This is a genomic window from Janibacter sp. LM, assembly GCF_039631275.1.
In the GTDB taxonomy this organism is placed as follows: Bacteria; Actinomycetota; Actinomycetes; order Actinomycetales; family Dermatophilaceae; genus Janibacter; species Janibacter terrae.
The window spans coordinates 1-54,097 of record NZ_JBDIVG010000010.1 but is presented as its reverse complement, the minus strand read 5'-3'; the positions used below and the strand labels follow the sequence as shown (position 1 = coordinate 54,097).

Annotated in this window: 65 protein-coding genes; 10 read left to right on the top strand and 55 right to left on the bottom strand. The window is 70.4% G+C overall.

The annotated features are described in order from the left end of the window. Positions 1-104: 104 nt before the first annotated feature. The 4 genes from hutI to hutH form a co-directional block, all read right to left on the bottom strand. Positions 105-1,265 carry an imidazolonepropionase gene (hutI, locus tag ABC138_RS06500; RefSeq protein WP_068325910.1) on the bottom strand — a complete coding sequence of 387 codons (1,161 nt, stop codon included), beginning with the start codon at positions 1,263-1,265 and terminating at the stop codon, positions 105-107. Between the two features lie 4 nt (positions 1,266-1,269). Next, entirely contained in the window at positions 1,270-2,184 is a 915-nt protein-coding gene (hutG, locus tag ABC138_RS06495) for a formimidoylglutamase (RefSeq protein WP_345913073.1), read from the bottom strand. Next, a complete protein-coding gene (gene hutU, locus ABC138_RS06490) occupies positions 2,184-3,875 on the bottom strand; it encodes a urocanate hydratase (protein ID WP_345913072.1) in 1,692 nt (563 codons plus the stop codon). The genes hutG and hutU overlap by 1 nt, the downstream gene beginning before the upstream one ends. An 80-nt stretch (positions 3,876-3,955) precedes the next feature. Next, positions 3,956-5,509: a histidine ammonia-lyase gene (gene hutH, locus ABC138_RS06485; protein ID WP_345913071.1), complete on the bottom strand. Its 1,554-nt coding sequence runs from the start codon at positions 5,507-5,509 to the stop codon at positions 3,956-3,958. Positions 5,510-5,588: 79 nt separating this feature from the next. On the opposite strand from hutH, the gene ABC138_RS06480 reads away from it, so the two are divergent. Then, positions 5,589-6,329 carry an IclR family transcriptional regulator gene (locus tag ABC138_RS06480; protein ID WP_068325931.1) on the top strand — a complete coding sequence of 247 codons (741 nt, stop codon included), beginning with the start codon at positions 5,589-5,591 and terminating at the stop codon, positions 6,327-6,329. 200 nt (positions 6,330-6,529) lie between these two features. Here the strand turns inward: ABC138_RS06480 and ABC138_RS06475 are convergent, their stop codons facing one another. Beyond that, on the bottom strand, positions 6,530-7,582 hold the full coding sequence (locus tag ABC138_RS06475; RefSeq protein ID WP_068325936.1) for a 4-hydroxy-3-methylbut-2-enyl diphosphate reductase: 1,053 nt from the start codon (positions 7,580-7,582) through the stop codon (positions 6,530-6,532). Between the two features lie 91 nt (positions 7,583-7,673). On the opposite strand from ABC138_RS06475, the gene xseA reads away from it, so the two are divergent. Further along, a complete protein-coding gene (gene xseA / locus ABC138_RS06470; protein WP_345913070.1) occupies positions 7,674-8,906 on the top strand; it encodes an exodeoxyribonuclease VII large subunit in 1,233 nt (410 codons plus the stop codon). A gap of 174 nt (positions 8,907-9,080) precedes the next feature. Further along, positions 9,081-9,347 carry an exodeoxyribonuclease VII small subunit gene (locus tag ABC138_RS06465; protein WP_345913068.1) on the top strand — a complete coding sequence of 89 codons (267 nt, stop codon included), beginning with the start codon at positions 9,081-9,083 and terminating at the stop codon, positions 9,345-9,347. A 68-nt stretch (positions 9,348-9,415) separates the two neighbouring features. Here the strand turns inward: ABC138_RS06465 and ABC138_RS06460 are convergent, their stop codons facing one another. After that, positions 9,416-10,090: a DUF4245 domain-containing protein gene (locus ABC138_RS06460; protein ID WP_345913067.1), complete on the bottom strand. Its 675-nt coding sequence runs from the start codon at positions 10,088-10,090 to the stop codon at positions 9,416-9,418. 79 nt (positions 10,091-10,169) lie between these two features. Between ABC138_RS06460 and glpX the strand changes: the two genes are divergently transcribed. From glpX to ABC138_RS06445, 3 genes are read left to right on the top strand one after another with little or no spacing between them, the layout of a single operon-like run. Beyond that, complete coding sequence (glpX, locus tag ABC138_RS06455) at positions 10,170-11,186, top strand: class II fructose-bisphosphatase (RefSeq protein WP_068325941.1); 1,017 nt, start codon at positions 10,170-10,172, stop codon at positions 11,184-11,186. Positions 11,187-11,188: 2 nt separating this feature from the next. Further along, positions 11,189-12,139, top strand: coding sequence for a PfkB family carbohydrate kinase (locus ABC138_RS06450; protein WP_068425459.1), 951 nt, complete (start codon positions 11,189-11,191; stop codon positions 12,137-12,139). Beyond that, a complete protein-coding gene (locus ABC138_RS06445) occupies positions 12,136-12,789 on the top strand; it encodes a methyltransferase (RefSeq protein ID WP_345913066.1) in 654 nt (217 codons plus the stop codon). The genes ABC138_RS06450 and ABC138_RS06445 overlap by 4 nt, the downstream gene beginning before the upstream one ends. Before the next feature lie 27 nt (positions 12,790-12,816). Here the strand turns inward: ABC138_RS06445 and ABC138_RS06440 are convergent, their stop codons facing one another. The 4 genes from ABC138_RS06440 to ABC138_RS06425 are packed head-to-tail and all read right to left on the bottom strand — an operon-like array spanning position 12,817 to position 17,214. Beyond that, positions 12,817-14,070 (bottom strand): ATP-binding cassette domain-containing protein, encoded by a 1,254-nt coding sequence (locus ABC138_RS06440; RefSeq protein WP_068325959.1) that lies wholly within the window; start codon positions 14,068-14,070, stop codon positions 12,817-12,819. Between the two features lie 30 nt (positions 14,071-14,100). Beyond that, positions 14,101-14,958 carry a carbohydrate ABC transporter permease gene (locus tag ABC138_RS06435; protein ID WP_068325960.1) on the bottom strand — a complete coding sequence of 286 codons (858 nt, stop codon included), beginning with the start codon at positions 14,956-14,958 and terminating at the stop codon, positions 14,101-14,103. A 1-nt stretch (position 14,959) separates the two neighbouring features. Continuing rightward, positions 14,960-15,910: a sugar ABC transporter permease gene (locus tag ABC138_RS06430; protein WP_068425471.1), complete on the bottom strand. Its 951-nt coding sequence runs from the start codon at positions 15,908-15,910 to the stop codon at positions 14,960-14,962. Next, positions 15,907-17,214: an extracellular solute-binding protein gene (locus tag ABC138_RS06425; protein WP_170307625.1), complete on the bottom strand. Its 1,308-nt coding sequence runs from the start codon at positions 17,212-17,214 to the stop codon at positions 15,907-15,909. Before ABC138_RS06425 ends, ABC138_RS06430 begins: the two co-directional genes overlap by 4 nt. A 195-nt stretch (positions 17,215-17,409) precedes the next feature. Here ABC138_RS06425 and ABC138_RS06420 point away from each other — a divergent pair, with 195 nt between their 5' ends. Further along, positions 17,410-17,925, top strand: a complete 516-nt coding sequence (locus ABC138_RS06420) for a carbonic anhydrase (protein WP_068325965.1) — start codon at positions 17,410-17,412, stop codon at positions 17,923-17,925. Positions 17,926-17,994: 69 nt separating this feature from the next. Here the strand turns inward: ABC138_RS06420 and glmM are convergent, their stop codons facing one another. Beyond that, a complete protein-coding gene (glmM, locus tag ABC138_RS06415; RefSeq protein ID WP_068425479.1) occupies positions 17,995-19,344 on the bottom strand; it encodes a phosphoglucosamine mutase in 1,350 nt (449 codons plus the stop codon). Between the two features lie 118 nt (positions 19,345-19,462). Here glmM and ABC138_RS06410 point away from each other — a divergent pair, with 118 nt between their 5' ends. Continuing rightward, positions 19,463-20,599, top strand: a complete 1,137-nt coding sequence (locus ABC138_RS06410; RefSeq protein WP_068325970.1) for a glutamate--cysteine ligase — start codon at positions 19,463-19,465, stop codon at positions 20,597-20,599. Between the two features lie 105 nt (positions 20,600-20,704). Here ABC138_RS06410 and rpsI read toward each other — a convergent pair whose 3' ends face one another. Continuing rightward, positions 20,705-21,220 carry a 30S ribosomal protein S9 gene (gene rpsI / locus ABC138_RS06405; RefSeq protein ID WP_068325975.1) on the bottom strand — a complete coding sequence of 172 codons (516 nt, stop codon included), beginning with the start codon at positions 21,218-21,220 and terminating at the stop codon, positions 20,705-20,707. A 30-nt stretch (positions 21,221-21,250) separates the two neighbouring features. Further along, entirely contained in the window at positions 21,251-21,694 is a 444-nt protein-coding gene (gene rplM, locus ABC138_RS06400; RefSeq protein WP_068329044.1) for a 50S ribosomal protein L13, read from the bottom strand. Between the two features lie 231 nt (positions 21,695-21,925). On the opposite strand from rplM, the gene ABC138_RS06395 reads away from it, so the two are divergent. After that, the gene (locus ABC138_RS06395; protein WP_345913065.1) at positions 21,926-22,492 is read left to right on the top strand and encodes a helix-turn-helix domain-containing protein; all 567 of its coding nucleotides are present in this window, start codon (positions 21,926-21,928) and stop codon (positions 22,490-22,492) included. A gap of 39 nt (positions 22,493-22,531) precedes the next feature. On the opposite strand, the gene truA is transcribed toward ABC138_RS06395, so the two are convergent. The 8 genes from truA to infA all read right to left on the bottom strand — a co-directional run bounded on the left by truA (position 22,532) and on the right by infA (position 27,509). Further along, positions 22,532-23,362, bottom strand: coding sequence for a tRNA pseudouridine(38-40) synthase TruA (truA, locus tag ABC138_RS06390; protein WP_068329047.1), 831 nt, complete (start codon positions 23,360-23,362; stop codon positions 22,532-22,534). A 91-nt stretch (positions 23,363-23,453) separates the two neighbouring features. After that, entirely contained in the window at positions 23,454-24,155 is a 702-nt protein-coding gene (gene rplQ, locus ABC138_RS06385) for a 50S ribosomal protein L17 (RefSeq protein WP_068325981.1), read from the bottom strand. Positions 24,156-24,213: 58 nt separating this feature from the next. Further along, positions 24,214-25,245 carry a DNA-directed RNA polymerase subunit alpha gene (locus tag ABC138_RS06380; protein ID WP_345913064.1) on the bottom strand — a complete coding sequence of 344 codons (1,032 nt, stop codon included), beginning with the start codon at positions 25,243-25,245 and terminating at the stop codon, positions 24,214-24,216. Between the two features lie 116 nt (positions 25,246-25,361). Continuing rightward, entirely contained in the window at positions 25,362-25,970 is a 609-nt protein-coding gene (rpsD, locus tag ABC138_RS06375) for a 30S ribosomal protein S4 (protein WP_068325985.1), read from the bottom strand. Between the two features lie 29 nt (positions 25,971-25,999). Then, a complete protein-coding gene (gene rpsK / locus ABC138_RS06370; protein WP_068325987.1) occupies positions 26,000-26,398 on the bottom strand; it encodes a 30S ribosomal protein S11 in 399 nt (132 codons plus the stop codon). 74 nt (positions 26,399-26,472) lie between these two features. Further along, the gene (gene rpsM, locus ABC138_RS06365) at positions 26,473-26,844 is read right to left on the bottom strand and encodes a 30S ribosomal protein S13 (RefSeq protein ID WP_068325988.1); all 372 of its coding nucleotides are present in this window, start codon (positions 26,842-26,844) and stop codon (positions 26,473-26,475) included. Positions 26,845-27,068: 224 nt separating this feature from the next. Continuing rightward, positions 27,069-27,182 carry a 50S ribosomal protein L36 gene (gene rpmJ / locus ABC138_RS06360; RefSeq protein ID WP_006592630.1) on the bottom strand — a complete coding sequence of 38 codons (114 nt, stop codon included), beginning with the start codon at positions 27,180-27,182 and terminating at the stop codon, positions 27,069-27,071. Between the two features lie 105 nt (positions 27,183-27,287). Next, entirely contained in the window at positions 27,288-27,509 is a 222-nt protein-coding gene (gene infA, locus ABC138_RS06355) for a translation initiation factor IF-1 (RefSeq protein ID WP_007928045.1), read from the bottom strand. A 166-nt stretch (positions 27,510-27,675) separates the two neighbouring features. On the opposite strand from infA, the gene ABC138_RS06350 reads away from it, so the two are divergent. Beyond that, the gene (locus tag ABC138_RS06350) at positions 27,676-29,097 is read left to right on the top strand and encodes a type II CAAX endopeptidase family protein (protein WP_068325992.1); all 1,422 of its coding nucleotides are present in this window, start codon (positions 27,676-27,678) and stop codon (positions 29,095-29,097) included. Between the two features lie 85 nt (positions 29,098-29,182). Here ABC138_RS06350 and meaB read toward each other — a convergent pair whose 3' ends face one another. The 34 genes from meaB to ABC138_RS06180 form a co-directional block, all read right to left on the bottom strand. After that, positions 29,183-30,184 carry a methylmalonyl Co-A mutase-associated GTPase MeaB gene (gene meaB, locus ABC138_RS06345; RefSeq protein ID WP_345913060.1) on the bottom strand — a complete coding sequence of 334 codons (1,002 nt, stop codon included), beginning with the start codon at positions 30,182-30,184 and terminating at the stop codon, positions 29,183-29,185. Next, positions 30,177-32,387, bottom strand: a complete 2,211-nt coding sequence (gene scpA, locus ABC138_RS06340) for a methylmalonyl-CoA mutase (RefSeq protein ID WP_068325996.1) — start codon at positions 32,385-32,387, stop codon at positions 30,177-30,179. Before scpA ends, meaB begins: the two co-directional genes overlap by 8 nt. Beyond that, positions 32,384-34,246 (bottom strand): methylmalonyl-CoA mutase family protein, encoded by a 1,863-nt coding sequence (locus ABC138_RS06335; protein WP_345913059.1) that lies wholly within the window; start codon positions 34,244-34,246, stop codon positions 32,384-32,386. The genes scpA and ABC138_RS06335 overlap by 4 nt, the downstream gene beginning before the upstream one ends. 136 nt (positions 34,247-34,382) lie before the next feature. Beyond that, positions 34,383-35,231, bottom strand: a complete 849-nt coding sequence (gene map / locus ABC138_RS06330; RefSeq protein WP_082807616.1) for a type I methionyl aminopeptidase — start codon at positions 35,229-35,231, stop codon at positions 34,383-34,385. Between the two features lie 3 nt (positions 35,232-35,234). Further along, complete coding sequence (locus ABC138_RS06325) at positions 35,235-35,798, bottom strand: adenylate kinase (RefSeq protein ID WP_338538648.1); 564 nt, start codon at positions 35,796-35,798, stop codon at positions 35,235-35,237. Next, positions 35,798-37,120: a preprotein translocase subunit SecY gene (gene secY, locus ABC138_RS06320; protein ID WP_068326002.1), complete on the bottom strand. Its 1,323-nt coding sequence runs from the start codon at positions 37,118-37,120 to the stop codon at positions 35,798-35,800. The genes ABC138_RS06325 and secY overlap by 1 nt, the downstream gene beginning before the upstream one ends. 206 nt (positions 37,121-37,326) lie before the next feature. Next, positions 37,327-37,812: a 50S ribosomal protein L15 gene (gene rplO, locus ABC138_RS06315; protein ID WP_068326004.1), complete on the bottom strand. Its 486-nt coding sequence runs from the start codon at positions 37,810-37,812 to the stop codon at positions 37,327-37,329. A 2-nt stretch (positions 37,813-37,814) separates the two neighbouring features. Beyond that, a complete protein-coding gene (gene rpmD / locus ABC138_RS06310) occupies positions 37,815-37,997 on the bottom strand; it encodes a 50S ribosomal protein L30 (protein ID WP_007924709.1) in 183 nt (60 codons plus the stop codon). Continuing rightward, entirely contained in the window at positions 37,997-38,665 is a 669-nt protein-coding gene (gene rpsE, locus ABC138_RS06305; RefSeq protein ID WP_068326006.1) for a 30S ribosomal protein S5, read from the bottom strand. The genes rpmD and rpsE overlap by 1 nt, the downstream gene beginning before the upstream one ends. A 34-nt stretch (positions 38,666-38,699) precedes the next feature. Next, positions 38,700-39,074 carry a 50S ribosomal protein L18 gene (rplR, locus tag ABC138_RS06300; protein WP_068326019.1) on the bottom strand — a complete coding sequence of 125 codons (375 nt, stop codon included), beginning with the start codon at positions 39,072-39,074 and terminating at the stop codon, positions 38,700-38,702. Positions 39,075-39,077: 3 nt separating this feature from the next. Further along, a complete protein-coding gene (gene rplF, locus ABC138_RS06295) occupies positions 39,078-39,614 on the bottom strand; it encodes a 50S ribosomal protein L6 (RefSeq protein WP_068326022.1) in 537 nt (178 codons plus the stop codon). A 12-nt stretch (positions 39,615-39,626) separates the two neighbouring features. Next, a complete protein-coding gene (rpsH, locus tag ABC138_RS06290; protein ID WP_068326025.1) occupies positions 39,627-40,025 on the bottom strand; it encodes a 30S ribosomal protein S8 in 399 nt (132 codons plus the stop codon). A 132-nt stretch (positions 40,026-40,157) separates the two neighbouring features. After that, positions 40,158-40,343, bottom strand: a complete 186-nt coding sequence (locus ABC138_RS06285) for a type Z 30S ribosomal protein S14 (protein WP_007924699.1) — start codon at positions 40,341-40,343, stop codon at positions 40,158-40,160. 1 nt (position 40,344) lies between these two features. After that, complete coding sequence (gene rplE, locus ABC138_RS06280; protein WP_068326028.1) at positions 40,345-40,920, bottom strand: 50S ribosomal protein L5; 576 nt, start codon at positions 40,918-40,920, stop codon at positions 40,345-40,347. Position 40,921: 1 nt separating this feature from the next. Continuing rightward, the gene (gene rplX / locus ABC138_RS06275) at positions 40,922-41,260 is read right to left on the bottom strand and encodes a 50S ribosomal protein L24 (RefSeq protein ID WP_068326030.1); all 339 of its coding nucleotides are present in this window, start codon (positions 41,258-41,260) and stop codon (positions 40,922-40,924) included. Positions 41,261-41,262: 2 nt separating this feature from the next. After that, positions 41,263-41,631, bottom strand: coding sequence for a 50S ribosomal protein L14 (gene rplN, locus ABC138_RS06270; protein WP_007924689.1), 369 nt, complete (start codon positions 41,629-41,631; stop codon positions 41,263-41,265). Positions 41,632-41,740: 109 nt separating this feature from the next. Beyond that, the gene (gene rpsQ, locus ABC138_RS06265; RefSeq protein ID WP_255218309.1) at positions 41,741-42,004 is read right to left on the bottom strand and encodes a 30S ribosomal protein S17; all 264 of its coding nucleotides are present in this window, start codon (positions 42,002-42,004) and stop codon (positions 41,741-41,743) included. Positions 42,005-42,024: 20 nt separating this feature from the next. Then, a complete protein-coding gene (gene rpmC / locus ABC138_RS06260; RefSeq protein ID WP_068326035.1) occupies positions 42,025-42,252 on the bottom strand; it encodes a 50S ribosomal protein L29 in 228 nt (75 codons plus the stop codon). Continuing rightward, positions 42,252-42,671, bottom strand: a complete 420-nt coding sequence (gene rplP / locus ABC138_RS06255) for a 50S ribosomal protein L16 (protein ID WP_068425495.1) — start codon at positions 42,669-42,671, stop codon at positions 42,252-42,254. Before rplP ends, rpmC begins: the two co-directional genes overlap by 1 nt. Before the next feature lies 1 nt (position 42,672). Continuing rightward, the gene (rpsC, locus tag ABC138_RS06250; protein ID WP_068326042.1) at positions 42,673-43,491 is read right to left on the bottom strand and encodes a 30S ribosomal protein S3; all 819 of its coding nucleotides are present in this window, start codon (positions 43,489-43,491) and stop codon (positions 42,673-42,675) included. After that, positions 43,491-43,901: a 50S ribosomal protein L22 gene (gene rplV / locus ABC138_RS06245; protein ID WP_345913057.1), complete on the bottom strand. Its 411-nt coding sequence runs from the start codon at positions 43,899-43,901 to the stop codon at positions 43,491-43,493. The genes rpsC and rplV overlap by 1 nt, the downstream gene beginning before the upstream one ends. Then, the gene (gene rpsS / locus ABC138_RS06240; protein ID WP_007924678.1) at positions 43,901-44,182 is read right to left on the bottom strand and encodes a 30S ribosomal protein S19; all 282 of its coding nucleotides are present in this window, start codon (positions 44,180-44,182) and stop codon (positions 43,901-43,903) included. Before rpsS ends, rplV begins: the two co-directional genes overlap by 1 nt. Before the next feature lie 15 nt (positions 44,183-44,197). Further along, positions 44,198-45,034 carry a 50S ribosomal protein L2 gene (rplB, locus tag ABC138_RS06235; protein ID WP_068326045.1) on the bottom strand — a complete coding sequence of 279 codons (837 nt, stop codon included), beginning with the start codon at positions 45,032-45,034 and terminating at the stop codon, positions 44,198-44,200. 22 nt (positions 45,035-45,056) lie between these two features. After that, on the bottom strand, positions 45,057-45,374 hold the full coding sequence (gene rplW, locus ABC138_RS06230; RefSeq protein ID WP_281178012.1) for a 50S ribosomal protein L23: 318 nt from the start codon (positions 45,372-45,374) through the stop codon (positions 45,057-45,059). After that, positions 45,371-46,024, bottom strand: coding sequence for a 50S ribosomal protein L4 (rplD, locus tag ABC138_RS06225; protein WP_068326048.1), 654 nt, complete (start codon positions 46,022-46,024; stop codon positions 45,371-45,373). The genes rplW and rplD overlap by 4 nt, the downstream gene beginning before the upstream one ends. 1 nt (position 46,025) lies before the next feature. Further along, complete coding sequence (gene rplC, locus ABC138_RS06220) at positions 46,026-46,682, bottom strand: 50S ribosomal protein L3 (protein WP_068326054.1); 657 nt, start codon at positions 46,680-46,682, stop codon at positions 46,026-46,028. 17 nt (positions 46,683-46,699) lie between these two features. Then, entirely contained in the window at positions 46,700-47,008 is a 309-nt protein-coding gene (gene rpsJ, locus ABC138_RS06215; RefSeq protein WP_007924661.1) for a 30S ribosomal protein S10, read from the bottom strand. A 329-nt stretch (positions 47,009-47,337) separates the two neighbouring features. Then, positions 47,338-48,438 carry a YihY/virulence factor BrkB family protein gene (locus ABC138_RS06210; RefSeq protein WP_068326057.1) on the bottom strand — a complete coding sequence of 367 codons (1,101 nt, stop codon included), beginning with the start codon at positions 48,436-48,438 and terminating at the stop codon, positions 47,338-47,340. Positions 48,439-48,604: 166 nt separating this feature from the next. After that, positions 48,605-49,798 (bottom strand): elongation factor Tu, encoded by a 1,194-nt coding sequence (tuf, locus tag ABC138_RS06205; protein WP_068326060.1) that lies wholly within the window; start codon positions 49,796-49,798, stop codon positions 48,605-48,607. 111 nt (positions 49,799-49,909) lie between these two features. Next, entirely contained in the window at positions 49,910-52,033 is a 2,124-nt protein-coding gene (gene fusA, locus ABC138_RS06200; RefSeq protein ID WP_068326066.1) for an elongation factor G, read from the bottom strand. 85 nt (positions 52,034-52,118) lie between these two features. Then, a complete protein-coding gene (gene rpsG, locus ABC138_RS06195) occupies positions 52,119-52,589 on the bottom strand; it encodes a 30S ribosomal protein S7 (protein ID WP_068326069.1) in 471 nt (156 codons plus the stop codon). Then, a complete protein-coding gene (rpsL, locus tag ABC138_RS06190; RefSeq protein ID WP_007930014.1) occupies positions 52,589-52,963 on the bottom strand; it encodes a 30S ribosomal protein S12 in 375 nt (124 codons plus the stop codon). The genes rpsG and rpsL overlap by 1 nt, the downstream gene beginning before the upstream one ends. Before the next feature lie 296 nt (positions 52,964-53,259). Beyond that, on the bottom strand, positions 53,260-53,790 hold the full coding sequence (locus ABC138_RS06185; RefSeq protein WP_345913054.1) for an N-acetyltransferase: 531 nt from the start codon (positions 53,788-53,790) through the stop codon (positions 53,260-53,262). After that, a complete protein-coding gene (locus ABC138_RS06180; protein WP_068425511.1) occupies positions 53,790-54,071 on the bottom strand; it encodes a hypothetical protein in 282 nt (93 codons plus the stop codon). The genes ABC138_RS06185 and ABC138_RS06180 overlap by 1 nt, the downstream gene beginning before the upstream one ends. Positions 54,072-54,097 lie beyond the last annotated feature (26 nt).

The window sequence follows — 54,097 nt, the reverse complement described above, 5'->3', positions numbered from 1 at the left end:
TTGCCCCATGTCTTGAGGGCCGAACGTACGGAGGCGATGCGGACCGACCAAGCACGAGTTCCGTCCCGTGGAAAACGCCGGTCCGGTGCCTCCGTGGTGAGGCGTCACACCTCCAGCACCCGCGCGATCGGCACGCCCGCGCGGTAGCTCAGGTGCAGGTGGTTGGGCGCGTCGAGCACCGCCAGGTCGGCGCGCGTGCCGACCTCGATGCGGCCGATGTCCTCCCGGTGCAGCGCCCGCGCCCCCCCGCGCGTGGCGGCGACGAGCGCCTCGCTCGGGGTCAAGCCCATCTCCCGCACCGCGAGCGCGATGACGAAGGGGATCGAGCTCGAGTAGCAGGTGCCCGGGTTGCAGTCGCTGGCGAGCGCGACCGAGACCCCGGCGTCGAGCAACGCCCGCGCGTCCGGGTAGGGCGAACGGGTGGAGAACTCGACGCCGGGCAGCAGGGTCGCGGTCGTGGTCCCGGCCGAGCCGACGAGGGCGTCGACGTCGGCGTCCGAGAGGTAGGTGCAGTGGTCGACGCTCGCGGCGCCGAGCTCGCAGGCGAGCTGCACGCCCGGCCCGTGGCCGAGCTGGTTGCCGTGGACGCGCAGCCCGAGCCCGGCGTCACGCCCCGCCTCGAGGACGACCCGCGACTCCTCGCCCGTGAAGGCGTGCGGCGAGTGGGGCTCGCAGAAGACGTCGACCCAGCGCGCGTGCGGCGCGCAGGCCGCGAGCATCTCCCCCGTCACGAGCTCGAGGTAGCCGGCCCGGTCCTCGCGCATCTCGGCGGGCACCACGTGGGCGCCGAGGTAGGTCACCTCGTCGGTGACCTCCGCGGCCAGCCGCAGGGCCCGTTCCTCGTCGGCGACGGTCAGCCCGTAGCCGGACTTCACCTCGACGGTGCTCGTCCCCTGGGCGCGCATCTCGGCCACGCGGGCCGCGAGCGCCGCCCGCAGGACCTCGTCGCCGGCCGCGCGGGTCGCCGCGACCGAGACGCCGATGCCGCCTCCGTCGTAGGCCTCCCCGGCCATCCGGGCGGCGAACTCCGCGGACCGGTCCCCCGCGAAGACCAGGTGCGCGTGGCTGTCGACGAACCCCGGTGTGACGCACCGCCCCTCGACGTCGATGACGGTGTCCGCCGCGGGTGCCGACGACGCCGGACCGAGCCACGCGATGCGGCCCTCCTCGACGACGAGGGCGTGGTCGGCGCGGGGGCCGGCGCCCCCTTCGCCGCTCCCGTCGCAGGTGACGAGCTCGCCGATGCCGGTGACGAGGGTGGACATGTGCTCAGCCCTTCTGCCGTGCGGTCCGACCGGTGATGACGCGGTGGACGAGCCGGGCGGCGACCCGGGCCGTGCGCGCGTCGACGTCGTACCGCGGGTTGAGCTCGGTGACGTCGAGGTGCACGAGCTTGCCGCTCGCGACGACCGCGTCGCACACGCGCTGGATGACGAAGGGGGGGACCCCCAGTGCCGCAGGCGCGCTCACGCCCGGGGCGACCGCCGCGGGCAGCACGTCCAGGTCGATCGACAGGTGCACCTCGTCGACACCGGCGAGGAAGCGCCGAACGTACGCGAGCGGCCCGGCCTCCGTCTGGCAGTGGTCGTCGAGCACCCAGGACGCACCGATCGCGTGGGCGGTGTCGAAGAGCGCGCTCGTGTTGCTCGTCCGGCTGATGCCGACGACGCCGTAGTGCACGTCGAGGCCGGCGGCCTGCCGCTCGCGTGCCATCTGCAGGAAGGGCGTCCCCGACGTGGGTCGGTCGGCCTCCCGCAGGTCGAAGTGCGCGTCGAGGTTGAGCACCCCGAGCCGGGGCCGCAGCCCCAGTCCCAGGTGGCTGCCGTACGCCGTCTCGTGCCCGCCGCCGAGGACGACGGTGAGCGGCGCGCCTTCCCGGGCGGTGGCGACGGCCCGGCCGAGGCGGGCGTGCCCCCCTTCGAGGTCGTCGTCGGTCACCTCGACGTCACCGTGGTCCGCGACGACGAGGTCGTCGTGCACGGCGAGCGAGGCGAGCGCCTGCCGCAGTGCGGTCGGCCCCTCCGCGGCACCGACCCGGCCGCCGTTGCGCGCCACCCCCGCGTCGCTCGCGAAGCCGACGAGCGCGACGTCCGCACGGGCACCCGGCTCGACGACCGCGTTCCAGAAGCGACGGTGCTGCGGCCCCTCGCCGTCGCTCCGGCCCTCCCACGCGAAGGGGGCCATCAGCCCGTGGTCTCCGCGTCGCGGATCGTCGGCGCCATCGGCACCCGCACGCCGCGCTCGGCCGCGACCGCCGCCGCCCGCGCGTAGCCGGCGTCGACGTGCCGCAGGACGCCCATGCCGGGGTCGTTGGTGAGCAGGCGCTCGAGCTTCTGCGCGGCCAGCTCGGTGCCGTCGGCGACGCCCACCTGGCCGGCGTGGATCGAGCGCCCGATCCCGACGCCCCCGCCGTGGTGGATCGAGACCCAGGTCGCGCCGGACGAGGCTGCGGTGAGCGCGTTGAGCAGCGGCCAGTCGGCGATCGCGTCGGAGCCGTCGAGCATCGACTCGGTCTCGCGGTAGGGCGAGGCGACGGAGCCTGAGTCGAGGTGGTCACGACCGATGACGATGGGCGCCTTGACCTTGCCGTCGCGGACGAGCTCGTTGAAGAGCAGGCCGGCCCTGTGGCGCTCGCCGTAGCCGAGCCAGCAGATGCGGGCGGGCAGGCCCTCGAACTCGACGAACTCGGCCGCAGCGTCGAGCCACCGGTGCAGGTGCTCGTTGTCCGGGAAGAGCTCCTTGAGTGCGGCGTCGGTGACGGCGATGTCCTCCGGGTCCCCTGACAGCGCCACCCAGCGGAAGGGGCCGAGGCCCTCGCAGAAGAGCGGCCGGACGTACGCCGGGACGAACCCCGGGAACTCGAAGGCCCGCGCGTACCCCGCCTGCCGGGCCTCGTCGCGGATGCTGTTGCCGTAGTCGAAGACCTCGGCCCCCTCGTCCTGGAGCTCGACCATCGCCTGCACCTGCCGGGCCATCGACTCCCGCGCCTTCTTCGTGAATCCCTCGGGGTCGGCCGCGGCCTCGCGCTGCCACTCCTCCAACGACACCTCCGAAGGAAGGTAGCTCAGGGGGTCGTGCGCGCTCGTCTGGTCCGTGACGACGTCGATCGTCAGGTCACCGGCACGGTGCCGGGCGAGCAGCTCGGGGAAGACGTCCGCGGCGTTGCCGACGATGCCGATGGACACCGCGCGACGCTCCCCCTTCGCCTGGGTGGCGCGGGCGATCGCGTCGTCCACGGAGTCGGCGATCTCGTGGAGGTAGCGCTTGGCGACGCGACGCTCGAGGCGGGTGCTGTCGACGTCGACGACGAGCGCGACACCGCCGTTGAGGGTCACGGCGAGGGGCTGCGCGCCGCCCATGCCGCCGCAGCCGCCGGTGAGCGTGATCGTGCCCGCGAGGGTGCCGTCGAACCGCTTGCGGGCCACGGCCGCGAAGGTCTCGTAGGTGCCCTGCAGGATCCCCTGGGTCGCGATGTAGATCCACGAGCCGGCCGTCATCTGGCCGTACATCATCAGGCCCTCCGCCTCGAGCCTGCGGAACTGCGGCCACGTCGCCCAGTCGCCGACGAGGTTGGAGTTGGCGAGGAGCACGCGCGGCGCCCACGGGTGGGTGCGCAGCACACCGACCGGCTTGCCGGACTGCACGAGGAGGGTCTCGTCGTCGGCGAGGTCGGTGAGCGTCTCGACGATCGCGTCGAAGGCCCCCCACGACCGCGCGGCACGGCCGGTGCCGCCGTAGACGACGAGGTCGTCGGGCCGCTCGGCGACCTCGGGGTCGAGGTTGTTCATCAGCATGCGCAGCGGCGCCTCGGTCTGCCAGCTGCGGGCGGTGAGCTCGGTGCCGCGGGCGGCACGCACGGGACGGGCTCCGTCCATGGTGATCACTCCTTCGTGAGGAGCACGCTCCCTGAGGAGGTTGCGGAGCAACCGTCTCGAAGGGGTCGTGCTGGGATGGACTAGCTGAGTGGGCCGGTCGCGGACTGAGCGGCGGCGAGGACGGACCCGTCGACGACGGCCGCGTGGGCGGCCGCCAGGTCCGGTGAGGTGAAGCGGTCGGGTCCGGGGGTGACCCGGCCGTGCGCGGCGAGGGCCTCGATGACGGCGCCCGACGCCGGACCGGGGCGAAGGGGGGCCCGCAACGCGATCCCCCGCGCCGCGGTGTGCAGCTCGACGGCCACGACCCGCGCGAGCGCGTCGACCGAGCGACGCAGCTTGCGCGCCGCGCCCCAGCCCATCGACACGTGGTCCTCCTGCATCGCGCTGCTCGGGATCGAGTCGACGCTCGCGGGGGCGGCGAGGCGCTTCATCTCCGAGACCATGCCCGCCGCCGTGTACTGGGCGATCATCAGCCCGGAGTCGGTGCCGGGGTCGTCCGCGAGGAAGGGCGGGAGGCCGTGGTTGCGCGCGACGTCGAGGAAGCGGTCGGTACGTCGCTCGCTCATGCTCGCGACGTCCGCGGCGACGATCGCGAGGAAGTCGAGGACGTAGGCGATCGGCGCCCCGTGGAAGTTGCCGTTGGACTCGACCCGGCCGTCGAGCGTGACGACCGGGTTGTCGATGGCCGAGGCGAGCTCGTACCCGGCAACCGTCGCGGCGTGCTCGACGGTGTCGCGGGCACCGCCGTGGACCTGCGGTGCGCAGCGCAGGGAGTAGGCGTCCTGGACGCGGGTGCACGCCGTCGGGTCGCGATGGCTGTCGCGGATCGGGCTGTCCCGCAGCACTGCTCGCAGGTTGGCCGCGGAGAGCGCTTGGCCCGGCTGGGGGCGCAGGGCGTGCAGGTCGGCGGCGAAGACGTCGTCGGTGCCGAGGAGGCCCTCGATGCTCATCCCGGCGGCGATGTCGGCCGTGGTGAGCAGCCGACGCAGGTCGTGGACGGCGAGGCAGAGCATGCCGAGCATGCCGTCGGTGCCGTTGATGAGGGCGAGGCCCTCCTTCTCGTGGAGCTCGACCGGGGTCAGTCCCGCGGCGGCCAGCGCGTCGGCGGCGGGGAGGTGCTCACCGTCCGCGACGACCTCCCCTTCGCCCATGAGGACGAGGGCGCAGTGGCTGAGCGGCGAGAGGTCACCGGAGCAGCCGAGCGAGCCGTACTCGTGGACCACGGGCGTGATCCGCTGCTGGATGAGTGCGAGGTAGAGGCGCAGGGTCTCCTCGCGGATGCCGGTACGGCCGGTCGCGAGGGTCTGCACGCGCAGGAGCATGAGCGCGCGGACGACCTCCGCCTCGACCTCCGAGCCGGCCCCGGCGGCGTGGCTGCGCACGAGCGAGCGCTGCAGCTGCGTGCGCTTCTCGTGCGGGATGTGGGTCGTGGCGAGCGCACCGAACCCCGTGGAGACGCCGTAGTGCGCCTCGGTGTCCTGCGCCAGGCCCTCGATGACCGTGCGGGCGGCGCGCACGCGCTCCCAGGCGGCGTCGCTGATGGTGACCGGCGCGCCGTGCCGGGCGACGGCGACGACCTCGTCGATGGTGAGGGGCCGGTCGCCGAGGACGACGGCGCTGGTGTCGGTGCTCATGCGTCCATGCAACTCCTCCCCGCCCCTGCCCGGGCACCGACCAGACCGGATAGTGTCTCGGATACGAGACAGGAGCCTCATGCCCAATGCCTCCGCCGCAGGCCATGCCCTGCGTGCCCTGACCCACCTGGCCAGTCGCGCCGAGCCGATCCCGGCGGCCCACCTCGCCCGGGCCCTCGGCCTGCCGCGCAGCAGCACCTACCACCTGCTCAGCGTGCTCGTGGAGCACGGCTACGTCGTCCACTACGAGGAGGAGCGCACCTACGGCATCGGTGCTGCCGTCCACGAGCTCGGCGCCGGCTACCAGCGCCAGGACCCGCTCCAGCGCCTCGCCCGCCCGCTCGTCGAGCGCCTCGTCGACTCCACGACGCACAACGCCCACCTCGCGGTGCTCTCGGGGCGCGACGTCCTCTACGTCATCGAGGAACGTGCGGCGGGACGCCCTTCGCTCGTCACGGACGTGGGCGTGCGCCTGCCCGCGACGGTGACCGCCAGCGGTCTGGCGATGCTCGCGGCGCTGCCGCGGCGCCAGGTGACCGCGCTGTACCCGTCGGCCACGGTCATGGTGAGCGAGGGCCCCTTGACCCCGTCGGCGTTGCGACGCGAGCTCGTCGACGTGCGGGCACGGGGCTTCGCGGTGGAGGTCGGCTCCGTCTCCCCCGGGCTCTCGTCCGTCGCCGCGGCGGTCCTCGACCGCGACGGCCACCCGGTCGCCGCGGTGGCGCTCACCTACCGCAGCGACGAGGTGGACGAAGGGGGTGCCGCCGGCCTCGCCGCGAGCGCCCGGGAGACGGCCGGCCGGATCAGCGCCCGCCTCTGACCCCACGCTGCGCCCCCCTGTGCCAGAGTGCGACGGGACGTCGTCGAAGAAGGGCTGGCCGGTCATGCGCATCGTCGTGGGCGCCCCGGGCCAAGCACCGCGCCGGACGTGCAGCCCTCGCCGGAGCTGATCGACGGGGCCCTGGCCAGTGCGGGGACTACCGCGTCGTGGACGGGTCGCCGCTCGCCGTGGGTGCCGCGTCAGTGCAGCTGGCCGGCGTCGCCGAGCGCGCCGGCGTCGTGCTTCATCTGGTCGCTCATGCCCGCGGCCTTGAGGTCGCGACGCAGCTCCTTGGGCAGGGCGAAGAGGAGCGACTCCTCGGCGGCGACGATCGGCTGCGGCTCGCCGTAACCACGCGCCGCGAGGAAGTCGAGGACCCCGCGCACGAGGATCTCGGGGACGGACGCACCGGAGGTGACGCCGACGGTGCGCACCCCCTCGAGCCAGGCCTCGTCGATCTCCTCGGCGTAGTCGACGAGGTGCCCGTCGCGCGAGCCGTGCTCGATCGCGACCTCGACGAGACGCACCGAGTTGGAGGAGTTGCGCGAGCCGACGACGATCATCAGGTCGCAGTCCTTGGCCATCTGCTTCACGGCGAGCTGGCGGTTCTGCGTCGCGTAGCAGATGTCGTCGCTCGGCGGGTCCTGCAGCTGGGGGAACTTCTCCCGCAGCCTCCGCACGGTCTCCATCGTCTCGTCGACGGACAGGGTGGTCTGGGAGAGCCAGACGACCTTGTCGGGGTCGCGGACCTCGACGTTGGCGACGTCGTCGGGGCCCTCGACGAGCGTGATGTGCTCGGGCGCCTCCCCGGAGGTGCCGACGACCTCCTCGTGGCCCTCGTGACCGATGAGGAGGATGTCGAAGTCGTCGTCGGCGAAGCGCACGGCCTCGCGGTGGACCTTGGTCACGAGCGGGCAGGTCGCGTCGATCGTCTTGAGGCTGAGCGCCTTGGCCTCCTCGTGGACGACCGGGGCGACACCGTGCGCGGAGAAGACGACGGTCGCGCCCTCGGGGACCTCGTCGGTCTCCTCGACGAAGATCGCGCCGCGCTTCTCCAGCGTGGTGACGACGTGCTTGTTGTGGACGATCTCCTTGCGGACGAATACCGGCGGCCCGTAGAGCTCGAGGGCCTTCTCGACGGTGACGACGGCGCGGTCGACGCCGGCGCAGTACCCACGGGGGGCCGCGAGCAGGACGCGCTTGGCGTCCTGCGGGGCCGCGCCGGCGATGGGCTGGGTCGCACTGGTGGTCATGGGCCCCATCGTAGGTGAGGGCCCTGAGCGGGCCCTGACCGTAGGGCCCCGGGACCGAGCGCCGTCGTCGGGGGCCTCGTACGCTGGCCCCGTGAGCGCACCCCTGCCGGACAAGGCCGCCGACACCACGGCCGATCAACCCTGGCCGGTGCGCCTGCTCAGCATGAAGATCGCCGAGTACGTCGATCGCATGTCGGTCACCTGGGTCGAGGGGCAGGTCGTCCAGCTGACCCGCCGGCCCGGCGCGCGCACCGCGTGGCTGACCCTGCGTGACCCCGACGTCGACATGTCCCTGTCGTGCATGGTCCGCACGACGGCCCTGGATGCCATGCCCACGCCGCTCGGCGAGGGGGCACGCGTCGTCGTCCAGGCCAAGCCGAGCTACTGGACCCAGCGCGGCTCCCTGTCGATGGACGTGCGCCAGATCCGTCCGGTCGGCGTCGGTGAGCTGCTCGCCCGCATCGAGTACCTCAAGCAGCACCTGCGCTCGGAGGGGCTCTTCGACGCCTCCCGCAAGCGGTCCCTCCCCTTCCTGCCCCGCCGCGTCGGGCTCGTCTGCGGGCGCGCGAGCGCCGCCGAGCGCGACGTCGTGGAGAACGCCCGTCGCCGCTGGCCGGGCCTCCCCTTCGCCGTCAAGCAGGTCGCGGTGCAGGGACCCACCGCGGTGACCGAGGTCGTGGCGGCGATCGCCGAGCTCGACGCCATGGACGACGTCGACGTCATCATCGTCACCCGCGGCGGCGGGTCGGTCGAGGACCTGCTGCCCTTCAGCAACGAGACGATGGTGCGGGCCGTCGCCGAGGCGCGCACCCCCGTCGTGAGCGCGATCGGGCACGATGTCGACAGCCCGCTGCTCGACCTCGTCGCCGACGTGCGTGCCTCCACCCCGACCGATGCCGCCAAGCTCGTGTGCCCCGACGCCGCCGCCGAGCGCGCCGGGGTCCTCGACGCCCGGGGTCGCGCCCGGGCGGCCCTGGCCGGCCTGGTCGAGCGGGAGCGCCGCGGCCTGGTGCACCTCACGAGCCGGCCGGTGCTCACCGACCGGACGGCCTTCGTCCGCGGCCAGCGCGAGGTCGTCGAGTCGCTGCGGCGGCGCGCCCACGGCCGGGTCGAGGCGCGCCTGCACCGCGAGCGCGACCGCATCGTCCACCTGCGCGCCCAGGCCCGGGTGCTCTCCCCCGCGTCCACCCTCGAGCGCGGGTACGCGATCGTCCAACGGCCCGAAGGGGAGGTCATCACCTCACGCGAGCCCCTCGCCGTCGACGAGCTGCTGCGCGTGACGGTGGCGGACGGCGACTTCGCCGTGCGGGTCACCGGATCCTGACCGCCCTTCGTCGCCGGAAAGTTACTTGCGGGTACGACGTGCACTACAGGAGCAGAAGCGCGCACGAACCCCGAGATCTCGGGATTCGGCCACCGCAGATCCCGCCAGCATGTCGTCGTACCCGCGGGTCACGAGCCGGGACCGACGTCGGATGCCACGCATAGGGTGGTGTCCATGGCCATCGATCCGCAGCAGACCGAGCAGGAGCAGACCGACGTCGCCGACCTCAGCTACGAGGAGGCGCGGCAGGAGCTGGTCGAGCTCGTCGCCCGGCTCGAAGGGGGTCAGGCCGGCCTCGAGGAGTCGATGCGGCTGTGGCAGCGCGGCGAGGCGCTGGCCGCGCACTGCGAGGCGTGGCTCGACAAGGCCGAGGCGAGCCTGTCGCCGGACGCGGCCGCTCCCCCTTCGTCGGCCACCACGCCCGCACCGACCGACGACTGACCGCTCGCCTGCATTGCCCTAGGGGAATGCAGGTTCAGGTCCGCATTGCCCTAGGGGAATGCAGGTCCTCAGCTGCTCGCGGAGGGTGTGGGGTTGGTGACCTTCGCGGGCTCCAGGTGATCGGCGAAGAGCTCGAGCTGCTCCCAGCTCCCGGTCCCGGTCACGAGCGTGGTCAGCTCGCCCTTGTCCTCGGGGACGTGGACGAGGCTGCGCTGGATCTTGCCCTCACGGTCCCGCTTGACCCAGCTGGTCCCGTCCTTGGTCTCGAGCACACCGACGCGGGCGCCGTTGTTGGTCTGGGTGTCGACCCAGGCCTTGCCGGGGTCGAGGGCCTGCTGCACCGACACGTACTCGCCGTCGGGCGTGGTGTAACCCGCGTTCCAGACCATGACCCCGTCCTTGGAGCGGACGTAGCGCACGTTCGTGGCGACCCAGCCGTCCGGCAGGCCCTTCGCGTGGGCGAAGGGCTGCCCGGCCTGCTGCGCGCGGTACTGCGCGGTACCGGCGACGTCGACGGACTCGGGCGTGCGGTTGTTGGCCCGGCCGGTCATGAAGAACAGGGCCAGGGTGATCGCGACGATGACGGCCATCGAGCGCACCATGTTGGCGGTCGTGCCCTTGGCGTAGTGGCTGGCGCCACGCGCGGGCACCCCCTGCTGCGCGGCCAGCTCGGTCGGGGTCAGATCGCGCTGCGGCGCGTCGGCGGGGGCGGTCTCGGCGGGCTCGCCGGGGGTCGAACTCATGGATGACATGGTCGCACGCGCGCATGGGAGCGGCAGATAGGCTCGGAGGCGACGAGCACCACGCCACCCGAGGAGAACGATGAGCGAGTCCAAGCCCACCCAGAGCGCCGCGGTGATGCACCCCGACCGCAACCTCGCGATGGAGCTCGTGCGCGTCACCGAGGCCGCCGCCCTCGCCGGCGGGCGGTGGGTCGGTCGTGGTGACAAGAACACCGCCGACGGCGCCGCCGTCGACGCCATGCGCGAGATGATCTCGAGCATCCAGATGGACGGCACCGTGATCATCGGCGAAGGCGAGAAGGACGAGGCCCCGATGCTCTACAACGGCGAGAAGGTCGGCGACGGCACCGGCCCCGCCTGTGACGTCGCGGTCGACCCGATCGACGGCACGACCCTCACCGCGAAGGGGATGACCAACGCGGTCTCCGTCATGGCCGTCGCCGACCGCGGGACCATGTACGACCCGAGCGCCGTGTTCTACATGGACAAGCTCGTCACCGGTCCCGACGCCGCCGACACCGTCGACATCCGCCTGCCCGTCGCGGAGAACATCCGTCGCATCGCCAAGGCCAAGCGCACCCAGCCCGAGGACGTCACGGTCGTCATGCTCGACCGTCCCCGTCACGCCGAGCTGGCCGAGCAGGTCCGGGCTGCCGGGGCGCGTATCCGCTTCATCTCCGACGGTGACGTCGCCGGCGCGATCATGGCCGCGCGCCCCGACACCGGCATCGACCTGCTCCTCGGTGTCGGCGGCACCCCCGAGGGGATCATCACCGCCTGCGCGATCAAGTGCCTCGGCGGCGTCATCCAGGGCAAGTTGTGGCCCCGCGACGACGAGGAGCAGCAGCACGCGATCGACGAGGGCCACGACCTCGACCGGGTCCTCACGACCGACGACCTCGTGCAGACCGACAACTGCTACTTCGTCGCCACCGGCATCACCGACGGCGAGCTGCTCCGTGGGGTGCGCTACCGCGCCGGCGGCGCGACGACCCACTCCCTCGTCATGCGCAGCAAGTCCGGGACGACCCGCCTCGTCGAGGCCCACCACAACCTGACCAAGGTGCAGCGGCTCTCCCCCGCGCTCACCTCCTAGCCGTGCCCAGCCTCCGCCGCACTCCCGCCCCGGCCCCCACCCTCGTCGTCGGCGAGTCGCTCGTCGACGTCGTCGTCGGCGCGGACGGGAGTCGGGACGAGCACGTCGGAGGCAGTCCGCTCAACGTCGCGGTGGGGCTGGCCCGGTTGGACCACCGGGTCAGCCTGGCGACGTGCTTCGGCCGGGACGCCCGCGGCGCGACGATCGGTGCCCACCTCGCCGATGCCGACGTCCACCTCCTGCCCGGCAGCGACAGCGCCGAGGAGACCTCGGTCGCGACCGCGACGATCGACATCACCGGCGCCGCCACCTACGACTTCGACCTCACCTGGCGGATGCCGCAGCTGCCACAGGTCACCGGGCACCTGCACACCGGCTCGATCGGCGCGCTGCTCGGTCGCGGCGGCGTCGACGTGCTCGCTGCCATGTCGGGCGCGGCACGCACCACCACCGTCTCCTACGACCCCAACGTGCGCCCCGCGCTCCTGCCCGATCGCGAGGTCGCGCTCGCGGAGATCGAGCGCCGCGTCGCCGTGAGCGATGTCGTCAAGGTGAGCGACGAGGACCTCGAGTGGCTCGCCGGCGGCCCGCTCGACGGCGACGCCGTCGCCGACCGGCTCCGCGCCTGGCGGGCGCTCGGACCCACCCTCGCCGTCGCCACCCTGGGGGCGAAGGGGGCCATGGTCATCCTCCCTTCGGGTCGCCGCGTGGACCTGCCGGGTCGTCAGGTGGTGGTCGCCGACACCGTGGGTGCCGGGGACTCCTTCATGGCCGGGCTGGTCTCCGGGCTCCTCGACGCCGGCCTGCTCGGTGGCGCGGACGCGCGCAGGCGCCTGCGCAAGGCGCGCGGTTCCGTCGTGGTGCCCGCGGTGCAGCGCGGCATCGACGCGTCGGCGCTCACCGTGCAGCGCCCGGGAGCACAGCCGCCCACCCGCGCCGACCTCGCCCGGTGAGCGACTGGGGACGCCGGGCCGGGGAGCTCAGCGACGAGGCGATCGCCGCGGGCGAGCCCACGGCGTGGTTCGAACGGCTCTACGCCGAGGCGAGCTCCGGCGCGATCGGCATGCCGTGGTCACGCACCGCCCCCCACCCCGAGCTGGCTCGTCGGGCGGCCACGCGCGGACCGACCCTCGACGGGCGCGCCGTCGTCGTGGGCTGCGGGCTCGCGGCCGACGTCGCCTTCCTGGCTGCTCAGGGCTGGACGACCACCGGGTTCGACCTGTCCCCCTCGGCCATCGCCGAGGCGCGGCGCCGGCACCCCGCGCTCGACCTGCACGTCGCCGACCTCACCGACCTGCCGCGGGAGTGGGCCGGGGCCTTCGACCTCGTCGTCGAGATCTTCACCCTCCAGGCCGTTGAGGCCCGCGTGCGTCCGACCCTGGCCACTGGTGTGCGCAGCCTCCTCGCGCCCGGCGGGCGGCTCCTCGCGATCCAGTACCGGCACGACGGGAGCGAGTCCCCGCAGGACGGACCGCCCTTCGCGCAGACCCGCGACGCGATGCTCGCCCTCGGCCAGGGACTGCGCCTGGTCTCCCTCGACGAGGTCCCCGGCCCGCTGTGGGTCGCCGAGTACACCCGGGACGGCGACGCCCCCGACCGCTGATGCGGCCGGGGGCGGTCGGGTGTCCCGTCAGGCGGTGGGCTGCGCCTCGCGTGCCTTGGCCCGCTCGAGCGCGCGGGTGCGGTCCTCCTCCGACTGCCGGGCGAGGTCCGCTGCCCGCTCCTCGTCGCGGGTGAGGCAGTCCCCCGACTCCGGGTCGAAGACGTGCATGAGGGCCGGGTCGAAGACGAAGTGCCCGTCGTCGCCCTCACGCACCCGCGAGCGCGGGTCGAGGTTGATGACCATCTGGGTGCGCATGCCCTCGCCGTCGAGCTCCTTGTCCAGCTCGTCGAGCTTGGCCTTGACGTCACCCTCGACCGAGAAGGGCACGTAGGCGTACTGCTCGTTGCCCAGCCACTCCGTCTGGTCGACGGGCGCATCGAAGTGCACGCCCTGGCTCGGGACGTCGCCCAGGTCGGAGTCCTTGATGTGCTCGGGTCGGATGCCGACGATGAGCAGGCCCGTGCCGCCGGCCCGCTCGCGCACGGCCGCCGGCAACGGCACCCGGCAGAAGGGCAGGACGAGCTCGTCGCCCTCGATCTCCGCGGGCAGGAAGTTCATCGGCGGGGTGCCGATGAAGCCCGCGACGAAGAGGTTGACCGGCTGGTCGTAGAGCTCGCGAGGGCTAGCGCACTGCTGCAGGACGCCCTTCTTGAGCACTGCGACCCGGTCACCGAGGGTCAGGGCCTCGGTCTGGTCGTGGGTGACGTAGATCGTCGTGACACCGAGACGCCGCTGCATGCGTGCGATCTCGGTGCGCATCTGCCCGCGCAGCTTGGCGTCGAGGTTGGACAGCGGCTCGTCGAAGAGGAAGCCGTCCGCGTCACGCACGATCGCCCGCCCCATCGCGACTCGTTGCCGCTGGCCGCCGGAGAGGTTGGCCGGCTTGCGCTCGAGGTGCTCGTCGAGCTCGAGCATGGCGCTCGCGGCGGTGACCTTCTGCCGGACCTCCTCCTCGCTGTGCGCCCCCTTCGCCAGACGAAGGGGGAAGGCGATGTTCTCGAACACGCTCAGGTGCGGGTAGAGCGCGTAGTTCTGGAAGACCATCGACAGGTTGCGGTCCTTCGGGGACTTGTCGTTGACCCGCTCGCCGTCGATGAGCAGGTCGCCGCTCGTGATGTCCTCGAGCCCGACGACCATGCGCAGCAGCGTCGACTTCCCGCACCCGGACGGGCCGACGAAGATCATGAACTCGCCGTCCTTGATGTCCAGGCTCACGTCGTTGACCGCCGGGAAGCCGTCGCCGTACTTCTTGACGAGGTTGTTGAGGGTGATCTCAGCCATGGGATTCTCTCCAGTTCTTGAAGGCGGGGGTCAGCCCTTGACGGCGCCCGAGGTCAGGCCGGCGACGATCCGGCGCTGGAAGATCAGCACGAGGATGACGACGGGGATGGTGACGACGACGGAGGCCGCCATGATGGCGCCCGTCGGCTGCTCGAACTGGCTGGCCCCGGTGAAGAAGGCCAGCGCGGCGGGGACCGTGCGGGCCTGGTCGGAGGTCAGCGAGATCGCGAAGACGAAGTCGTTCCACGCGGTGAAGAAGGTGATGATCGCCGTGGTGAAGACGCCGGGTGCGGCGAGCGGGATGATCACCTTGCGGAAGGCCTGCCAGCTGCTCGCGCCGTCGACCTGGGCGGCCTGCTCCATCTCCCACGGGATCTGCGTGAAGAAGGCCGACATCGTCCAGATCGACAGCGGCAGGGTGAGTGCGAGGTAGGGGATGATCAGGCCCGGGATCGTGTCGAAGAGCCCGACCCGCCGCCACACGTCGAACAGGGGCGTGACCATCGCGACGACGGGGAAGAAGCTGACCGCGAGCGCGGTCGTGAGGATCATCTTCTTGCCCTTGAACTCCAGCCGCGAGATCGCGTACGCGCAGAACATCGCGAGCACGACCGAGATGAGGGTCGCGAGCAGGCAGACGATGAGCGAGTTGCGCAACGCCGGCATGAAGAGGTCGCTCGCTCCCCCGGTGAAGATCAGCCGGTAGTTGTCGAGCGTCGGGTCCTTCGGCCAGAAGTTGCCGAGATAGCTCGACTCCGGGTCCGCGAGGGTGTCGGCACTCTTGAGCGAGAGCGAGAGCATCCACAGCAGCGGCAGCGCGGTCCAGATCATGATCGGCACGGCGAGGGCGGTCCACAGTCCCGACCCCTTGATCGGCTCCTTGGCCATGTCAGTTCCTCCCCTGGGTCAGGTCGACCTTGAAGCCGCGGACGAAGAGCGCCGCGATGGCGAGCACGCAGAGGAAGAGGATCACCGACAGCGCCGACCCGAGGCCGATCTCCGTCCGGTCGATCGTCTGCCGGTAGATCAGGCCGGAGAGGGAGTTCGTCCCGTTGGCGCCTCCGGTCATGATGAAGATGTTGTCGAAGATGCGGAAGGCGTCGAGGGTGCGGAAGAGCACCGCCACCATGATCGCCGGCTTCATGTTCGGCAGGATCACCTTGACCAGCACCTGCAGCCACGAGGCGCCGTCGACCTTGGCCGCCTCCTCCATCGAGGTGTCGACCTGGGCGAGGCCGGCCAGGAGCAGCAGCGACATGAACGGCGTGGTCTTCCAGATCTCCGAGAGGCAGATGACGAAGATCGAGGGCCAGAAGCTGCCGAACCAGTCGTAGTTCTCGCTGACGCCCGGGACCCAGCTCGTCCACCTGTTCACGAAGCCCGTGTCGGTGCGGTACATGAAGAGCCAGGTGAAGCCGGAGACCACCGTGATGATCGAGTACGGGATGAGCACGATGGTCCGCAAGGTGCGCCGCGGGAGCACGATCCGGTGCATCACCAGGGCGATGATGAAGCCGAGGATCAGCTCGACGACGACGGTGATGACGGTGATGAGTACCGTCGCCCACATCGCGCTCCAGAAGACGGAGTCGCTGAAGGAGACGATGTAGTTGTTGAGCCCGACGAACTCGCGGTTCGCGGGGTCGGTGAGCCGGTAGGCGAAGAAGCTGTTCCACACGGCCTGCAGGATCGGGTAGGCCGTGACGAGCAGCATGACGACGAAGGCCGGCATGGCGAGCTTCCAGCCCAGTCGCTCCTCGGCCCGGGAGCGGTCGGACAGTCGGGGCTTGGCCCTCCTCGTCCTCGTCACCTCCGGCGACGGGTCGGTCACGGTACTCACAGCAACGCATCTCCCTTCAGCACGTCCTGGAGCAAGGTGGTCGTCTGCTGCGGCGTGCTCCCCGGGTCGACCGACCCCGGTGGGCTGTACTCACGCTGGATCCCGCTGGAGACATCGCCGTAGTACTGCGTCAGCGGACGCGGTCCGCTGGAGTCGAGGGACTGGCGGATCAGGGCCGCCATGGGGAAGGCCTTCTTCACCTCCGGGTCGTCGTAGACCGCCTTGCGGGCGGCCGGGTTGCCGGTGCCGACCATGTACTTCTTCTGGCTCTCCTCGGAGGTCAGGCACTCGACGGCGTCCCACGCCTGCTCCTGCTTCTCCGAGGAGGAGGCGACGGCCATCTCGATGCCGCCGAGCGGGGGCTTGGACTCGGTGCCCTCGACCGTCTGCGGGTAGCGCGCCCAGGCGAGGTCCTTCATCCAGTCGACCTTCGCGCCCGAGAGCGCGGCGTAGACGTAGGGCCAGTTGACCATGAAACCGGCCTGCTCGTTCTGGAACATGTCCAGCGTCGTCGTCTCGTTGGTCGAGCTGAGGGCCGGTCCACCGACGCCCTCGGAGGAGACGGAGCGGATGATCTCCGCGGCCTTCTTGCCCCCCTCGGACTCGAGGCCGAACTTCAGCTGGCCGCCGTCGGCGCCGGGGTTCTCAACGATGTGGTCACCGCCGCCCTCGACGAGCGCGTTGATCCACACCATGTAGCCCTCGTAGCGCGAGGCCTGCACACCGATCTCGCTGTCGGTCTCCTTGGCAGCCTTGATCACCTGGTCCCAGGTGACCGGCTTGGTCATGTCGAGTCCGGCCTTCTTGGCGACCGACTTGCGGTACCAGAGGAGCTGGGTGTTGGCCCAGAAGGGAGCGGCGTACAGCTCGTCCTTCCACGTCGCGTTGGTGACGGAGGGGTCCACCGCGTCGCCGGTGAACTCCTCCTTCTTGTCCTGCGGCACCGGCGCGAGGAAGCCGGCCTCGGCGAACTCGGCGACGAAGACCGGGTCGATCGACATGAGGTCGACGCCCTTGTCCTGCGAGGCGAGGCGCCGCAGGAGCTGCTGGCGCTGGTCGCTCGCGCTGTTGGGCAGGAGCTGGACGCCGATCGTGTAGGCGCCGTCGGAGGCGTCCGAGCACTCCTTGGCCAGTTGGGCCTGGCCGCCACCGGCGGGGTCGGAACCACCACCATCGGGATTGATGTACCAGGTGAGATGGGCGGTACCCCCGCCACTGCTGTCGTCGCCGCACGCGGCCAGCCCGAGGCTGGCGGCGGTGGCCGCGGCCGCCATGAAGGCGATCCGACGCCGTCGTCGTGTCACCACGTCACTCCTCTCGTCCCGGGCGCGACAAGGACACACGACGTCGCCTCCCTGCGCCCTTGTCTACACCCCGGACGTGGTCCGCACCACGTTCCCGCGGCCACGATCTCGGGTCGCGACGTGTTTGTGATGACAGGGGTCAAGTGGGGTCCGGCGCCGGGTCTAGTGTGCAAGGACCACGTCGAAAGGAACCCGATGCCCGCAACCCCGTCCGCCCCTGAGGACTTCGCCGACCTGATGGCGGCCAACCAGACCTTCTCCGAGAGCTTCGCGCTGAGCGGCTTCGACGGGATCGCCCACGCGGGCGTCGCGATCGTCACCTGCATGGACAGCCGGATCGACCCGCTCGGCATGCTCGGCCTCGCCCCGGGCGACGCCAAGATCTTCCGCAACCCCGGCGGTCGCGTCACCTCTGCCGCGCTCGAGGCCCTCGTCCTCGGCGTGCACCTGCTCAAGGTCGAGCGCATCCTCGTCATCCCGCACACCCGGTGCGCCATGGGCAGCGCCACGGAGGACGAGTTCCGGGCCAAGGTCGGCGCCTCCGCCGGCCAGGACGCCTCGTGGCAGGGCTTCCACGTCGTCCACGACCAGCTCGACGCCCTGCGTCAGGATGTCGCCGCCGTGCGCACGCACCCGCTCATCGCCGGGCGCGCCAAGGTCGGCGGCTTCGTCTACGACGTCGACACCGGCCTGCTCGCCCAGCACTTCTGAGTCGGACCCGCCCGTGGTGACAGGGGTCGCACGTCCCCTGTCACCACGGGCAGCATCGTCTGAGCGGCGTCAGAGCGCCAGGCGCTCCCTGACGACGCCGGAGAGCCGTTCGGCGGTGGCGAGGGCCCGCTCGTGGGTCGCGGCCTCGACCATGACCCGCACGACCGGCTCGGTGCCGGACTTGCGCAGCAGGACGCGACCCTCTTCGGCGAGCGAGGTCTCCTCCTCCACGACGGCGGCGCGCACCCCTTCGTCCCCGTCGACGCGGTGCTTGTCGACGCCCTTGACGTTGATGAGGACCTGGGGCATGCGGGTCATCGCAGCGGCGAGCTCGGACATCGGCCGCCCGGTGGCGGCGACCCGGGCGGCGAGCATGAGGCCGGTGAGGACGCCGTCGCCGGTCGTGGCGTGCTCGAGCATGATGACGTGGCCGGACTGCTCGCCACCGAGCGAGTAGCCGCCCCTGCGCATCTCCTCGAGGACGTAGCGGTCGCCGACGCCTGCCTGGACGACGGTGATGCCGGCCCGCTCCATGGCCCGGATGAGCCCGAGGTTGCTCATGACCGTCGCGACGAGGGTGTCGTCGACGAGCTGCCCGCGCTCTTTGAGGTCGATCGCGAGGATCGCCATGATCTGGTCGCCGTCGATCGGCTGGCCCGCGGCGTCGACCGCGAGGCAGCGGTCGGCGTCGCCGTCGTGGGCGATGCCCAGGTCGGCGCCGTGGCGCAGCACCGCCTCCTGCAGCGGCTCCAGGTGGGTGGAGCCGACCCCGTCGTTGATGTTGAGCCCGTCGGGGTGGGCGCCGATGACGTGCACGGTGGCCCCGGCGAGGCGGAAGACCTCCGGCGAGACCTCGCTCGCGGCGCCGTGGGCGGTGTCGAGGACGATCGTCAACCCGTCGAGGCGCTGCGGCACGGCCTGGAGCAGGTGGCGCACGTAGCGGGTGCCCCCGTCCTCCATGCGGGTCACGCGGCCCACGTCGACACCGGTCGGACGCTCCGGCTCCTCGCCCATCGCGGCCTCGATGGCGTCCTCCACGGCGTCGGGCAGCTTGTGCCCACCGAGGGCGAAGAACTTGATCCCGTTGTCCGGCATGGCGTTGTGCGAGGCGGAGAGCATGACGCCGAAGTCGGCGCGCGTGTCGGCCGTCAGGTAGGCGACGGTCGGGGTGGGGACCACGCCCGCGTCGAGGACGTCGACGCCGCTGCTCGCGAGGCCCGCGATGACCGCCGCGGAGAGGAACTCACCCGAGGCCCGTGGGTCCCGACCCACGACGGCGAGGGGTCGCCGCCCCTCCGTGCCCTCGGGGTCGCGCAGCACGAGTGCCGCCGCCTGGGCCAGTCGCAGGGCGAGGTCGGCCGTGATGACCTCGCCGTTGGCCAGGCCGCGCACACCGTCGGTACCGAAGAGTCGGGACATGGATGGAACTACCTCTCGTGGGGGGACCGCCGCATGTCGCAGGGGCAGCGGGCCTGATCGACGATACCCGCTGGTTACGCTGGAGGACCGCAGGTCCAGGGTGTCGAGAGAGAGCACGATGATCGAATTCACGCCGTCCGACGGCCCCACCCTCGGGGTCGAGTGGGAGATCGCGCTCGTCGACGGCGAGACCTTCGACCTCGTCCCGCTGGCGGACAGCGTCGTCGAGCCGCTCGCCGCCGAGGACGGCCTCGCGCCCAAGCTGCACCGCGAGCTGCTGACCAACACCGTCGAGATCGTCACGGACAAGTGCCGGACCGTGCCCGAGGTGGTCGCCGACCTCTCCGCGAGCCTCACCCGGCTGCGCTCGCTCACCGACGACCTGGGTCTGGAGATGCTCTGCGCGGGCACGCACCCCTTCGCTCGGTGGGAGTCCCAGCAGGTCAGCGAGGGCGCGCGCTACGCGACTCTCATCGACCGCACCCGGTGGTGGGGCCGGCAGATGCTCATCTACGGGGTGCACACGCACGTCGGCGTGACCCACCGCGACAAGGTGCTGCCCCTCCTCGGCGGCATGCTCACCTACGCCCCGCACCTGCAGGCGCTCTCCGCGTCGTCGCCGTGGTGGGGCGGGGTCCCGACCGACTACGCGAGCAACCGGGCCCAGATGTTCCAGCAGCTGCCGACGGCCGGCCTGCCCTTCCAGTTCGACACCTGGGCCGAGTACGAGCGCTACGTCGACGACCTGCTCGTCACCGGCGTCATCGACGAGATCAAGGAGATCCGGTGGGACCTGCGGCCCTCACCGCGCCTCGGCACCCTCGAGGTGCGGGTCTGCGACGGTGTCCCGACGATCCACGAGATCGCCGCCATCACGGCCCTCACCCAGTGCCTGATGGTCCACCTCGACGACCGGCTGACCGACGGCGGCACGATCCCGGTCCTGCCGCCGTGGCACGTCCAGGAGAACAAGTGGCGCGCCGCCCGCTACGGCATGGACGCGATCATCATCCTCGACTCGCGCAACCGCGAGCGCCTCGTCACCGACGAGCTGCACGACCTGCTCGAGCGCCTCTCCCCCATCGCCCGCCGCCTCGGCTGCGAGGCCGAGCTCGCCGGGGTCGAGGACATCATCCGCAGCGGCGCCAGCTACCAGCGCCAGCTCGCCGTGGCCCAGGCGCACGACGGTGACCTCGTCGAGGTGGCGCGCTCGCTCGCGGCCGAGATGCGGGCCGGGCGGCCGCTGCCCGCCTAGGCCCGCGCACGGCGAAGGGCGCCACCCACCGTGAGGTGAGTGGCGCCCTTCGTGGTCTCCAGGTGCGTGCTGCGCACGCTCCTCGACCAGCGGGTGATCGGTGGATCAGCGCTTGCTGTACTGCGGGGCCTTGCGGGCCTTCTTGAGACCGGCCTTCTTGCGCTCCGGGACGCGGGCGTCACGGGTGAGGTAGCCGGCCTTCTTCAGCGTGGCGCGGTTGAGCTCGGGGTCGACCCCGTTGAGCGAGCGCGCGACGCCGAGCCGCACGGCACCGGCCTGGCCGGAGGGGCCACCGCCGTGGACGCGCACGAGCACGTCGTAGGCGCCGTCGAGCTCGAGCGCGACGAGCGGCTCGTTGACGATCTGCTGGTGGACCTTGTTCGGGAAGTACTCCTCGAGCGTGCGCCCGTTGACCTTCCACTCGCCGGTGCCCGGGACGATCCGGACGCGGGCGATGGCCTGCTTGCGGCGACCGGTGGCCGCGCCGGGAGCGGAGGCCGAGGGACGGCGCACGGGCTCGTCGGAGCCGCCGGCGACGGGGCCCTCGGACTCGGAGGTGTAGGAGCTCAGCTCGGGCTCGTCGCCCTCGAGCACCTCGGTGTTTTCGGTGGTCTCAGCCACGGGTAATCCTCAGTTCCTGATCGGGCGCGCTTACTGCGCGACCTGCGAGATCGTGTAGGGGGTGGGCTGCTGGGCGGCGTGCGGGTGCTCGGCACCCGCGTAGACCTTGAGCTTGTCCAGCTGCTGGCGGCCGAGGCTGTTGCGCGGGAGCATGCCGCGGACGGCCTTCTCCACGGCGCGGGTCGGGTGCTTCTCGAGCATCTCGGTGTAGTTCATCGACGACAGGCCGCCCGGGTGACCGGAGTGGCGGTAGGCGCGCTTCTGCTCGGCCTTGGCGCCGGTGAGCGCGATCTTGTCGGCGTTGATGATGATGACGAAGTCGCCGGTGTCCACGTGGGGGGCGAAGGTCGTCTTGTGCTTGCCGCGCAGCAGGATGGCGGCCTGGCTCGCGAGGCGGCCGAGCACGACGTCCGTGGCGTCGATGACGTGCCACTGACGGGTGATCTCACCGCCCTTGGGGGTGTACGTGCGCATGTTCATGCCTTCTGCTCGTCCGTCCCCCTCGTGGTTGAGCGAAGGGGAGGCGCCCCTCGTCCTCGCAGGGACGGGGCGCCGCTTCGATCAATTCTACGGGGGCCGAGCGGCCTGCCGAAATCCGTGCGGACGGGTCACAACCCTTGCAGGACAGGGCTTTTCGCCCCCTTCGACCGCTGCGTGCAGGATCTGCGCCGGACAACTGCACAATACTTGTGCAATTCTTGGGCGGTGACCGAGACCCCGTCCGCCGCTCCCTGGCGCCTGCTGGCGCACCCGCTGCGCTCCCGGATCCTCGCCCACCTGCGGCTGCACGGCGGCGCGACGGCCGCGGAGCTGGCCCGCGCCCTCGGCACCAACACCGGCGCCACGAGTTACCACGCCCGCGTGCTCGCCCAGGCCGGGCTGCTCGAGGACACCGGGCTGGGTGACGGGCGCTCGCGGGTGTGGGCCGCCGCCGAGAGCGGCGAGGAGGAGGACCTCGAGGCGGTCGCCGTGAGCACGATCGACGACGCGGAGGAGCTCGCCGACGCGCTCTGGCTCGCCCACGACCTCGTCGACCACCACGCCCAGCGACAGCACGCGTGGATCGACTCCCAGGTCTCGTGGCCGCTTGTGTGGCAGGAGGAGTGCGGCATCGAGGACCGCGAGGTGCTCGTCGACGAGACCCAGCTCGCCGCACTGCGCGCCGAGCTCGGCGCCGTCCTCGACCGCTACCGACGGCGCGGCGCGGGCACACCCGGAGCGCGACGGGTCACGGCCACCGTGGCGCTCACCCCGCTCCCCCGGCGCCCGTAGGGTGGCCGCTGCCACCCGGGTCCGCCGAGCGCGACCAGGTCACTCCTCGCGTCGGGCCCGGGCCTCGAGCGCCCGGGCCGCCAGCGCGTCGTCGGCCGGGTACCCGACCTCGACGAGGCAGAGCCCGTGCGCCGGCATCACCTTCACGCGCGGGTCGCGCACACCCGTGGTGAGGACCTCGGCGGGGAAGTCCGTCCCGCGCGCCCCCGTCCCCACCGGCACGAGCGCGCCGATGAGCGCGCGCACCATCGAGTGGCAGAAGGCGTCGGCGAGCACGCTCGCCTCGAGCAGCCCGTCCTCGCGGCGGGTCCAGTCGTAGCGCAGCAGCGTGCGGGTGGTGCTCGCCCCCTCGCGCTTCTTGCAGAAGGCCGCGAAGTTGCGCAGCCCGAGCAGCTGCCGGGTGGCGGAGTTCATGGCGTCCACGTCGAGCGGCGTGCGCAGGCTGACGACCTCGCGCCGACGAAGGGGGTCCACCCGCGCCGGGTCGTCGCACACGAGGTAACGGTAGCGCCGGCTCACGGCCGAGAAGCGCGCGTCGAAGCCCTCGGGCGCGACCCGTACGCGGTGCACGACGGCGTCGGGCGGCAGGACGCCGCGCAGGCGGGTCGCCAGGGCTTCCTCGGGGCGACGGCCCGAGTGCCCGACCGCGCGCTCCAGCTCATCCGGCTCGATGTCGACGTGCACGACCTGCCCGGCCGCGTGGACGCCGGCGTCGGTGCGCCCGGCGACGGTCAGCCGCGCCGGCTCGGCCAGACGCAGCACCGTCGTGATCGCCGCCGACAGCTCGGCCTCGACGGTCCGCAGCCCGGGCTGCGCCGCCCACCCGTGGAAGTCGGTCCCGTCGTAGGCGAGGTCGAGGCGCAGCCGCATGCGGGCCAGCGTAGGCGAGCCGACGACGAAGGGGGCCGCACCCATCACGGGTGCGGCCCCCTTCGCCGGGGTGTCCGAGGACTCAGGCGGCTCAGGCCTCCTCGTCGGACTCCTGCTGCTTGGCCTCGCCGCCGGCCGGCTCGAAGCCGGCCGCCTTGGCCTCGTCGGCGTTCTTGAACCAGACCTCGGCGGTGGTCTGGTCGTACCACTGCGAGCCCGCGACGTGGTACTTCATCGAGTCGAGGTTGCCCTTGACCGTGTACTCGTCGCTCGGCGCGGCACCGTCCTCGAGCGGCGCAACGGCACCCTCGGGCAGGTCCACGAGCGCGGCGGGGGCAGCGGTCTCGGCCTCGGTCTCGGCCGCCTCGTCGCGGGCGGAGCGCTGCGTGGCGGCCTCCGCCTCGGCGACGACCGCTCGCCGGGGCTTGGCGTCGACGGGCTCGCGGACGAGCTCGATGACGCACATGGGGGCGTTGTCACCCTTGCGGGCGGCGATCTTCGTGATCCGGGTGTAGCCACCCGGGCGGTCGGCCACGTCGGGCGCGATCTCGACGAAGAGACGGTGGACGACGCTCTTGTCCTTGACGACCGTCATGACCTTGCGGCGGGCGTGGAGGTCACCACGCTTGGCGAAGGTGATGAGGCGCTCGGCCAGGGGACGCAGACGCTTGGCCTTGGCCTGCGTCGTCGTGATCTGGTCGTGCTCGAAGAGCGCGGTGGCGAGGTTCGCGAGGATCAGCCGCTCGTGAGCCGGGCCGCCACCGATACGGGGACCCTTGGTGGGGGTGGGCATGTGGTTCTCCTTGGTTTCTGACCTACCGCGCGTCAGCGGTGGTCAACAGGGCGGTGGGTCAGAGCTGCTCGTCCTCGGCGAACGAGGCATCCTCGTCCACCGACTCGTCGTCGTCCTCGCCGTAGCCGGGGATGGACGTCGGGTCGAACCCGGGCGGGCTGTCCTTCAGGGCCAGGTCCATCTCGTGCAGCTTGGCCTTGACCTCGTCGATCGACTTCGCACCGAAGTTGCGGATGTCGAGCAGGTCGGCCTCGCTGCGCCCGACGAGCTCACCCACGGTGTGGATGCCCTCGCGCTTGAGGCAGTTGTACGAGCGGACGGTGAGGTCGAGGTCCTCGACCGGCAGCGCCAGGTCGGCCGCGATCGCGGCGTCGGTCGGCGACGGGCCCATGTCGATGCCCTCGGCCTCGACGTTGAGCTCGCGGGCCAGGCCGAAGAGCTCGACCAGGGTCTTGCCGGCGGAGGCCAGCGCGTCCCGGGGGGCGATCGAGTTCTTGGTCTCGACGTCGACGACGAGGCGGTCGAAGTCGGTGCGCTGCTCGACACGGGTCGCCTCGACCTTGTAGGTCACCGCGAGGACCGGCGAGTAGATGGAGTCGACCGGGATGCGGCCGATCTCCTGGTCGCCGGACTTGTTCTGCTGCGCCGAGACGTAGCCGCGACCGCGCTCGACCGTCAGCTCCATCTCGATGGAGCCCTTGTCGTTGAGCGTGGCGATGTGCAGGTCGGGGTTGTGCACCTCGACACCCGCGGGCGGGTTGATGTCGGCGGCGGTGACCGCACCGGCACCCGACTTGCGCAGGTACATCACGACCGGCTCGTCGTTCTCGCTGGAGACGACGAGGGACTTGATGTTGAGGATGATCTCGGTGACGTCCTCCTTGACCCCGGGGATCGTGGAGAACTCGTGGAGGACCCCGTCGATGCGGATCGAGGTGAGCGAGGCACCCGGGATGCTCGAGAGCAGGGTGCGACGCAGCGAGTTGCCGATGGTGTACCCGAAGCCGGGCTCGAGGGGCTCGATGACGAACCGCGAGCGGTTGTCGGCGATGACCTCTTCGCTGAGGTTGGGGCGCTGTGCGATGAGCACGGTGATTCTTCCTTCCCACGGGCGACCGCTATATGACGCCTCGTGAAGGTGTCCGGTCGTGAGCCGGACGGTGGCTCCCGCATCGGTCCGCGGGAGCCACCCTCAGTGCAGCTGGATCAGTTCTTCGAGTAGAGCTCGACGATGAGCTGCTCGGTGAGCGGGGTGTCGATCTGCTCGCGCGTCGGCAGCTGGTGCACGAGCACCTTGAGGCTGCCGGGGATGACGTGCAGCCACGCCGGGATCGGACGCTCACCGAAGGTCTCGCGAGCGAGCTGGATCGGGAAGGCCTCGACCGACTGCTTGCGGACGGTGATGATGTCGTACTGCTCGACCCGCTGGCTGGGCACGTCGGTGCGCACGCCGTTGACCTCGAAGTGGCCGTGCGTGACGAGCTGACGGGCCTGACGACGCGTGCGGGCCAGGCCCGCGCGGTAGATCACGTTGTCGAGGCGTGACTCGAGGATGATCAGCAGGTTGTGACCGGTCTGGCCGGGGCGGTTGGCCGCCTCCTTGTAGTACCGGACGAACTGCTTCTCCATGACGCCGTAGGTGAAGCGGGCCTTCTGCTTCTCCTGCAGCTGGGTGAGGTACTCCTTCTCCTGGATCCGCCGACGGCCGTGCTGGCCGGGCGGGAAGGGACGGAGCTCGAAGTTCTTGTCGCCGCCGACGAGGTCGAGCTTGAGGCGGCGGGACTTCTTGGTGATGGGGCCGGTGTAACGAGCCATGTCTTATCTGTCTCCCGTATCTCTGCTGCTCAGACGCGACGGCGCTTGGGCGGGCGGACACCGTTGTGCGGGCTGGGCGTGACGTCCGAGATCGCGCCGACCTCGAGGCCGGCGGCGGTCAGGGAGCGGATGGCGGTCTCGCGACCGGACCCCGGGCCCTTGACGAAGACGTCGACCTTCTTCATGCCGTGCTCCATGGCGCGGCGCGCGGCAGCCTCGGCGGCCATCTGGGCGGCGTACGGGGTGGACTTGCGCGAACCCTTGAAGCCGACCTGGCCAGCGGAGGCCCAGGAGATCACGGCGCCGGTGGGGTCGGTGATCGAGATGATCGTGTTGTTGAACGTGCTCTTGATGTGGGCCTGGCCCACGGCCACGTTCTTCTTGACCTTGCGGCGCACCTTGGCGCCGGAGCGGGTCTTGGGGGGCATGTTTCTCCTACGAGGTTCTTCGGTGGGGTCGTCACCGCTCCGTGGGCTGGCCCAGGGCGGCGACGCGGGGTGTCTTAGGCCTTCTTCTTGCCCGCGACGGTGCGCTTCGGGCCCTTGCGGGTCCGGGCGTTGGTCTTGGTGCGCTGACCGCGGACGGGGAGACCGCGGCGGTGCCGCAGACCCTCGTAGGTGCCGATCTCGACCTTGCGGCGGATGTCGGCAGCGACCTCGCGGCGGAGGTCACCCTCGAGCTGGACGTTCGCCTCGAGGTAGTCACGGAGGGCGACGAGCTGCTCGTCGTCCAGGTCCTTGACCCGGATGCTCGGGTCGACGCCGGTGGCGGCGAGGGCCTTCTGCGCGGTCGTGCGTCCCACACCGAAGATGTAGGTCAGGGCGACCTCGGCGCGCTTCTCACGCGGGAGGTCGACTCCAACAAGTCGTGCCATGTGCTGGCTTCCTTTGCTTCTCTCGGAGGTCTGGTACACCACCGGTCCGACGGTGTCTCCCGCTGCTGTCAGCGGGCCATCGGTCCCCAGCCTCCGAGCCGGGGGTGACGTCCTGCCCCGCGAAGGGGAAGGGGCCGGGTGGTGCGTGCTTCTTCACTGGGCGTTGCTCGAGGATCCGGCGACAAGCCGTGGTCCCCGCCGTACGGGGGTCCTGGTGGACGCGATCAGCCCTGGCGCTGCTTGTGGCGCAGGTTCTCGCAGATCACCATGACCCGACCGTTGCGGCGGATCACCTTGCACTTGTCGCAGATCTTCTTGACGCTCGGCTGAACCTTCATTGCCGTCTCGCATCTTTCTCGATCTGTCCCGCCCCAGGATGTGGTGACGGGTCGTGCTCGTGGTGCTTCACTCGTCGGTCGTCGGCAGGCCGACGACCGCCTCGATCAGCGGTAACGGAAGACGATCCGGCCGCGGGTCAGGTCGTACGGGCTGAGCTCCACGACAACCTTGTCCTCGGGGAGGATCCGGATGTAGTGCTGCCGCATCTTGCCCGAGATGTGGGCGAGAACCTTGTGACCGTTCGTGAGCTCGACCCGGAACATTGCGTTCGGGAGAGCTTCGACGATCGTGCCCTCGACCTCGATGACACCGTCCTTCTTGGCCATACCCTCTCAATCCGTTGGTGGCCGATCCCTGGGTGGGAGTGGCCTGGGCGGCACGCGTGCAACGCCCCCCCGGGGACCGGGAAGGCATGACAGACGTGACCGACAGTCAAGATTACGGCATGGGGCCACCCAGAGGGAAATCCTCACCCCCACGTAGGGTCGAGCCATGACCGGCCCCAGGATCGCCCTCGTCGGACCGACGGACCGGCCCGACGCACTCCACGCGCGGCGCGCGCTGTCCGTCCTGGCCCCGGACGCGCAGGTGGTGAGCCTGCCGACCGGCGCCGCGCCCACGCCCGACCTCGACGGGGTGTGGGTCCTCCCTTCGCCCGAGACGGACCCGACGGTGCACGACCCGACGATCTCCTGGGCTCTCCACCTCGGCCTGCCGGTCGTCGGTCCGCTCGGCGGGGACGAAGGGGGCGCCCGCCCGGCCGGCGACTACCTCACCGCTCCCGGGACGACCTGGACGACGGACGAGCCCGCGGGGCCGGCCGCTCCGGCGACCGTGCGGTCCGGCGGAGCTCCCTTCGCGACCCTCTCGGCCCTGCCGCTGGCAGCGGAGGCGGGGATCCACCCGGTGGCGGTGGCCTTCGTCGAGGCCGCCCGCCGGCACGCCGGTCCGACGACCGCCGCGCGATCTCCCTTCGCCCCACTGCCCGACGACGAGCCGCGCAGCTACGTCCACCAGATGCGCACCACCGGCTACCGCTGGTGGCGGCCCCTGCTCGCGCTGGCCGCGGGGATCGCGACCTTCGTCGTCATCGCGGTCGCGCTCAGCATCCTGTGGTTCGTCCTCGACCCGTCGATGCTCGACGCCACCGGGAGCGCGGACGTCGACCCCGCCGCCCCGGTGACGATGCTCATCGGCAACCTCATCCTCGCCGGGCTCATCCCGGCCACGATGGTCGCGACGCGGGTGGGCCACTGGCGGCCCGTCGGCAAGCTCTTCTCCGTCGCGGGCCGCATCCGCTGGCGGTGGCTGCTGCGCGCGGCGCTCGTCACGACGATCGTGTGGGGCGCCTACCTCGCGGTCATGTGGTTCGCCGGCGGCGAGGAGACCAGCGCGCGCCCCGAGCACTGGCCCTGGCTGCTCGTCATCACGGTGCTCACCACTCCCCTGCAGGCAGCGGGTGAGGAGGTCGCCTTCCGGGGCGGGCTCATGCAGGGCGTCGGCGCGTGGATCCGGCGCCCCGTGATCGCCCTCGTCGTGACGACGGTCCTGTCGGCCGCGCTCTTCGCGCTCGCGCACACCTCGCTCGACCCGTGGGTGCTCCTCGACCTCGGCGGCATGGCGATCGCCTGCTGCTACCTCACGTGGCGCACCGGTGGGCTCGAGGCCGCGATCGTGCTCCACGTCGTCAACAACCTCGTCATCACCATCGGCCTGACCCTGCTCGGCGGGCTCCAGGACGCGTACGTCACCGAGCAGACGACGAGCACCGCGGGGACCGCCGGGCTCGGGGTGCTCGCGACCTTCGTCATGACGGCGATCCTGCTGTGGCAGGCGCGCCGCGCCGGCGTCGCCCCGAAGAAGCTCGGCGCCCCGGCCACGAGCTCCCCCGCGCCTGCCGACCCACTCGCCTGACGCTGCATTCCCCTAGGGCAATGCACACGGGATGTGCATTGCCCTAGGGGAATGCGGGCTCCGGGACGCGGACTCCGGGGACGCGTCAGCCGCCGGATCGCTCGGCGAGGTCGGCGGAGAAGGCCTCGATGATGCGCGCGGCACCGTCGACGGCGCTCACCTCGCCGGAGCGCACCCCGCTCGTGAGCGCCCCGAGGAGCTCCCGCACCCGCGGCGAGCGGCGCACGGCGTCACGCAGCTCGGCGTCGACCATCGCCCACATCCACTCGCGCTGCTGCTCCGCGCGCCGGCCCAGGAGCGAGCCCTGCTCCTCGAGGTAGGCACGGTGCTCGAGCACGGCCTCCCACACCTCGTCGAGACCGTCGCCGGTGTGCGCGCTGCAGGTGAGGACCGGGGGACGGCGGGCGTCGGGGTCAGAGTTCATCAGGCGCATCGCGCCGGCCAGCTCGCGCGCGGCGACGCGGGCATCGCCCGCGTGCTCGCCGTCGGCCTTGTTGACGGCGATGACGTCGGCCATCTCGAGGATGCCGCGCTTGATGCCCTGGAGCTGGTCGCCGCCGCGGGCCAGGGCGAGCATGAGGAAGGTGTCGACCATCTCCGCGACCGCGACCTCGGACTGGCCGACACCGACGGTCTCGACGAGCACGACGTCGTACCCGGCTGCCTCGAGCACGAGCATCCCCTCACGGGTCGCCCGCGCGACGCCACCCAGGTGCGCACCCGACGGCGACGGCCGGACGAAGGCGTCCTCGCTCGCGGTCAGCGACGCCATCCGGGTGCGGTCACCGAGGACCGAGCCGCCGGTGCGCGCGCTGCTCGGGTCGACCGCGACGACGGCGACCCGGTGGCCGCGCTCGATGAGCCGCGTGCCGAGGGCGTCGATGAAGGTCGACTTGCCGGCGCCCGGGATCCCCGAGACGCCCACGCGCATGCCCTGACCGGTGTGCGGGGCGATCAGCGCGAGCAGCTCGCGGGCTCGCTCCCGGTGGTCCGGGCGCGAGGACTCGACGAGCGTGATCGCCCGGGCGATGTGCGCCCGGGAGCGATCGCGCACCCCTTGGGCGAGGTCGGCGACCGACTCAGGCATCGGTGCCGGCGGCCCGCTCCCGCAGCCGGTCGACGAGGCGACCGGCCGCCGTGGCGATGACGGTCCCCGGCGGGTAGATGTCGTCGGCACCGGCGGCGCGCAACTCCTCGAAGTCCTGGTCGGGGATGACACCGCCCACGACGATCATCAGGTCCTCGCGCCCGAGCTCGTCGAGCTCGGCCCGCAGCGCGGGCACCAGGGTGAGGTGCCCCGCGGCCAACGAGGACACCCCGACGACGTGCACGTCGCCCTCGACGGCCTGACGGGCCACCTCCGCGGGCGTCTGGAAGAGCGGGCCCACGTCGACGTCGAAGCCGAGGTCGGCGAAGGCGGTCGCGATGACCTTCTGCCCGCGGTCGTGGCCGTCCTGGCCCATCTTGGCGACGAGGATCCGGGGGCGCCGGCCCTCGGCCTGCTCGAACTCCTCGACCTTGGCCAGGACCTCGTCGACGGCCCCGCCCTTGCCTGCCTCGTCCCGGTACACACCCGAGATCGTACGGATCTGCGCGGTGTAGCGGCCGTAGACCTCCTCCAGCGCGGAGGAGATCTCGCCGACGGTCGCCTTGGCGCGGGCCGCGTCGATCGCGAGCGCCAGGAGGTTGGTCTCCATCGTGCCGCCCTCGGCACGTGCCGCCTCGGTGAGCGCTGCGAGGGCGGCGCGGGCCTCCCCTTCGTCCCGCTCGGCACGCAGGCGCTCGAGCTTGGCGATCTGCGAGGCACGGACCGCGGCGTTGTCCACCTTGAGGATCTCGATGGCCTCGTCGACGCTGCTCTCGGTGACCGGGTAGGTGTTGACGCCGATGACGGGCTGCTGGCCGGAGTCGATGCGCGCCTGCGTGCGGGCGGCCGCCTCCTCGATCCGCATCTTGGGGATGCCGGCCTCGATGGCCCTGGCCATGCCGCCGGCCGCCTCGACCTCCTCGATGTGGGCCCAGGCGCGCTGCGCGAGGTCGTGCGTCAGGCGCTCGACGTAGGCGCTGCCGCCCCACGGGTCGATGACCCGCGTCGTGCCCGACTCCTGCTGGAGCACGAGCTGGGTGTTGCGGGCGATGCGCGCGGAGAAGTCCGTCGGCAGGGCGATCGCCTCGTCGAGCGCGTTGGTGTGCAGGCTCTGCGTGTGGCCCTGCGTCGAGGCCATCGCCTCGACGCACGTGCGCACGACGTTGTTGTAGACGTCCTGCGCGGTGAGGCTCCAGCCGGAGGTCTGCGAGTGGGTGCGCAGCGAGAGCGACTTGGCGTTGGTCGGCTCGAAGTTCTCCTTGACCAGGCGCGCCCACAGCAGCCGCGCAGCGCGCAGCTTGGCGACCTCCATGTAGAAGTTCATCCCGATGGCCCAGAAGAAGGACAGCCGCGGCGCGAAGGCGTCGACGTCCATGCCGGCCGCCCTGCCGGCCCGGATGTACTCGATGCCGTCGGCGAGCGTGTAGCCGAGCTCGAGGTCCTGCGTCGCCCCGGCCTCCTGCATGTGGTAGCCGGAGATGGAGATCGAGTTGAACCGCGGCATCCGCTGGCTCGTGTACGCGAAGATGTCGGAGATGATCCGCATCGACGGCGTCGGCGGGTAGATGTAGGTGTTGCGGACCATGAACTCCTTGAGGATGTCGTTCTGGATGGTGCCGCTCAGCTGCTCCGGGCTCACCCCCTGCTCCTCGGCCGCGACGACGTAGAGGGCGAGGATCGGCAGGACCGCGCCGTTCATCGTCATCGACACGCTCATCCGGTCCAGCGGGATGCCGTCGAAGAGGGTGCGCATGTCGTAGATCGAGTCGATCGCGACACCCGCCATGCCGACGTCACCGGAGACGCGCGGGTGGTCGCTGTCGTACCCGCGGTGCGTCGCCAGGTCGAAGGCGACGGACAGGCCCTTCTGCCCGGCAGCGAGGTTGCGCCGGTAGAACGCGTTGGACTCCTCGGCCGTGGAGAAGCCCGCGTACTGCCGGATCGTCCACGGCTGGTTCACGTACATCGTGGGGTACGGGCCGCGGAGGAAGGGGGCCGCGCCCGGGGCGGTCTCGAGGAAGTCGAGGTCCGCGGTGTCGGCCTCGGTGTAGACCGGGGCGACCGCGATCTTCTCCGGCGTCTCCCAGCCGTCGGCCGCACCGGGGGTCGCCTCGAGCGCCTCCTGCCAGCGGGCGGCGGCGTCCGGGGACGGGGTGCCCTCGCCGAGGTCGACGGTGTCGAAGGTGGGGATCTGCGCGCTCATGCGTCTGCTCCTGCCTGCGGGGCGCGGGGGGTGTCGAGGAGGTCCAAGAGCTCCGTGAGGAAGGCGACGACGTCCATGCCGTCGCGGATCTCGCCGTCGACGGTGGTCCCGCCGAGCTCCGTGGCCGAGCCGGCGACGAGGACGCGCTGCACGCCGGCGGAGCGAAGGGAGGCGACGCTCGCCTCGGCGAGCGCCTCGTAGCCGGTCCGGGAGGAGGCGATGATCACGACCGGGGCGTCGGCGGCCGCGATGTCGGCGGCGTCGGTGACCTCCACGACGTCGGGCCGGATGCCGGCGACGCCGAGGAGGTTGGCGACGAAGGTCAGGCGGGCGGTGTGCTCACGGGCGGGACCGAGGGCCAGGACCGGGACGCTGACGTCCCCGGTGGCGGTGCGCTCGCGCAACGCCTCGAAGACCTCACCGTCACGACGGCGGGGCAGGCCCTCGCCGGGCAGCTGCACCCGGGCGGTGCGCTGGAGCAGCTGCTCCCCCGCCAGCGGGAAGGTCGAGGTGCCGGTGAGCGGGAGGGCCCGCGTGGCGAGGGCGGCGTCGCGCTCGGCGCGGGTCGCCGCGAGGCGCTCGGCGACCGCACCGGACGCCAGGCCGGCGGCAGCACCACCCGCGGCGTCGAGCTCTCCGAACCAGGCCCAGGCGGCACGGGCCAGCTCGTCGGTCAGCGACTCGACATAGGCCGAGCCACCCGCGGGGTCGGCCACCCTGGCGACATTGGACTCGGACGACAGCAGCGACTGGGTGTTGCGGGCGACCCTGCGGGAGAAGGCCGTCGGCAGGCCCAGGGCGTGGTCGTACGGCAGCACGGTGATCGCGTCGGCGCCGCCCGCAGCGGCGGCGAAGCACGCGATCGTGTCCCGCAGGAGGTTGACCCAGGGGTCGGTGCGGGTCTGCATGCGCCAGGACGTGACGGCGTGGACCCATGCACCCCGGTCGGGCTCGGGGACCTCGAGGACCTCGCCGACGCGCGCCCACGTGCGGCGCAGCGCGCGCAGCTTGGCGATGGTCGCGAACTGGTCGGCAGTGGCCGCCACGCGGAAGTCGATGCGGCGGAAGGCCTCGGCCGGGTCGACGCCCGACTGCGACAGGTGGCGCACGTAGTCGAGCGCGGTGGCCAGGGCGAGGGCGATCTCGTCCTGGTCGCTCGCGCCGGCGTCGTGGTGGACGCGGGCGTCGACGGTGATCGCGCGGACCCCGGTGAACCGGTCGCGACAGGTGGCGACGGCGTCCGCGAGCGGAGCCAGGTCGGGGGTGCCACCACGGGCGGCGACCTGGCCGACCGGGTCGTGACCGAGGCTGCCGGCGACGAGGGCAGGGTCGACCCCCTTCGCCTCCCAGGCGGCGACGAGCGCGGCGGCGGCGGCGGGCTGGTCGTCGCTCGAGCTGACGACGACCGGGGCGAGGTCGACCATGACATCGGTGAGGACCTCGGCGACGTCACCGGCGGTGATGCCGTCGGCGCCGACGTGCAACCAGACCGAGCTGACGCCGCGCTCGAGGTCGTCGAGGACGGCGGCGCGGCTCGTCGCGGCGTCCGGGTCGTCGTGGAGCTGGCGCACGTCCCACGGCAGGTCGGGGTGGCGCGGGCCGCGGCCGCGGGTGAAGGGCATCGCCCCCGGCAGACCGAGCGCGCGCCCCGGCTCCGGCCAGTAGATCGGGTCGATGTCGAGCCCACCGGGCAGGTGGCTGGTCAGCGCCTCACGGGCGCCGGCGCCGTCGACCCGACGGTCCTCGGGGCGGGACCTGTTGACCACCGCGGCGGCGAGCTCGGCCCACGCATCGGGGCCCGTGCTCGGGAAGCCGGCGGCCAGCCCCATCACGTCGTCGTGTGCAGGGGGAAGGGACATCCGGGCAGCTCTCCTCATCGACGCAGGCACCGGCGCGCCGCCGATGGCATGACTGACTCGCACCCTACCGAGCGACGACGGCCCACGAACCGGCACCCGACGTCGCGTGCGCCACATCCGCCGGTCCTCGTCGGGGTCAGTCCAGGGGGGCGAAGGGGGCGCCGCGGGCCGTGAGCTCGGCCTCGCCGCCGTCGAGGGCCGTGAGCACCCAGATGCCGCGCGCGGTGAGGGCGACGGAGTGCTCCCAGTGCGCCGCGGGCCCGCCGTCGTCGGTGACCACGGTCCAGTCGTCGTCGAGGACGTGGTTGGCCTGGTCGCCGAGGGTGACCATGGGCTCGATCGCCATCGTGGTGCCGACGGGCGTCTGCGGGGTGCGGCCCCGGACGCGGTAGTTGGGGATGTTGGGCGGCAGGTGCATGTGCTCGCCGATGCCGTGCCCCGTGTAGTCCTCGACGATGCCGTAGGCCACGCCGTCGGCCCGGCCGTCGTCGCGGATCGAGTCCTCGATCGCGCCCCCGACGTCGTTCAGGTCCCCACCGGGACGAAGGGCGGCGATCCCGGCCCACAGGGAGCGTCGGGTGATCTCGGACAGGCGCGCCGCGGCCGGGTGCGCCGCGTCGTCCCCGCCGACGACGACGGTGATGGCGCTGTCGCCGTTCCACCCGTCGACCTCGGCACCGCAGTCGATGCTCAGCAGGTCACCCTCGCGCAGCACGCGGTCACCGGGGATCCCGTGGACGATCTCGTCGTTGACCGACGTGCAGAGGGTGTGCGCGTAGCCGGGCACGAGCTGGAAGTTGGGCACTCCCCCGCCGCTGCGGATGAACTCCTCCGCGAGCGCGTCGAGGTGCCCGGTCGTGGTGCCCGCGCGGACCTCCCCCCGCAGCATCTCCAGGGTGCGGCCGGTGAGCAGCCCCGCCACGCGCATGGCCCGGAGCTCGTCCGGGGTGCGCGCGCGGAACCGCTCGCGGCCGAAGAACGACAAGGCTCAGGCGTCGAGGGCGGCGAAGATCCGCCGCGCCACGTCCTCGACCTCGCCCTCGCCGTCGACGGTGACGAGGAGCCCACGGGCCTCGTACGCGTCGGACAGCGGCTCGGTCTCGCGGTGGTAGATGGCCATCCGCTCGCGGATGACGTCCTCGGTGTCGTCGACGCGCCCCTCGAGCTCGGCGCGCTTGAGGAGCCGCTGGACGACGACCTCGTCGTCGACGACGAGCTCGAGCACCTTGTCGATGGAGTGGTCGCTCTTGGCGAGCATGGCGTCCAGGGCGGTCACCTGCGCGGTCGTGCGCGGGTAGCCGTCGAGGAGGAAGCCGGGCTCGGCGTCGGCCTCGTCGAGGCGGGCCTCGACGATCGCGTTGGTGATGTCGTCGGAGACGTAGCCACCCGTCGCGAGGATCTCCTTGACCTGGAGCCCGAGCTCGGTCTCGTTCTTGATGTTGGCCCGGAAGATGTCACCGGTGGAGACAGCCGGGATGCCGTAGTGCTGGGCGATCGCGGTGGCCTGGGTGCCCTTGCCGGCGCCGGGCGGGCCGAGGATGATGAGACGCATCAGCGGAGGAATCCTTCGTAGTGGCGTTGCTGGAGCTGGGACTCGATCTGCTTCACCGTCTCCAGACCGACGCCCACCATGATGAGGATAGACGTACCGCCGAAGGGGAAGTTCTGGTTGGCGCCGACGAGCACGAGGGCGATCAGCGGGATCAACGAGACCAGAGCGAGGTAGATGGCTCCCGGCACGGTGATGCGGGTGAGCACGTACTGGAGGTACTCGGCCGTGGGTCGCCCGGCGCGGATACCGGGGATGAACCCCCCGTACTTCTTCATGTTGTCCGCGACCTCCGTGGGGTTGAAGGTGATCGAGACGTAGAAGAAGGTGAAGAAGAGGATCATCGCGGTGAAGACCGCCATGTAGATGGGGTGGTCACCCCGCACGAGGTAGGTGTTGATCCAGTCCACCCACCCGGGGTTGTTGCCCGCCGGGTCGGTCTGGAACTGGGCGATCATCTGCGGCAGCGCGAGCATGGAGCTGGCGAAGATGACCGGGATGACGTTGGCCATGTTGACCTTGATCGGGATGTACGTGGAGGTCCCGCCGTACATCTGGCGCCCGACCATCTTCTTCGCGTACTGCACCGGGATGCGGCGCTGGCTCTGCTCGACGAAGACGACCGCGGCGATGATCACCAGGCCGATGGCGATGACGAGGAAGAAGATGTCCCAGCGGCCGTCCTTCTGCTGGATGGCCCACAGGGAGCCGGGGAAGGTCGCGGTGATCGAGGTGAAGATCAGCAGGGACATGCCGTTGCCGACACCCTTGTCCGTGACGAGCTCGCCGAGCCACATGATCAGGCCCGTGCCGGCGGTCATCGTCAGCACCATGAGGATGATCGAGAACATCGACTCGCGGTAGAGGATCGGTCCGCAGTCCGCGTTGTTGAACAGGCTCGCGGGGTTGCGCGCGAAGGTGATGAAGGTGGCCGACTGCAGGACGGCCAGCGCGATGGTCAGGTACCGCGTGTACTGCGTCATCTTCGCCTGGCCCTGCTGCCCCTCCTTCTTCAGCTGCTCGAAGCGGGGGATGACGACCGTCAGCAGCTGCACGATGATGCTCGCCGTGATGTACGGCATGATCCCGAGCGCGAAGATCGACAGCTGCAGGAGGGCACCCCCGCTGAAGAGGTTGGCCATGCCGAGGAAGTTGTTGCTGGCGTCGTCCCGGGCGCCGGCGATGCACGCCTGCACGGCCGTGTAGTTCACGTTCGGCGTCGGCACGTGGGAGCCGAGGCGGAAGAGCACGATGATGCCCAACGTGAAGAGCAGCTTGCGCCGCAGGTCGGGCGTCTTGAACGCCCGGGTGAAGACGGAGAGCACGTGGGTTCCTCCAGGGACGGTGCCGTGGGTGCAGTGGGTGTGCTGCGGGCAGGTGGCCACCGGCGGCGGCGCAACCTGTCAGACGATACCTGCCGCGTCCGGGAGGCCGCGACATGACCCGCTCGCCCGGGTGCGCCGGCACGGGTCAAGAAGACGCGTCGAGGCCGCCCCGAGCACGGGGCGGCCTCACGCGGGACCGAAGGGGGTCAGCGAGCGGTGATGCTGCCGCCGGCCGCCTCGATCTTGTCCTTGGCACTCGCGGAGAAGGCGTCGACCGTGAGGTCGACCTTCACCGTGATGTCGCCGGAGCCGAGCACCTTGACGAGGTGGCCGTCGCGGACGGCCCCCTTCGCCACGAGCTCCTCGACGCCCACGCTGCCGCCCTCGGGGAAGAGCGCGGAGATGCGGTCGAGGTTCACGACCTGGTACTCGGTCTTGAACGGGTTCTTGAAGCCACGGAGCTTGGGCAGACGCATGTGCAGCGGCGTCTGACCACCCTCGAAGCGCTCCGGCACCTGGTACCGGGCCTTGGTGCCCTTGGTACCGCGACCGGCCGTCTTGCCCTTGGAGCCCTCACCGCGACCCACACGGGTCTTCGCGGTCTTGGCACCGGGGGCGGGACGAAGGTGGTGCACCTTCAGCGCGTGGGTGGAACCCTGCTCCGGGTTCGGGGTGGCCTTGGAGTCAGCCATGATCAGTCAACCTCCTCGACGGTCACCAGGTGGCGAACCGTCTGGACCATGCCACGGATCTCCGGGCGGTCCTCCTTGACGACGACGTCGCCGATGCGCTTCAGACCGAGGCTGCGCAGGGTGTCGCGCTGGTTCTGCTTGCCACCGATCTCGGAACGGGTCTGGGTCACCTTCAGACGTGCCATCATGCACCCGCCTTCGCCTTGTCGGCGGCCTCGGCGCGACCAGCGGCCTGGGCACGCAGCATGGCTGCCGGGGCGACCTGGTCCAGGGGCAGACCGCGGCGAGCCGCGACGGCCTCCGGACGCTCGAGACCCTTCAGGGCCGCGACCGCCGCGTGGACGATGTTGATCGCGTTGTCCGAGCCGAGGCTCTTGGACAGCACGTCGTGGATGCCGGCGCACTCGAGCACGGCGCGCACCGGACCACCGGCGATGACACCGGTACCCGGGGAGGCCGGACGGAGCATGACGACACCGGCCGCGGCCTCACCCTGGACGGGGTGAGGGATGGTGCCCTGGATGCGCGGGACGGTGAAGAAGCTCTTCTTCGCCTCCTCGACACCCTTGGCGATCGCCGCGGGCACCTCCTTGGCCTTGCCGTAGCCGACACCCACGGTGCCGTCGCCGTCACCGACGACGACCAGGGCGGTGAAGCTGAAGCGACGACCACCCTTGACGACCTTGGAGACACGGTTGATGGTCACGACGCGCTCGAGGAACTGGCTCTCGGTGCGGTCGCGGCCACCGTCACGACGGTCGCGGCCACCGCCACGGTTGTCACGACGGTCGTTGCTGGAGCGCTCGTTGGTGCCTGCGGCGGCACCGGCGCCTCGACGCTGGGGTCCGGGCATCAGATGTTCCTCTTCTCGACGTTCTGGGCCTGCATCACAGGGTCAGACCCCCTTCGCGGGCGCCGTCCGCGATGGCGGCGACGCGACCGTGGTAGCGGTTGCCACCGCGGTCGAAGACGACGGCCTCGACGCCAGCGGACTTCGCGCGCTCGGCGACGAGCTCACCGACCTTCTTGGCCCGCTCGGTCTTGTCGGCATCGAGGGCGCGAACGTCGGCCTCCATGGTCGACGCGGACGCGACGGTCTTGCCGACGGTGTCGTCGACGACCTGGACGAAGACGTGGCGGCTGCTGCGCGTCACGACCAGACGGGGGCGCGTGGCGGTCCCGCTGACCTTCTTGCGCAGGCGCAGGTGGCGACGGCCACGAGCAGCGCTCTTGCCCTTGGCACGCTTGATGATCTTGGCCATGGCTTACTTACCAGCCTTTCCGACCTTGCGACGGATGTGCTCGCCCTCGTACCGGACACCCTTGCCCTTGTACGGGTCGGGACGGCGGAGCTTGCGGATGACGGCAGCGGTCTCGCCGACGAGCTGCTTGTCGATGCCCTGCACGCTGAAGCGCGTCGGGTTCTCGACGTTGAAGCTGATGCCCTCGGGGGCCTCGATCGTGATCGGGTGGCTGTAGCCCAGAGCGAACTCCAGGGAACCGCCCTTGTTGACCACGCGGTAACCGGTGCCGTGGATCTCGAGCTTCTTCTCGTAGCCCTCGGTGACACCGATGACCATGTTGTGGATGAGGCTGCGGGTCAGGCCGTGCAGCGAACGCGACTCGCGCTCGTCGTTCGGGCGGCTGACCTCGACGCCGGCCTCGGTCTTCTCGACCGTGATCGGCTCGGTCACGTTGACCTGCAGCTCGCCCTTGGGGCCCTTGACCTTGACGGTCTGGCCCTCGATGGCGATGTCGACACCGCTGGGGATGGCGACCGGGAGTCGTCCAATACGCGACATGTCTGCTTCCCCTTACCAGACGTAGGCGAGGACTTCCCCACCCACACCCTTGGTTGCGGCCTGCTTGTCGGTGAGGAGGCCGGAGGACGTGGAGATGATCGCCACGCCCAGGCCGCCGAGCACCTTCGGCAGGTTGGTGGACTTCGCGTACACGCGCAGACCGGGCTTGGACACCCGGCGCACGCCCGCGATGGAGCGCTCACGGTTGGGGCCGTACTTGAGGGAGACGGTCAGCGTCTTGCCGACGGTCGCCTCCTCGACGGTCCAACCCGCGATGAAACCCTCCGCCTGGAGGATCTCCGCGATGTGCGACTTGAGCTTGGAGTACGGCATGGAGACCTCGTCGTGGTGCGCCGAGTTGGCGTTCCGGACGCGGGTCAGCATGTCCGCAATCGGGTCGGTCATGGTCATGGGCTCTGCCTGCCCTCTCTCATCGCGGTTTCCCTCCGGGGACCGGAGCGACCTTCGATGTAGAACGGTTCGTGGGGGGTGGTGCGACCTGGGGTCGCAGTGGGCCGGCCGGGGTCGGTCGGCCCGGGTGGGTCACCAGCTGGACTTGGTCACGCCGGGGAGCTCGCCGCGGTGCGCCATCTCACGAAGGCACACACGGCACAGGCCGAACTTGCGGTAGACCGAGTGCGGCCGGCCGCAGCGCTGGCACCGCGTGTAACCGCGGACCTTGAACTTCGGCTTCTTGTTCGCCTTGTTGATCAGGGCGGTCTTCGCCATGTCAGTTCTCCTTGAAGGGGAAGCCCAGCTGCTTGAGCAGCGCGCGGCCCTCGTCGTCGTTCGTCGCGGTGGTGACCACCGTGATGTCCATGCCCCGGACGCGGTCGATCTTGTCCTGGTCGATCTCGTGGAACATGGACTGCTCGGTGAGACCGAAGGTGTAGTTGCCGTTGCCGTCGAACTGCTTGGGGTTCAGGCCACGGAAGTCACGGATGCGCGGGAGCGCGATCGCCGTGAGGCGGTCGAGGAACTCCCACATGCGGGCGCCGCGCAGCGTGACGTGCGCACCGATCGGCATGCCCTCGCGGAGCTTGAACTGCGCGATGGACTTGCGGGCCTTGGTCACCTGCGGCTTCTGACCGGTGATGGCGGTCAGGTCGCGGATGGCGCCCTCGATCAGCTTGCTGTCCTTGGCGGCGTCGCCGACGCCCATGTTGACGACGACCTTGACGACGCGGGGAACCTGCATCGCGTTGCCGTAGCCGAACTGCTCCTGGAGGGCCGGCACGACCTGGTCGGCGTACTTGCCCTTGAGGCGCGGGGCCTCGACGGCCTGGGTCTCGATGGTGTCAGTCATCTCAGAGGTCCTTGCCCGAGCGGCCCGCGACGCGGGTGCGGCTCGCCTTGGTGCGACCGTCACGCTCGACGGTCTCGACGCGGGTCCTGATGCGGGTCGGCTTGTTGTCCTCGGGGTCGACGACGGCCACGTTGCTCACGTGGATCGGCGCCTCGGAGACGACCAGGCCACCGGCCTGGCCACCCATGCCGGCCTTGGTGTGGCGGGTGACCCGCTGGACACCCTCGACCACGACGCGCTGGGTCTCGGTGTCGACCGAGATGACCTTGCCCTGCAGGCCCTTGTCCTTGCCGGACAGGACCTGGACGAGGTCGCCCTTCTTGATCTTGAGCTTTGCCATGATCAGATCACCTCCGGTGCGAGCGAGACGATCTTCATGAACTTCTTGTCGCGCAGCTCGCGACCGACCGGGCCGAAGATGCGCGTCCCGCGCGGCTCGCCGTCGGCCTTGAGGATGACGGCGGCGTTCTCGTCGAACTTGATGTAGGAACCGTCGTTGCGGCGACGCTCCTTGGTGGTACGAACGATGACCGCCTTGACGACGTCACCCTTCTTGACATTGCCACCGGGGATGGCGTCCTTGACGGTGGCGACGATCGTGTCGCCGATGCCGGCGTACCGGCGACCGGAGCCGCCGAGCACACGGATGCACAGGATCTCCTTGGCACCGGTGTTGTCGGCGACGCGAAGTCGCGACTCCTGCTGGATCACTTCTCACTCCTGTCGTCGTGCTGGTTCTCGCCGCGGCGAGCCTGGCCGAACTGATGTGGTCTTCGTCCGGGCGAAGGGGGCGTGTGCCCCCTTCGCGTCCGGGGTGGCCTTACTTGGCCTTTTCGAGGATCTCGACGATGCGCCAGCGCTTGGTGGCGGACAGCGGTCGGGTCTCCATGATGACGACGTGGTCGCCGACGCCGGCGCTGTTCTGCTCGTCGTGCGCCTTGACCTTGGAGGTCTTGCGCATGACCTTGCCGTACAGCGCGTGCTTGACGCGGTCCTCGACCTCGACGACAACGGTCTTGTCCATCTTGTCGGAGACGACGTAGCCGCGGCGCGTCTTGCGGTCGTTTCGCACGGTGGAGCTCACGGGTCCTTTCACGTTTTCGCTCACTTGGACCCACCGATCCCGAGCTCGCGCTCGCGCATCTCGGTGTAGATCCGAGCGATGTCCTTGCGGACCGCGCGGAGGCGGCCATGGTTGTCCAGCTGGCCGGTGGCCGACTGGAAACGGAGGTTGAAGAGCTCCTCCTTGGCCTTGCGCAGCTCGTCGACCAGACGCTCGTCGGTCAGCTCACGCAGGTCCGTGGGGGTCAGGTCCTTCGATCCGACTGCCATCAGATGTCACCACCCTCACGCGCGACGAAGCGGCACTTCATCGGCAGCTTGTGCATCGCCAGGCGCATGGCCTCGCGAGCGGTCTCCTCGTCCACGCCGGAGATCTCGAACATGATCCGGCCCGGCTTGACGTTGGCGACCCACCACTCGGGCGAGCCCTTGCCGGAACCCATGCGGGTCTCAGCCGGCTTCTTGGTGAGCGGACGGTCCGGGTAGATGTTGATCCAGACCTTGCCACCACGCTTCATGTAGCGCGTCATGGCGATACGAGCGGCCTCGATCTGCCGGTTGGTGACGTACGCCGGCGAGAGCGCCTGGAGACCGTAGTCACCGAAGGAGACGGCCGTGCCGCCCTTCGCCATGCCGGAGCGCTTGGGGTGGTGCTGCTTGCGGTGCTTGACCCGTCGGGGGATCAACATCTCAGGACTCTCCCTCGGTCTTGGCCGGAGCCTCGGCGGCGGGAGCCTCAGCGGGGGCGGCCTGGGCCTGACCCTCGTTGCGGTCGCCACCGCGACGGGCGCGGGCGGGGCGGTCGTCGCGGTCGCGACGCGGGCCACGACCACGGGGAGCTGCGGTCGCCTGCTGCGCCGCGAACTCCTTCTCGGTCATGTCGCCCTTGTAGATCCAGACCTTGACGCCGATGCGGCCGAAGGTCGTGCGGGCCTCGTAGAAGCCGTAGTCGATGTTCGCGCGGAGGGTGTGCAGCGGCACGCGACCCTCGCGGTAGAACTCGGAGCGGGACATCTCGGCACCACCGAGGCGGCCGGAGCACTGGATCCGGATTCCCTTGGCACCGGCGCGGAGGGAGGACTGCATCCCCTTGCGCATGGCGCGACGGAAGGTGACGCGAGCAGCGAGCTGCTCGGCGATGCCCTGGGCGACGAGCTGGGCCTCGATCTCGGGGTTCTTGACCTCGAGGATGTTCAGCTGGACCTGCTTGCCGGTGAGCTTCTCGAGCTCGCCGCGGATGCGGTCGGCCTCGGCGCCACGGCGACCGATGACGATGCCCGGGCGCGCGGTGTGGATGTCCACACGCACGCGGTCACGGGTGCGCTCGATCTCGACGCGGGCGATGCCGGCGCGCTCCATGCCCGTGGACATGAGCTTGCGGATCGCGACGTCTTCCTTGACGTAGTCGCGGTAGCGCTGGCCCTCCTTGTTGGAGTCGGCGAACCAGCGGCTCTTGTGGTCGGTGGTGATGCCCAGACGGAAGCCGTGCGGGTTGATCTTCTGACCCATCAGCGGGTCCCTCCCTTCGCGGCCTTCTCAGGCTTGCTCGTCACGAGGACGGTGATGTGGCTGGTGCGCTTGTTGATCCGGCCGGCGCGGCCCTGGGCCCGCGGACGGAAACGCTTCATCGTCGGGCCCTCGTCGACGAAGGCCGAGGAGATGACGAGGTTGCGCTCGTCGAAGGGCTCCCCCGCCTCGTCGGCCTTGACGCGCAGGTTGGCGATGGCGCTCTGCAGGACCTTGAGGGTCGGCTCGGACGCGGTCTGCGGCGCGAACTGCAGGGTCGCGATCGCGGTCATGGCGTCCTTGCCGCGAATCATGTCCACGACACGACGCGCCTTCTGCGGCGTCACGCGGACGTGACGCGCGGAGGCACGGGCGAACAGCGTCTCCCGCTCGGTGGTCTCGGTGGCAGGCATCAGCGACGACGTCCCTTCTTGTCGTCCTTCACGTGACCGCGGAAGGTGCGGGTCGGTGCGAACTCGCCGAGCTTGTGGCCGACCATCGCCTCGGTGACGAACACCGGGACGTGCTTGCGGCCGTCGTGCACGGCGAAGGTGTGGCCGAGCATGTCCGGCGAGATCACCGAACGGCGCGACCAGGTCTTGATGACGTTCTTGGTGCCCGCTTCGTTCTGGACGTCGACCTTCTTCTGAAGGTGGTCGTCGATGAAGGGGCCCTTCTTCAAACTACGAGGCATGTCCAAAGGCTCCTATCAGCGCTTCTTGCCGGTGCGGCGGCGACGGACGATGAGCTTGTCGCTCGCCTTGCCGGGACGCCGGGTACGGCCCTCGGGCTTACCCCAGGGCGAGACGGGGTGACGGCCACCGGAAGTACGGCCCTCGCCACCACCGTGCGGGTGGTCGACCGGGTTCATGACGACACCACGGACGGTCGGGCGCTTGCCCTTCCACCGCATGCGGCCGGCCTTGCCCCAGTTGATGTTCGACTGCTCGGCGTTGCCGACCTCACCGACGGTGGCGCGGCAGCGCACGTCGACGCGACGGACCTCACCGGAGGGCATGCGCAGCGTGGCGTACGGCCCTTCCTTGGCGAGCAGCTGGATGCTGACACCCGCGGAGCGGGCCAGCTTGGCACCGCCACCCGGACGCAGCTCCACGGCGTGGATCGTCGTGCCGTTGGGGATGTTGCGCAGCGGCAGGTTGTTGCCCACCTTGATGTCGGCGGACGGACCGTTCTCGATGACCGTGCCCTGCGCGAGCTTGTTCGGCGCCAGGATGTAGCGCTTCTCGCCGTCGGCGTAGTGCAGCAGCGCGATGCGGGCGGTGCGGTTGGGGTCGTACTCGATGTGAGCGACCTTGGCCGGCACGCCGTCCTTGTCGTGGCGACGGAAGTCGATGACGCGGTAGGCACGCTTGTGGCCACCACCGATGTGACGGGTGGTGATGCGGCCGGTGGAGTTGCGGCCACCGGTCTTGCTCAGCGGACGGACCAGCGACTTCTCAGGCGTGGAGCGCGTGACCTCGACGAAGTCGGCGACAGAGCTGCCGCGACGACCCGGGGTGGTCGGCTTGTACTTACGGATACCCATTGGTTCTTCCTTGTCCTCTCCGTCAGCCCTGGCCGCCGAAGATGTCGATCGTGCCCTCGCGGAGGGTGACGATCGCGCGCTTCGTGTCCTTGCGCTTACCGGTGCCGAACCGGGTGCGTCGGGCCTTGCCGACTCGGTTCATGGTGTGCACGGAGTCGACCTTGACGCCGAAGATCTGCTCGACGGCGATCTTGATCTCGGTCTTGTTGGACCGCGGGTCGACGATGAAGGTGTACTTGCCCTCGTCGAGGAGACCGTAGGACTTCTCCGAGACGACGGGACGGATCAGGATGTCGCGCGGGTCCTTGATCTGGGACGCGCTCGTGATGGACTCGCTCACTTGTCCGTCTCCTCTGCGTTCTTGGGCGCGGGCCCGGCGAGGAAGGCCTCGAGAGCCGCCTGGGTGAAGACGACGTCGTCGGAGCACAGCACGTCGTAGGTGTTGAGCTGGTCGGCCGCGAGCACGTGGACGTCCACGAGGTTGCGGACCGACTTCCACGCCGCGTCGTTGCCGCGCTCGATGACGACGAGCAGGTTCTTGCGCTCGCTCAGGCCACCGAGGATCGCGGCGACGCTCTTGGTGGAGGGGGTCTCCCCCTCGAGGAGCGCGCTCAGCACGTGGATGCGGCCGTGGCGCGCCCGGTCGGAGAGGGCACCGCGCAGGGCGGCGGCCTTCATCTTCTTGGGGGTGCGCTGGCTGTACTCACGCGGCTGCGGGCCGTGGACGACGCCACCGCCGGCGAACTGCGGGGCGCGGGTCGAGCCCTGACGGGCCCGGCCGGTGCCCTTCTGCCGGTACGGCTTGCGGCCACCACCGCGCACCTCGGCGCGGGTCTTGGTCGAGTGCGTGCCCTGGCGCGCTGCGGCGAGCTGGGCGACGACGACCTGGTGGATGAGCGGGACGTTGACCTGCACGTCGAAGATCTCGGCGGGCAGCTCCACGGTCCCGGCAGCGGTTCCGGCCGGGTTGATGATGTCGATGCTCGGCACGTCAGGCTCCCTTCACCGAGGTGCGGACGAGGACGACGCCACCGCGGGGGCCGGGGACGGCGCCCTTGACGAGCAGCAGGCCCTTCTCGGCGTCCACGGCGTGGATCGTCAGGTTCTGGGTGGTCTGGCGCACGCCGCCCATGCGGCCGGCCATGCGCATCCCCTTGAAGACGCGACCCGGGGTGGCGCAGCCACCGATCGAGCCGGGCTTGCGGTGGTTGCGGTGGGCACCGTGGGAGGCGCTGACGCCGGCGAAGCCGTGACGCTTCATGACGCCGGCGAAGCCCTTGCCCTTGGTGGTGCCGGTGACGTCGATGGCCTGCCCGTTCTCGAACAGCTCGACCGTCACCTCCTGGCCGAGGGTGTACTCGGCGGCGTCGGCGGTGCGCAGCTCGATGAGGTGGCGGCGCGGGGTGGCGCCGGCCTTGGCGAAGTGGCCGCTCGTGGGCTGGTTCACCTTGCGGGGGTCGATGGCGCCGTAGGCGATCTGCACGGCGTCGTACCCGTCGGTCTCGACATTGCGGACCTGGGTGACGACGCACGGGCCGGCCTGGATGACGGTGACCGGGACGAGGCGGTTCTCCTCGTCCCAGACCTGCGTCATGCCGAGCTTCTCGCCGAGCACGCCCTTGACGGTCTTGGTGGCAGTGGTGGTCATGTCTCGTCTTCCCCGGATCAGAGCTTGATCTCGATGTTGACGTCAGCCGGGAGGTCGAGACGCATCAGCGAGTCGACGGCCTTGGGCGTCGGGTCGATGATGTCGATGAGGCGCTTGTGGGTGCGCATCTCGAAGTGCTCGCGGCTGTCCTTGTACTTGTGCGGCGAACGGATGACGCAGAACACGTTCTTCTCCGTCGGCAGCGGCACGGGGCCGACCACCGTTGCGCCGGCACGGGTCACGGTGTCGACGATCTTTCGCGCCGAGTTGTCGATGACCTCGTGGTCATACGACTTCAACCGGATGCGGATCTTCTGTCCCGCCATCTGTGTGTCCGTCTCTCTCTCGCCGTCGTGCTGTGGTCTGTGTGGGCCCGGCCCGGTCTCCGACCCCCGCGGTCGGGTGTGTCGCACCCGCTCCGCAGCGCGACGACATGCCGAAGGGCAGATCGTGCGCCTGGTCGTCGACCCGGACGAACCGGATCGTGCTCTGGCTCCGATGTGTCGCCCCGCTGCGCGGTGCGATGCGTTGTCATCGGGCTGGCGATGACGCCGGCGACCACAGCACAGGGCTGGTCGCGGCACCACCGCTCAACAAGCAACCTGACAAGTGTGCCAGAGGCGGCGCGCCTGATCCAAATCGGAGGCGAAGGGGGTTACTCCGGGCGGTCCCGGTCGGCGAGGTCGGCGGCCGAACGACCCTGGTCGTGCAGGCCCTCGATACGCAGCGAACGGGCCTCCTCGACGATCTCGCCCTGGGCCTCGGCGGCCGCATCGGACTTCGTCGTGTCGCGCAACGGGAGCGGCAGCTCGTCCTCGGCGGGCAGACCCGCCTGCAGCTGCCGGGAGCGCTCGATCTCGGAGTCGAGCTCGGCACCCAGGAGCAGGACGTTGTTGATGATCCACAGCCACAGGAGTGTGACGATCACGCCGGCGAGCGACCCGTAGGTCTTGTTGTACGAGCCGAAGTTGGAGACGTAGAAGCCGAAGACGACCGAGGCGAGGATCGCGACGACGATCGCCACCGCTGCGCCCGGGCTGAGCCAGCGGAACTTGGGCTGACGGACATTTGGGGTCGCCCAGTAGAGCAGGCCGACCATGAAGACCACGACGAGCAGGATGACCGGCCACTTGGCGATGTTCCAGGCCATCACCGCCGCGTCGCCGAGGCCGATCGTGTCGCCGATGACGCGGGCGAGGTCGCCGCTCACCGCGACCGAGAGGATGATCGCGGCCGCGAGCACGAGGAGCACGGCGGTGACGACGAGCTGCATCGGGCGCAGCTTGATGAACTTGCGGCCCTCCGGCACCTCGTAGATCTTGTTGAGTGCCCGGCCGAAGGCCCCGACGTAGCCGGAGGCCGACCACAACGCACCGGCCAGACCCACGACGAGGCCGAGCCCGGCTGCGGACGACGTGACCATCTGCTCCAGCGGCCCCTCGAGCGTGTCGCTCACGCTGCCGGTGCCGAGCTGGTCGAGCACGTCGAGGATCGTCGTCTTGGTCTGCTCGGGCTCCCCCACCAGACCGAGGATGGAGACCAGCGCGAGGAGCGCGGGGAAGATCGAGAGCACGGAGAAGTAGGTCAGCGCCGCCGCGAGGTCCGTGCACCCGTCGGCGCTGAACTCCTTGAGGGCCCGCTTGGCGGCGAAGCGCCAGCTGCGTCCCTTGAGCTCGCGCAGGGACGGCTTGACGTCCTCGTCGAACCCGTCGTGCTCGGTGCGCCTGTCGGCGCCTGTGGTCTCGGCGGTGGCCATGGCGCGGCCTCTCCGTGCTCGGGTACAGCGGTCGACCCAACCCTAGGCCGAAGGGAGCGTCTCCGCCCTCCCGACACGACGGCACGGCCGAGGCACGACGCAGGGCCCGCCTTCCCCTGACGGGGAGACGGGCCCTGCGTGGTCGCTGACCGGGGTCAGCCCAGGATCACTTGAGGATCTTGGTGACGCGACCGGCGCCGACGGTGCGGCCACCCTCGCGGATGTTGAACTTCAGGCCCTCCTCCATGGCGATCGGCTGGATGAGCTCGACCTTCATGTCGGTGTTGTCACCGGGCATGACCATCTCGGTGCCCTCGGGCAGGGAGACGACGCCGGTGACGTCGGTGGTCCGGAAGTAGAACTGCGGACGGTAGGAGTCGTAGAACGGCGTGTGCCGGCCACCCTCCTCCTTCGACAGGATGTAGACCTGCGCCTCGAACTCGGTGTGCGGGGTGATCGAGCCCGGCTTGCAGATGACCTGCCCGCGCTCGACGTCCTCGCGCTTGGTGCCGCGGAGGAGCAGACCGACGTTCTCGCCCGCGCGCCCCTCGTCGAGGAGCTTGCGGAACATCTCGATGCCGGTGACGGTCGTGGTCGTCTTCTCCTCGCGGATACCGACGATCTCGACCTCCTCGTTGACGTTGAGGATGCCGCGCTCGATGCGACCGGTGACGACGGTGCCACGACCGGTGATCGTGAAGACGTCCTCGACGGGCATCATGAACGGCTTGTCGAGGTCACGCTCCGGCTCGGGGATGTAGGAGTCGACAGCGTCCATGAGCTCCATGATCGACTCGCCCCACGTGGCGTCGCCCTCGAGCGCCTTGAGCGCCGAGACCTTGACGACCGGGACGTCGTCGCCCGGGAACTCGTAGGAGGACAGCAGCTCGCGGACCTCCATCTCGACGAGCTCCAGGATCTCCTCGTCGTCGACCATGTCGGCCTTGTTGAGCGCCACGACGATGTAGGGGACGCCGACCTGGCGGGCCAGGAGGACGTGCTCCTTCGTCTGCGGCATGGGGCCGTCGGTGGCGGCGACCACGAGGATCGCGCCGTCCATCTGAGCCGCACCGGTGATCATGTTCTTGACGTAGTCGGCGTGACCCGGGCAGTCGACGTGCGCGTAGTGACGCGACTCCGTCTGGTACTCGATGTGCGAGATCGAGATGGTGATACCGCGCTGCTTCTCCTCAGGAGCCTTGTCGATCGTGTCGAACGCCGATGCCTCGTTGAGGTCGGGGAGCTTGTCGTGCAGCACGCGGGAGATCGCGGCCGTCAGCGTCGTCTTGCCATGGTCGATGTGACCGATGGTGCCGATGTTGACGTGCGGCTTGCTCCGCTCGAACTTTGCCTTCGCCACTGTGTTGTCCTCCTCAGGACGTCTTCTTTGGTTACGCCTTATCCCGGCAGGGTGGCGTCGATTGGGGGTGTGTGTGGATGTTCCGCGTCGGGATCCCGGTAATGCTACCGGTCACTCGCCTCGGGTCTTCTTGATGATCTCCTCGGCAACGGCCTTGGGGACCTCTGCGTACGAGTCGAACTCCATCGAGTAGTTCGCCCGGCCCTGGGTCTTCGACCGCAGGTCGCCGACGTAGCCGAACATCTCGGACAGGGGGACCAGGCCGGTGACCACCTTGGCGCCGCTGACGTCCTCCATGGACTGGATCTGGCCACGGCGCGAGTTGATGTCGCCGATGACATCACCCATGTAGTCCTCGGGGGTGCGCACCTCGACCTTCATCATCGGCTCCATGAGCACCGGGTCGGCCTTGCGGGCGGCCTCCTTGAAGGCCATCGAGCCGGCGATCTTGAAGGCCATCTCCGAGGAGTCGACGTCGTGGTAGGCGCCGTCGATCAGGGTGGCCTTGACACCGACGACCGGGTACCCGGCGAGGACGCCGTACTGCATCGCGTCCTGGATGCCGGCGTCGACGCTCGGGATGTACTCGCGCGGGATGCGACCACCGGTGACGGCGTTCTTGAACTCGTACATCTCACCCTCGTTCTCCTCGTCCGTGACGAGGGGCTCGAAGGTGATCTGCACCTTGGCGAACTGGCCGGACCCACCGGTCTGCTTCTTGTGCGTGTAGTCGTACTTCTCGACCGCGCGACGGATGGTCTCGCGGTAGGCCACCTGCGGCTTGCCGATGTTGGCCTCGACCTTGAACTCGCGCCGCATCCGGTCGACGAAGACGTCGAGGTGGAGCTCGCCCATGCCGGCGATGATCGTCTGGCCCGTCTCCTCGTCGAGGGAGACCTGGAAGGTCGGGTCCTCGGCGACGAGACGCTGGATCGCGGAGCCGAGCTTCTCCTGGTCGCCCTTGGTCTTGGGCTCGATGGCCACCTGGATGACCGGGGCGGGGAAGGACATCGACTCGAGGATGACCGGCGCCTGGATGTCGCTCAGGGTGTCACCCGTGGTGGTCTCCTTCAGACCGATCACGGCGTAGATGTGGCCCGCCATCGCCTCGTCGACCGGGTTCTCCTTGTTGGCGTGCATCTGGAAGAGCTTGCCGATGCGCTCCTTCTTGCCCTTGGTCGAGTTGATGACCTGGGTGCCCGGGACGAGCTTGCCCGAGTACACGCGGATGAAGGTCAGCGTGCCGAAGAAGGGGTGCGCCGCGATCTTGAAGGCGAGCGCCGAGAAGGGCTCGTCGACGCTCGGCCGGCGCAGCACGACCTCGTCCTCGTTACCGGGGGCGTGGCCCTCCATGGCGGCGACGTCGAGGGGGCTGGGCAGGTAGTCGCGCACGGCGTCGAGCACCGGCTGGACGCCACGGTTCTTGAACGCCGAGCCGCAGAAGATCGGGTACAGCTCCGAGTTGACCGTGAGCTTGCGGATGCCCGCCTTGAGCTCCTCGTCGGTCAGCTCCTCGCCACCGAGGTACTTCTCCATGAGCTCGTCGTCAGCCTCGGCGACGCGCTCGACGATGTGGTTGCGGTACTCCTCCGCCTTGGCCTGCAGGTCCGCCGGGATCTCCTGGGTCTCGTACGAGGCACCCAGGGTGACGTCACCCTTGGCGTCGCCGGGCCACACGAGCGCCTTCATCTTGATCAGGTCGACGACGCCGACGAAGTCGTTCTCGGCGCCGATCGGCAGCTGCATGACGAGCGGCTCCGCACCGAGGCGGTCCTTGATCGTCTGCACGGTGAAGTAGAAGTCCGCGCCGAGCTTGTCCATCTTGTTGACGAACGCGATGCGGGGGACGTCGTACTTGTCGGCCTGGCGCCAGACGGTCTCGGACTGGGGCTCGACCCCTTCCTTGCCGTCGAAGACCGCGACCGCGCCGTCGAGCACGCGCAGCGACCGCTCGACCTCGACGGTGAAGTCGACGTGGCCGGGGGTGTCGATGATGTTGATCTGGGTGTCGTCCCAGAAGGAGGTGACCGCGGCGGACGTGATGGTGATGCCGCGCTCCTTCTCCTGCTCCATCCAGTCCGTGGTGGAGGCACCGTCGTGCGTCTCGCCCAGCTTGTGGTTGACGCCGGTGTAGAAAAGGATGCGCTCAGTCGTCGTCGTCTTGCCGGCGTCGATGTGCGCCATGATGCCGATGTTGCGGACCTTGGTCAGGTCCGTCAGGACGTCCTGTGCCACTCGTTATCTCATCTCGCTCGTTGCGGTCGTGTCTGCCCGTGCGGGCTGGTGGTCGGGGCCGACGGGTGCCGGCCCCGACCTGCTGTCACCAGCGGTAGTGCGCGAAGGCCTTGTTGGACTCGGCCATCTTGTGGGTGTCCTCGCGACGCTTCACCGCGGCACCGAGGCCGTTGCTGGCGTCCAGGATCTCGTTCATGAGGCGCTCGGTCATCGTCTTCTCGCGACGCTGACGGGCGTAGCCGACGAGCCAGCGCAGCGACAGGGTCGTGGCGCGGCCGGGCTTGACCTCGATCGGGACCTGGTAGGTCGCGCCACCGACACGGCGGGACTTGACCTCCAAGGAGGGCTTGACGTTGTCGAGCGCGCGCTTGAGCGTCTGGACCGGGTCGGTGCCGGTCTTCTCACGGCAACCCTCGAGGGCGTCGTACACGATCGACTCGGCGATGGACTTCTTGCCGTCGAGGAGGATCTTGTTGACCAGCTGGGTCACCAGCGGGGACTGGAAGACCGGGTCGACGACGAGCGGGCGCTTCGGGGCGGGACCCTTGCGAGGCATTACTTCTTCTCCTTCTTGGCGCCGTAACGGCTGCGGGCCTGCTGACGACCCTTGACGCCCTGGGTGTCGAGGGACCCGCGGACGATCTTGTAACGGACACCGGGGAGGTCCTTCACTCGGCCACCGCGCACGAGCACGATGGAGTGCTCCTGCAGGTTGTGACCGACACCCGGGATGTAGGCGGTGACCTCGATGCCGCTCGTCAGGCGCACGCGGGCGACCTTGCGAAGGGCAGAGTTCGGCTTCTTGGGGGTGGTGGTGTACACACGCGTGCACACGCCACGGCGCTGCGGCGAGCCCTTGAGGGCGGGCGTGGCGGCCTTGGACGGCTTGTCCTGCCGACCCTTGCGCACCAGCTGGTTGATGGTAGGCAACCTGATCTCCGTACGTTGGTGATGTTGTCTGCGCCGACCGGGTGGACCCGGGCGACGCTCCTTGGATGCCATCCACGACCCCCGCACTCGGGTGTGTCGTCGATGGTGCTCTTCCCTGCACTCCCCACCGCGGTCCGGATGGACCACGCCCGGGCGCCCGGCAAGAGGGCGGAGGCGGTCGTCACCGACCGCTCCCGGCGCGCTTCACGGCACAGCCGTGCCACGCACGCTGATCAACGATACCGGCGGGTCCCGAGCGCCACAAATCCGATCCGGCCGCGCCCCGCCGCGGGATGTCAGCCGAGACGGTCGAAGGAGGGCGCGTAGCGGAACTCGCCGGCCATCTGCGGCCGCCAGGCGCGCAGCGTCAGCGCCTGGAAGTACTGCTCCTCCCACGGCTCCGGGGACCCGATGCCGTGCCCGGCGGCCGGGACGAAGCCGAAGAAGCCGTAGTACCCCGGGTCCCCCAGGAGCACGATGACCGGGACCGCGATCCGCTCGGCGCTGGCGACGACGGCCATGACGAGCGCGGCGCCGATCCCCTGCCCCTGCAGGTCGGGACGGACCGAGAGGGGCCCCAGCGCGACGGAGGGTGACCCACCCAGCGCGGCCCGGCTGCACACGACGTGCCCGACCACCCCGCCGTCCAGCTCGGCGACGAAGGTCAGCTCGTCGAGGACCGAGCCGTCGGCGCGCAGGCCGCGCAGCAGCTCGCGCTCGATGGTCTCCCTTCGTCCGTGCGGGATGCCGAAGGCCGCGTCGTGGAGGAGCTCCGTCGGGAGGGCGTCGGCCGGGGTCTCCCGGCGGATCACCAGGTCGTCGCGCATCAGTACCGGTCCGTGATCCAGTGGCTGTTGCCGCTGACGAAGGCGGCGACGTAGACCGCCGCGACCAGGAGCAGCACGACCGTCACGATCGTCGCGTCGCTGCGTGAGCGGCGGGTGAAGGTGACGACGGCGGCGCCGGCCAGGGCGAGGCCGAGCAGCTTGCTCACTCCCCCGGGCTTGACCAGGAGCACGAGGGCGCCCACCACGAGCACGGCCCCCAGACCCCAGCGGGCCGCGGTGGCGCGCACCGACATCGGGTGGCGGCGGTCGGGTTCGGTCATGCGCTCATCCTCCCCCACGGCACTGC

Excerpts from the sequence above, each read along its gene's own strand:
- hutI (WP_068325910.1), bottom strand. The coding sequence starts at position 1,265 with ATGTCCACCCTCGTCACCGGCATCGGCGAGCTCGTCACCTGCGACGGG.
- hutG (WP_345913073.1), bottom strand. The coding sequence starts at position 2,184 with ATGGCCCCCTTCGCGTGGGAGGGCCGGAGCGACGGCGAGGGGCCGCAG.
- hutU (WP_345913072.1), bottom strand. The coding sequence starts at position 3,875 with ATGGACGGAGCCCGTCCCGTGCGTGCCGCCCGCGGCACCGAGCTCACC.
- hutH (WP_345913071.1), bottom strand. The coding sequence starts at position 5,509 with ATGAGCACCGACACCAGCGCCGTCGTCCTCGGCGACCGGCCCCTCACC.
- ABC138_RS06480 (WP_068325931.1), top strand. The coding sequence starts at position 5,589 with ATGCCCAATGCCTCCGCCGCAGGCCATGCCCTGCGTGCCCTGACCCAC.
- ABC138_RS06475 (WP_068325936.1), bottom strand. The coding sequence starts at position 7,582 with ATGACCACCAGTGCGACCCAGCCCATCGCCGGCGCGGCCCCGCAGGAC.
- ABC138_RS06465 (WP_345913068.1), top strand. The coding sequence starts at position 9,081 with ATGGCCATCGATCCGCAGCAGACCGAGCAGGAGCAGACCGACGTCGCC.
- ABC138_RS06460 (WP_345913067.1), bottom strand. The coding sequence starts at position 10,090 with ATGAGTTCGACCCCCGGCGAGCCCGCCGAGACCGCCCCCGCCGACGCG.
- glpX (WP_068325941.1), top strand. The coding sequence starts at position 10,170 with ATGAGCGAGTCCAAGCCCACCCAGAGCGCCGCGGTGATGCACCCCGAC.
- ABC138_RS06440 (WP_068325959.1), bottom strand. The coding sequence starts at position 14,070 with ATGGCTGAGATCACCCTCAACAACCTCGTCAAGAAGTACGGCGACGGC.
- ABC138_RS06435 (WP_068325960.1), bottom strand. The coding sequence starts at position 14,958 with ATGGCCAAGGAGCCGATCAAGGGGTCGGGACTGTGGACCGCCCTCGCC.
- ABC138_RS06420 (WP_068325965.1), top strand. The coding sequence starts at position 17,410 with ATGCCCGCAACCCCGTCCGCCCCTGAGGACTTCGCCGACCTGATGGCG.
- glmM (WP_068425479.1), bottom strand. The coding sequence starts at position 19,344 with ATGTCCCGACTCTTCGGTACCGACGGTGTGCGCGGCCTGGCCAACGGC.
- ABC138_RS06410 (WP_068325970.1), top strand. The coding sequence starts at position 19,463 with ATGATCGAATTCACGCCGTCCGACGGCCCCACCCTCGGGGTCGAGTGG.
- rplM (WP_068329044.1), bottom strand. The coding sequence starts at position 21,694 with ATGCGCACGTACACCCCCAAGGGCGGTGAGATCACCCGTCAGTGGCAC.
- truA (WP_068329047.1), bottom strand. The coding sequence starts at position 23,362 with ATGCGGCTGCGCCTCGACCTCGCCTACGACGGGACCGACTTCCACGGG.
- rplQ (WP_068325981.1), bottom strand. The coding sequence starts at position 24,155 with ATGCCCACCCCCACCAAGGGTCCCCGTATCGGTGGCGGCCCGGCTCAC.
- rpsD (WP_068325985.1), bottom strand. The coding sequence starts at position 25,970 with ATGGCTCGTTACACCGGCCCCATCACCAAGAAGTCCCGCCGCCTCAAG.
- rpsK (WP_068325987.1), bottom strand. The coding sequence starts at position 26,398 with ATGCCCCCCAAGACCCGCTCCGGCGCCAAGGTGCGCCGCAAGGTCAAG.
- rpsM (WP_068325988.1), bottom strand. The coding sequence starts at position 26,844 with ATGGCACGACTTGTTGGAGTCGACCTCCCGCGTGAGAAGCGCGCCGAG.
- rpmJ (WP_006592630.1), bottom strand. The coding sequence starts at position 27,182 with ATGAAGGTTCAGCCGAGCGTCAAGAAGATCTGCGACAAGTGCAAGGTG.
- infA (WP_007928045.1), bottom strand. The coding sequence starts at position 27,509 with ATGGCCAAGAAGGACGGTGTCATCGAGGTCGAGGGCACGATCGTCGAA.
- ABC138_RS06350 (WP_068325992.1), top strand. The coding sequence starts at position 27,676 with ATGACCGGCCCCAGGATCGCCCTCGTCGGACCGACGGACCGGCCCGAC.
- meaB (WP_345913060.1), bottom strand. The coding sequence starts at position 30,184 with ATGCCTGAGTCGGTCGCCGACCTCGCCCAAGGGGTGCGCGATCGCTCC.
- scpA (WP_068325996.1), bottom strand. The coding sequence starts at position 32,387 with ATGAGCGCGCAGATCCCCACCTTCGACACCGTCGACCTCGGCGAGGGC.
- ABC138_RS06335 (WP_345913059.1), bottom strand. The coding sequence starts at position 34,246 with ATGTCCCTTCCCCCTGCACACGACGACGTGATGGGGCTGGCCGCCGGC.
- ABC138_RS06325 (WP_338538648.1), bottom strand. The coding sequence starts at position 35,798 with ATGCGTCTCATCATCCTCGGCCCGCCCGGCGCCGGCAAGGGCACCCAG.
- rplO (WP_068326004.1), bottom strand. The coding sequence starts at position 37,812 with ATGGCTGACTCCAAGGCCACCCCGAACCCGGAGCAGGGTTCCACCCAC.
- rpmD (WP_007924709.1), bottom strand. The coding sequence starts at position 37,997 with ATGGCACGTCTGAAGGTGACCCAGACCCGTTCCGAGATCGGTGGCAAG.
- rpsE (WP_068326006.1), bottom strand. The coding sequence starts at position 38,665 with ATGCCCGGACCCCAGCGTCGAGGCGCCGGTGCCGCCGCAGGCACCAAC.
- rplR (WP_068326019.1), bottom strand. The coding sequence starts at position 39,074 with ATGGCCAAGATCATCAAGCGTGCCAAGGGCAAGAGCGCTGCTCGTGGC.
- rplF (WP_068326022.1), bottom strand. The coding sequence starts at position 39,614 with ATGTCGCGTATTGGACGACTCCCGGTCGCCATCCCCAGCGGTGTCGAC.
- rpsH (WP_068326025.1), bottom strand. The coding sequence starts at position 40,025 with ATGACCATGACCGACCCGATTGCGGACATGCTGACCCGCGTCCGGAAC.
- ABC138_RS06285 (WP_007924699.1), bottom strand. The coding sequence starts at position 40,343 with ATGGCGAAGACCGCCCTGATCAACAAGGCGAACAAGAAGCCGAAGTTC.
- rplE (WP_068326028.1), bottom strand. The coding sequence starts at position 40,920 with ATGACTGACACCATCGAGACCCAGGCCGTCGAGGCCCCGCGCCTCAAG.
- rplX (WP_068326030.1), bottom strand. The coding sequence starts at position 41,260 with ATGGCAAAGCTCAAGATCAAGAAGGGCGACCTCGTCCAGGTCCTGTCC.
- rpmC (WP_068326035.1), bottom strand. The coding sequence starts at position 42,252 with ATGGCAGTCGGATCGAAGGACCTGACCCCCACGGACCTGCGTGAGCTG.
- rplP (WP_068425495.1), bottom strand. The coding sequence starts at position 42,671 with ATGTTGATCCCCCGACGGGTCAAGCACCGCAAGCAGCACCACCCCAAG.
- rpsC (WP_068326042.1), bottom strand. The coding sequence starts at position 43,491 with ATGGGTCAGAAGATCAACCCGCACGGCTTCCGTCTGGGCATCACCACC.
- rplV (WP_345913057.1), bottom strand. The coding sequence starts at position 43,901 with ATGCCTGCCACCGAGACCACCGAGCGGGAGACGCTGTTCGCCCGTGCC.
- rpsS (WP_007924678.1), bottom strand. The coding sequence starts at position 44,182 with ATGCCTCGTAGTTTGAAGAAGGGCCCCTTCATCGACGACCACCTTCAG.
- rplB (WP_068326045.1), bottom strand. The coding sequence starts at position 45,034 with ATGGGTATCCGTAAGTACAAGCCGACCACCCCGGGTCGTCGCGGCAGC.
- rplC (WP_068326054.1), bottom strand. The coding sequence starts at position 46,682 with ATGACCACCACTGCCACCAAGACCGTCAAGGGCGTGCTCGGCGAGAAG.
- rpsJ (WP_007924661.1), bottom strand. The coding sequence starts at position 47,008 with ATGGCGGGACAGAAGATCCGCATCCGGTTGAAGTCGTATGACCACGAG.
- ABC138_RS06210 (WP_068326057.1), bottom strand. The coding sequence starts at position 48,438 with ATGGCCACCGCCGAGACCACAGGCGCCGACAGGCGCACCGAGCACGAC.
- rpsG (WP_068326069.1), bottom strand. The coding sequence starts at position 52,589 with ATGCCTCGCAAGGGTCCCGCCCCGAAGCGCCCGCTCGTCGTCGACCCG.
- ABC138_RS06185 (WP_345913054.1), bottom strand. The coding sequence starts at position 53,790 with ATGCGCGACGACCTGGTGATCCGCCGGGAGACCCCGGCCGACGCCCTC.
- ABC138_RS06180 (WP_068425511.1), bottom strand. The coding sequence starts at position 54,071 with ATGACCGAACCCGACCGCCGCCACCCGATGTCGGTGCGCGCCACCGCG.